The organism is Pseudomonas sp. SA233, assembly GCF_054792385.1.
In genome coordinates this window covers 4,172,292-4,229,168 of the sequence record NZ_CP096449.1, presented here as the reverse complement: position 1 = coordinate 4,229,168, position 56,877 = coordinate 4,172,292, and the positions used below count along the sequence as shown (strand labels likewise).

Sequence of the window (56,877 nt, the reverse complement as noted above, 5' to 3'; positions counted from 1 at the left end):
TTGCCGGGGTTGCTGGCGCGTTATCATCAGGCCTACCCGGCGGTTAACTTGCAGGTGCGTGCGGCGCCCAGTGGCGAGTTGCTGGAAGGCCTGCTCAACCACACCTTGGACGCGGCCCTGGTGGATGGGCCACCGAGCCTGGCCGGGCTGGATGGCGTGCCGCTTTGCGATGAGCAGTTGGTGCTGATCACCAGCCCCGAGCACCCTGCGGTACACACTGCCAAGGATGTGGCCGGCAAGGCGGTGTTCACCTTTCGCCAGGGCTGCTCGTACCGCATGCGCCTGGAGGCCTGGTATGCCCATGCCCATACGCCCATGGGCCGGGTGATGGAAATCGAGTCGTACCAGAGCATGCTGGCCTGCGTGATCGCTGGCGCGGGTGTGGCGATGATGGCCAGGTCGATGCTCGACAGCCTACCCGGGCGCGACCGGGTGCGGGTGCACCAGCTGCAGGCACCGTTCGATCAGGCGGTCACCTGGTTGATGTGGCGCCAGGGCATGCGCGGGGCAAATTTGCAGGCCTGGATCGACCTGCAACAAAGCGAAACGATTAACCAGTCGTCGGAATGCGCCGTTACGGCTTGATCCGTATCAAAATGGCCCGTATCTGTAGCTTTAGAGGCATGCGTAATACAGGACATAGGGCTATGATCTGTATGAAACATCGCAGGATTGAATTGCCGTGAGGCTGACCCGTCAAGGGGGCATTATGAATAAACCACTGTCCAACTGGCTCCATGACCTGGCTGTCGCCTTGGGGCTGATTCCACCACCCTTGCAGCCGGTGCCGATCCCGACTGATGAAGAGCAGCGCAAACGCCAACCGCGTCGTCGCTGATACAGACAAAGGCCGCTGCACCTGGGTGGGTGCAGCGGCCTTTTTGTGTCTGCCAGTTGTGTGTTGCCTGTACCGGCCTCTTCGCGGGCTTGCCCGCTCCAACAGGTACCCCACAGCACTCGAGGCCTGTGATATTCCTGTAGGAGCGGGTTTACCCGCGAAAGGGCCAGTACAGGCAACCGGGACCTATCAGGCCAGCTTAACCGCCGCTACCGATTTACGCGACATCAGGCTGACCACCACAAAGCTGACCAGACCAACTGCCAGGCTGTAGTAGATCGGCGTATTGGCCTCCAGCCCATCCTTGAACATGAACAGCAGCGCGGTGGCAAAGCCCAGCGACATGCTGGCGATAGCCCCGGCGGTGGTAGCGCGCTTCCAGAAGATCGCCCCGATCAGCGGGATCAGCATACCGCCGACCAGCAGGTTGTAGGCCAGGGTCAGGGCGTTGATCACATCGTTCACCACCAGCGCAATGCCCAGCACCACCAGGCCGGTGAGCAGGGTGAACAGGCGGCTGACGCCCAGGCTCGACGCCTTGCCGCCACGCAGCTTGGGCAGCAGGTCTTCGGTCAGGGTGGTGGACGCAGCCAGCAGGCCAGCGCTGGCGGTGGACATCATGGCGGCCAGCGCCGCTGCCATCAGCAGGCCACGGATGCCATCGGGCAGCGTGGTCTTGATCATCTCGGCAAAGGCATTGTTAGGGTTGGCGAGGTCGGGCATCAGCACATGCGCAGCCATGCCGATCGCGGCGCAGGCCAGGCCGTACAGTATGCAGTACACACCGGCGGTGGTGCCGGCACGCTGGCAGACCTTCTCATCACGGGCAGTGAACACCCGCTGCCAGATGTCCTGGCCGATGAGGATGCCGAAGAAGTAGATCAGGAAGTAGGTGATGATGGTGTCCCAGCCAATGGTGGTCAGCTGGAAGCTGGCCGCCGGCAGCTTGGCCACCAAGGTGTCCCAGCCACCGGCCTTGTACAGGCACACCGGCAGCAGGATGAACATCAGGCCGACGGTCTTGATCACGAACTGGACGATGTCGGTCAGCGTCAGCGACCACATGCCACCAATGGTCGAGTACAGCACCACCACACCACCGCCCAGCAGCAGCGAGGCCCAGAACGGCAGGTCGAGCAGCACCTGCAATACGGTGGCCATGGCCAGGGTCGAGGTGACGCCGATCATCAGTGCGTAGGCCAGCATGATCACGGCGCTGGCCTGGCGTGCGGCCGGGTTGTAGCGCTGTTCCAGCACCTGGGTCACGGTGAAGATGCGCAGGCGCAGCAAGGGTTTGGCCAGCACCAGGTTGAGGGCGATGATGCCCAGGCCCAGGGCTGCGCACAGCCAGAAGCCGGAGATGCCGTGGACGTAGCCCAGGCGTACGGTGCCGACGGTGGAAGCGCCACCGAGTACGGTGGTGGCCATGGTGCCCATGTACAGGACCGGGCCGAGGTTGCGCCCGGCCACCAGGTAGTCCTCATGGGTTTTCGCGCGCCGCATGCCGTACCAGCCAAGCCCGAGCATGCCGGCGGTATAGATCATTACAACAATGATGTCCAAGGCCATTGGGGGTCTCCCGATTATCTTTATTATGGCGAGATCGACCACGCGGGCGGGTTCACGGCGCCCGGCGGTCTTGTCGTATTGTTGGCGGGCCTCTGTGGCCCTCCCTCATGGCTCCTGCCGGGGTATAGCGGTATTAACGACGCACTACGCCCGGTAGCACGCAGAGCATCTCGAACAGCAGGTTGGCACCGAGCAGCGAGGTGTTGCCGGTGGTGTCGTAAGGCGGGGAGACTTCGACGAGGTCACAGCCGATCAGGTCCAGGCCGTGGCAGCCGCGAATGATCTCCATCGCCTGGATGGTGGTCAAGCCGCCGATTTCCGGGGTGCCGGTACCGGGAGCCCAGGCCGGGTCGATGCCATCGATGTCGAACGACAGGTACACCGGGCCACCGCCGACCTTTTCGCGCACTTCGGCCATCAGCGGTTCCAGCGACTTGTGCCAGCACTCTTCGGCCTGGACTACACGGAAGCCCTGGCGGCGGCTCCAGTTGAAGTCATCGGCGGTGTAGCCCTGGGCGCGCAGGCCGATCTGCACCACGCGCTCGCAATCGAGCAGGCCTTCTTCCACGGCACGGCGGAAGGTGGTGCCATGGGCGATCTTCTCGCCGAACATGTGGTCGTTGACGTCGGCGTGGGCATCGATGTGCACCAGGCCGATCTTGCCGTGCTTCTTGTGCAGCGCGCGCAGGATCGGCAGAGTGATGGTGTGGTCGCCACCCAGGGTCAGCGGGATGATGTTGTGCTCGAGGATCTCGTCATACGCTTCTTCGATGATGCGCACTGCGTCCAGCAGGTTGAAGGTGTTGATCGCCACGTCACCGATGTCGGCCACCGACAGCGAGTCGAACGGTGCAGCTCCCGTGGCCATGTTGTACGGGCGGATCATCACCGATTCGGCGCGGATCTGACGCGGGCCGAAACGGGTGCCGGAGCGCAGCGAAGTACCGATGTCCAGTGGCACGCCGATGAAGGCGGCGTCCAGGCCTTGGGCACTTTGCAGGTGGGGGAGACGGAGCATGGTGGCGATGCCGCCGAAACGCGGCATTTCGTTGCCGCCCAGTGGTTGGTGGAGGATCTTGTCCACGGTGGGCCTCATCAGTCGGTCGATTGTTCTGTTTGTTCGAACCTGTGCCGCCGCGCGCCTTCCAGGTGTGGTCTTGCCGGCGGGCAGGGACATTTCGGCCAAGTCTGCTGAAGGTAGTGCCGGGGAAAAATCGCTACCGGCAAATACTTAGTTCAGGAATTTCTGAACTAAAGGCGGCAGAGCGGTTAGACTGCGCGCTAATACCCCCTGCGGAACCGTTGCACCATGGCCTCGACCTTGCCCGACCTGAAACTGCTGCGCATCTTCGTCAGCGTGGTGCGCCACCAGGGCTTTGCCAATGCCCAGCGCGAGCTGAACCTGTCGACCTCGGCCATCAGCACCTACATGAGCCAGCTGGAAGGTGCCCTGGGGATCGTGCTGTGCCACCGTGGCCGTGGCGGCTTCAGCCTGACCAGCAAGGGTGAGCTGTTCCACCAGGAAACCCTGCGCCTGCTGGCCGAGCTGGACGGCTTCGAACAGTACGCCGCCGCCCTCAAGGGCGAGTTGCGTGGCACCCTCAACCTGGGGGTGATCGATTCCACGGTCGGTGACAGGGCCTTGCCGCTGGCCGAAGCCATCGGCGCCTACAGCCAGGAACACCCGGCGGTGCACCTGCATTTGTCGGTATCCAGCCCTTACGAGCTGCAACTGGGTGTGCAGGACAACCGTCTGGACCTGGCGATCGGGGCGTTCTCCTCGCGCATGAGCGGGCTGCTCTATCAGCCGCTGTACCGTGAGCAGCACTGGCTGTACTGCAGCAGCCGCCACCCGTTGTATGCCGAACGGCGCATCCCCGAGCAGGTGGTGACCCAGCAGCGCATGGTCGGGCGTGGCTACTGGAGCCAGGCCGAACTGGCCCGGCATGGCTTCAAGCACAGCGCGGCGACGGTGGAGAGCATGGAGGCGCAGTTGATCCTGATTCTGTCCGGGGCCTACATCGGCTACCTGCCCGAGCACTATGCCCAGGCCTGGGTCGACAAGGGCGACTTGCGCGTGCTGTCGCCGTCGACCTTCGGCTACCAGGCACCATTCTCGCTGATCATTCGCCGCGGGCGCAGCCGCGAGCCATTGATCCAGACCTTCCGCGACCTCCTCAAAAGCCAGCTCAACGTGGGCTGAAGCCCGGCATATGCTGTATTTCGTCGGCACCCGTTAAATTGTTGGTGCTGTCGACCGACAACGTAATGGCGTCCTGCTATATATCAAATTTGCGTGTGCTGCTGTCTACCTCCCTTTCATCCTGCAAGGATTGCCCAAGATGCGCATGAATTTGCCCGTCACTGAGCACGAAAGAACCTTTCCCAACGATCAACGCCTGATTTCCACCACTGACCTCAACAGCCGCATCACCTACTGCAACGACGCTTTCGTGGCGATCAGCGGGTTCACCTACGACGAGCTGGTCGGCCAACCCCACAACCTGGTGCGCCACCCGGACATGCCGCCGGCAGTGTTCGGCCACATGTGGGAAACCATCAAGCAAGGCAAACCGTGGATGGGGGTCGTCAAGAACCGGGCGAAGAACGGTGATTACTACTGGGTCAGCGCCTACGTCACGGCCATCTATGAGCAGGGCCGCATCAGTGGTTACGAGTCGGTGCGCTCGGTGCCCACTCGCGAGCAGATCCGTCGCGCCGAGGCGTTGTATGCGCGCCTGCGGGCCGGCCGCACACCGGTGCCGTGGGCGGCCCGCCTGCTGCATGGCCTGGGCCACGGTTGGCCATTGATAAGTGCGGGCCTGCTGTCGGCGGCGGGCTACCTGTGGCTACCGCCCTACGCGGCGCTCGGGGTGCTGATGGCCAGCCTGCTGGTGGCCTGGTATCTGGTCGAGCACCGGCAGAACCAGGCGGTCCGCCGCACGCTGGCCGAGCATCCCAAGGCCTTCACCAGCCCGCTGGTGGCACTGACCTACAGTGATAACCCAGGCCTGCAAGGCCAGCTGGATCTTGCCATCATCAGTGAAGAAGCACGCCTGCAAACGGCCTTGACCCGCCTGGTGGATGCCGGGGTCGGGGTGAAGTCGCGGGCAGCGCAGTCGTCCGACTTGTCCGATGCCCAGGCACAGATGCTCGACCGCCAGCGCAACGAGACCGACCAGTCCGCCGCCGCCATCGCGCAGATGGCGGCGACCATCCAGCAGGTTACCCACAACGTGCAGAGCACGGCGCACGCAGCGGGCGATGCCGACCAGCTGGCGCAACAGGGCAGCGAGCTGGCGATGCAGAGCCTGCAAGCCATGGGCAGCATGAGCAATGCGGTCAACGACATCGGCCAGGCGGTCAATGCCCTGGCCGAGCAGACCCAGTCGATCGGCAGCGTGGTCGATGTGATTACCTCGATCGCCGAGCAGACCAACCTGCTGGCGCTCAACGCAGCCATCGAGGCGGCGCGTGCCGGCGAACAGGGGCGCGGGTTTGCCGTGGTGGCCGACGAGGTGCGTTCGCTGGCCCAGCGCACCCGTGCCTCGACCGAGGAGATCCACCAGATCATCGCCTCGTTGCGCGCCGGTGCAGAGCGCGCGGTCAGCACCGCCAGCCGTGGCGAGCAGATCTCGCGGGACAGCGTGCACAGCGTCGAGGCGGTGCAGGCAGCGTTGAGCGGGATTGCCCAGGCGGTCAGCCGCATCACCGGCATGAGCCAGCAGATGGCGACGGCGTCGGAGCAGCAGAGCCATGTGGCCGAGGACATCAACCAGCAGATCGTGCGCATAGCCCACCTGTGCGACCAGAGTGCCGGGCAAGCCAGGCAGGGCGCTGAAATCAGCCAGGACCTTGAGCGCATGGCGGAATACCTGCATAGCCTGGCAGAGCGGTTCAACCGTTGAGATCGCCGGGGCCGCAAAGCGGGCCCCGGTTCTGTGGCAAACTGTTCCCGCCAAGGAGAACCCCATGCCCAGACCCCGCTGCGAGCGCTGCCAGCGCCCGCTCGACCATTGCCTCTGCTCACTGATCCCTGCGCTCGACAGCCGTACCCGCGTCATCCTGCTGCAGCACCCCAGTGAAACCGCCCATGCCTTGAATACCGCCCGCCTGGCCGCCCTTGGCCTGAACAACGCCGAGTTGCGGGTAGGCGAGGTATTCGATGACCTGAACGAATTGCTGGCGACCCCCGGTTACCGGCCGGCCCTGCTGTTCCCGGGCGACGACGCCCAGGAGTTGGTGGCCTATGGCGAGACGGACGACAAACCCTTGCTGTTGATCGTACCCGACGGCACCTGGCGCAAGGCGCGCAAGCTGCTGTACCTGAACCCGTTGCTGGAGGCGTTGCCGCGAGTGACGCTGGGGCCTGTCGCGCCTTCACGCTACCGCTTGCGCAAGGCGCCGGAGGCGGGGGCGTTGTCGACTATCGAGGCGGTGGTAGGAGCGCTGAACGCGTTGGAGCGGCCTGCCTGTTTCGATGCGCTGCTGGCACCGTTCGAGGCGTTGATCGAGGGGCAGATCAGGGCCATGGGTTTGGAGACGTTCCAGCGTAACCATGGTAGTGAGTGAGGGCAGGGGGCTGCTTTGCAGCCCATTCGCAGCACAAGGCTGCTCCTACAGGAAAGCGCGCAACATCTGTAGGAGCAGCCTTGTGCTGCGAATGGGCCGCAAAGCGGCCCCGGCTATCTCGAACCCGATCAACGCATATCAGGCAAACGCGCCTCGGTGCGTACTTCGGTGGTAGCCAGCGCTTCCGGCGGCAGCGAAATACGTTGCTTGGTCAACAGCTCGCCCATGGTCGCAAGCACGCGGTAGCGCGAGAACTCCTCGGTATAACGCACCTCGGTGTAGCGACGGTCGGCGTTGTACAGCTCGTTTTCACTGTCCAGCACGTCAAGCAGGGTGCGCTGACCCAGGCCGAACTGGTCCTGGTAGGCGGCACGCACGCGCTTGGTGGTCTCGGCGTATTCACGCGCAGTCGGCAGCTGCTTGCTGGCGTTGTTCATGGCGTTCCACGCCAGGCTCAGGTTTTCGGTCAGCTCACGCAGGGCGTTGTTGCGGATGTCGAGGGCCTGGTTGATCTTGTGCGCGTCGGACTGCAGGCGAGCCTTGTCGCTGCCGCCGCGGAACAGGTTGTAGTTCATCTCCACGCCGGCTTGCCAGTCGTTGTTGTTGTGGCCCTTCTCGCCACCGGTGTTGTTGTTGGCACCGGTAGCCAGAATGGCGTCGAAGCGTGGGTAGAAGGTCGACTTGGCCACTTCGTATTGCTGCTCGGCAGCATTGACGTCAGCCTGGGCAGACTTGATGTACGGGTTGTTCTGGCGCATGCCGTCGCGGGCTTCGTCCAGGGTGCCAGGCACTTCGCCCTTGATGGACTGCGGGCTTTCCAGCTCGTCCGGCATGCGGCCGACGACGCTGAAGAAGTTGGCCTCGGCATCGGCCAGGTCGACTTCGGCGGTGTCCAGGTTGTTTTCCGCCAGGGCGCGACGTGCGCGGGACTGGTCAAGGTCGGCGGTGCTGCCGACGCCGCGCTCGTTGCGCAGGCCGATCTGGTCGTTGACGCGCAGGTGGGCTTGCAGGTTGTTCCTGGCCAGGGTCACCAGTTCACGGCGTTTGAGCACTTCCAGGTACACCTCGACTGCACGCAGGGCGACATCCTGGGCAACGGCCTGGGTGTAGTAGGCGCGGGAGGTGGAGACCGCTTCGGTGCGGCCCACTTCATTCGAGGTGTTGAAGCCGTCGAAGATCATCTGCCGCAGGCGCAGCTCGGACTGGGTGTAGTTGAGGGTTTCCTTGTTGTGGTTGCCCTCGGCACGCGTCGTGGTGTTGTCAGAACGCTGGCGGCCATAGCCGGCAACCAGATCCACGGAAGGGTAGTAGCCACCACGCGCAAACTTCACATCTTCATCGGCAGACAGCTTGCTGTTGCGGTTGGAGCTGACCTGCGGGTGGTAGTCCACGGCGCTCTGGACAGCCTCGGTGATCGACATCGCCTGTACGTTGGCACTCGCCAGGGCCAACAGTAATGCACTGGTGATGGGGTTCAAAACGCGCATGGTACATCTCCCTGATCCTGGAATTGATCCTGCTGTTCGCCAAAAAAATGACGATAAAGTTATTTCATATAGTGTTGCAGGTTTTTAATAACACAGCTAAGTACATTCAACGCGATAGGCAAGAAGATTTATTCATATCAGATTGCCATAACCTAATTAAATTATCTAACAGGCTCGCAGGTGAACCTTGGAAATGGCGGCGTAAAACTCCATTAAGGCCAATGAATACAGGGCTTTAACCGAGTTCCAGAATCATTTCGGATAAGGGAAGCACGAATTAGGCGAAAGTGATATTTGGCGACAGAATATTGTCACTTTGGCTTGTGCAGGGTTTTCTGGCTGAGGATATACAGGCTTACCAGGACGGCACTGGACAACATGAAGATGCGTGCCCAGAACAGGGGCACCAGATAGCACGACAGGCCGATGCTGGCCCACATCAGGCCGATGGCGTAGACCTTGCCCTTGAGGGGGATACCTTCACCACTTAGGTAGTCACGGATCCATGGCCCGAGCTTGGGGTGATGAACCAGCCAGTGGTGAAAGCGCGGCGAACTGCGGGCAAAGCAGGCAGCCGCCAATAGCAGGAACGGGGTGGTGGGCAATACCGGCAGGAATATCCCCAACACCCCCAACGCGACGCTGAGCCAGCCGGTGGCCAGCAGCAGGTAGCGCACAGGCGACTTAGTGGTGACGTGGCTTGAGCAGTGCCGGCTTTTCGTCAGGGGCATGCAGCAGCAGGAACAGCGCCGTCAGTGCTTCGGGGATCTGTACGATCATGTCGTCCTGCAGGTTGGCGTTGCTGGCGATGTCGGCGAACTCCGGCTGCTCGTCGAACAGGCCCGAGCCGACCATGATTGGCAGCAGCATCTCGCTGACTTCTTCCTCGGCGTTTTCGAACCAGGCCTCTTCACGCAGGAATACGCCTTCCATGAAGCCGATGCACCAGCCGCGCAGGTCGGAATCGTCCGGCTCTTCGGTCAGGTCGAGGTCGCACGGCAGCTCGAATTCGTCGTCGCTGGCCAGCTGGCGGGCGATGTGTGCCTTGAGCGCCACCAGGGTGGCCTCGATCTCGGTGCGCTGAGCGTCGCTGGCGTAGTGCGGCTCTTCGGCGAACAGGGCGTCGATCCATTCGCGCTCGGGCACTTCCTCGGCATTGATCGACAGGGCGGTGAGGTAGCCGTGGGCGGCGACATAGTCCAGCGCTTCTTCGTGCAGCTCGTCGGCGTCGAGGAAGGCTTGCAGGCGGGTCAGTTGCTCGGCGAAGGACATTACAGGGCTACCTTGGGGAATAAACGATAACGAATTCTAGCACCTTGCGACGGCAGCGGGGCAAAGGGAACGTCTATCGCCGTGGTGCCCTGCGCGGGGCGGTGCTGCGGTATACTCCGCGATTTTTCATCCAGGGGCAGGATTTGCCGGCCGCCTGGCAAAAACCGCTTACGCATTTGGCGTGTGCGGGGCGGGTTTTTCGTCCAGCCTGTATCCGGGATGGTACGGCGATTTGTGGAGTTGCACATGCTCGAACAGGCTCAGCGCGTTCTCAAGGACGTCTTTGGCTACGACAGTTTCCGCGGGCGCCAGGCAGCGATCATCGACTGCGTGGCCAATGGCGGCGATGCCCTGGTGCTGATGCCCACCGGCGGCGGCAAGTCGTTGTGTTTCCAGGTGCCGGGGCTGTTGCGTCCGGGCCTGACAGTGGTGGTCTCGCCACTGATCGCGCTGATGGACGACCAGGTCGCCACGCTCGACGAACTGGGTGTGCCGGCCGCCGCGCTGAACTCCACGCTGACCCCCGAGCAGCAGCGTGACCTGGCCGGGCGCCTGCGCCGTGGCGAAGTGAAGATGCTGTACCTGGCGCCGGAACGCCTGGTGCAGCCGCGCATGCTCGACTTCCTGCGTGATCTGGATATCTCGCTGTTCGCCATCGACGAGGCCCACTGCGTGTCGCAATGGGGCCACGATTTCCGCCCCGAATACCTGCAACTGGGCCAGTTGGCCGAGCTGTTCCCGCATGTGCCGCGCATAGCGCTGACCGCCACCGCCGACATGCGCACCCGTGAAGAGATCGTCCAGCGCCTTCACCTGCAAGGCGCCGAACGCTTCCTGTCGAGTTTCGACCGGCCCAACATCTTCTACCGCATCGTGCCCAAGGAGGCGCCGCGCAAGCAGCTGATGGCGTTCCTCGGCGAGCGCCGCGGCAACGCCGGTATCGTCTATTGCCTGTCGCGCAAGAAAGTCGACGAAACCGCCGCCTTCCTCTGTGACCAGGGCTTCCCCGCGCTGCCGTATCATGCCGGCCTGGCGGCCGAGACGCGCGCGGCCAACCAGCACCGTTTCCTCAACGAGGAAGGGCTGATCATGGTCGCCACCATTGCCTTCGGCATGGGCATCGACAAGCCGAACGTGCGTTTTGTTGCCCACCTTGACCTGCCCAAGTCGCTCGAGGCGTACTACCAGGAGACCGGCCGTGCCGGCCGTGACGGGCTGCCGTCCGATGCCTGGATGGCCTACGGGCTGCAGGACATGGTCATGCTCAAGCAGATGCTGCAGAACTCCGAAGGGGACGAGCGCCACAAGCGCATCGAGCAGCACAAGCTCGATGCCATGCTGGCCCTGTGCGAAGAAACCCGCTGCCGCCGCCAGTCACTGCTGGCCTATTTCGACGAAACCCTGGAGCAACCGTGCGGGCACTGTGACAACTGTGTCGACCAGGTGCAGACCTGGGATGCCACCGAGCCTGCCCGCCAGGCGCTGTCGGCGGTGTTCCGCACCGGCCAGCGCTACGGCGTCGGGCACCTGGTCGACGTGCTGCTGGGCAAGGACACCGAAAAGGTGCGCAATTTCGGCCACGAAAAACTCTCGGTTTTTGGCGTCGGCAAGGGACTGGCCGAGGTCGAGTGGCGTTCGCTGTTCCGTCAGCTGGTGGCGCGCGGCCTGGTCGATATCGACCTGGAAGGCTACGGTGGCCTGCGCCTGTCCGACAGCTGCCGGCCGCTGCTGCGGGGCGAGGTGACCTTGCAGCTGCGCCGTGACCTCAAGCCGCAGACCACCGCCAGGACGTCGTCGTCCAGTGGCGGCAGCCCGGCCAGCCAGCTGGTGCGTGCCGAAGAGCGCGAGCTGTGGGAAGCACTGCGTACCCTGCGGCGCAAGCTGGCCGAGGAGCACAGCGTGCCGCCCTATGTCATCTTCCCCGACTCGACGCTGCTGGAGATGCTGCGCAGCCAGCCGGTCAGCCTCAGCGACATGGCCCAGGTCAGCGGCGTGGGTGCGCGCAAGCTGGAGCGTTATGGCCAGGCCTTCCTCGAGGTGCTGAACAATAGCGGTGGCACCGACGAAGCACCGAAAGTGGTGCTCGACCTGCGCCACGAACTGGTCAGCCTGGCCCGCGCCGGCATGACCCCGGCGCAGATCGCCGGCCAGCTCAACTGCAGCGAGAAGAACGTCTACAGCCTGCTGGCCGAGGCGCTGGGGCGCCAGGAACTGAGCCTGGAACAGGCCCTGGACCTGCCGGAAGACCTGTTGATGGAAGTGCAGGATGCCTTCCTCGATGGCGAGGGCGAGCTGCCACCGGTGTCTGCGATCGTGCCGCTGTTCGGGGGACGGGTGCCGGAGGGCGTGCTGTACTGCGTGCGGGCTGCGCTGGCGGCCGAGTTCGAGCTGTAAGTGGTGGCAGGATCGGAGGCAGAACTGCCATCTGCTGACCTTTGTCATGTTTTTTGACGATTATCGAACATTCCAGAGTGCCCGAGCCTTGCCTCGTGGGACGGGCCATGGTTAGCTGCCTAATAATTAGATCTATTCAATGAGTTGCTTATGCCCCTGACCGACAACCAACACCGCTTCGGCATGCAGCTGGCCCAGATGTCCCGGGGTTGGCGTGCCGAGCTGGACCGCCGCCTGGCCGGGCTCAACCTTTCACAGGCGCGCTGGCTGGTGTTGCTGCACCTGGCCCGTTTCGAAGAGGCCCCGACCCAGCGTGAGCTGGCCCAGAGCGTGGGCGTCGAAGGCCCAACCCTGGCACGCCTGCTCGATAGCCTGGAAGCGCAGGGGCTGGTACGCCGGCAGGCGGTGCTGGAGGACCGGCGGGCGAAGAAGATAGTGCTGTGCCCGCCGGCCAAGCCGCTGATCGACCAGATCGAGACCATTGCCAATCAACTGCGGGTAGAGCTGTTTACCGGGGTGGATGAGGCGGAGCTGCAGGTGTGCATGCGGGTGCATGCCAAGATTCTGGCCAACCTGGAGAAATCCTGATCAACCTGCACTCGCGATCGTTGTAGGAGCAGCCTTGTGCTGCGAAGAGGTCATTCCAGGCACAGAACATCTTCTGTCAATCCAGCCTCTTCGCAGCACAAGGCTGCTCCTACAGGGTCAGTGCAGGCCCTAGAAGGTATGCCCAAGGTTCAGGTACACCGCCTGCTCATGCGCACTGTTGGCACCATAAGTGAAGTTCAAGGGCCCCAGCGGCGTCTCCAGCCCCAGGAAGATGCTCGCCGCATTGATGTACCCACTGTCGAACTCGTTGTCGTTGTTCCACGCCCGCCCTCGCTCCAGCGACCCGCCGATGTACAGCGGGAAGTCCAGCGGTACGTAGGCCCGTGGCGTCAGGCGGCGGTAGTAGACCATGCGCATCAGGCTCACGTTCTGCCCTGACACCGAGTCCTGGCGGAAGCCTGACAGCTCCCGCGCGCCACCCAGCACGAAGCTCGACGTCACCACCTCGGTATCATCCAGCGTGCGCCCGTAGCGCCCGCCCAGCACGAAGGTGTTCGGCCCGCTGCTGATGGCCTTGTCCAGGTTGAACATCCACTGCCGGTAATCCTGGTCGGAATCCAGCGACTGGTCGTACTTGCGCAAGGTCAGGCCGATATCCTCGCCACTGTGCGGGAAGTACACGTTGTCCAGGGTGTCGAACGAGTACTTCAGCTCGTAGAAACCTTCGTTGAAACTGACCTTGGGCAGGTCCTGGTCGCCGATGCGCACCTCGGCCTCGCCCCAGGCCTTGCCCACGCCCAGGCGCACTTCACCGTTGGTACCGATCTGCCGCCCCACGTTAAGGCCAAAACCGTAACGCTCCAGGCGGTACTCGGCCACCGGGTCGTTGTCCAGGGTGGCTTCGATGTTCTGCGAGCTGAAGTCCAGGTACGGTGCGATGAAATAGCGCGAGCCCACGTCCAGCGGCTGGTAGAACTCGCTGTACAACTCCTGCTGGTCGCCGATCTGGCCACGGGTCAGCCATTCGGCGCCGAGGCTGTTGATGCCGTTTACCCGGTAGCTGGCGCCCAGATTGAAGGCGCTGTCGCCGCGCAGGTCGTCCGACAGGTTCAGGCCCAGGCGCAGGTAGTCGGTGCCACCGCGTCGGCCGCGGGCGTTGATCACCAGGGTGTTGTCGTCGCCCTTGTGCACCACGCGGTACTGCACCCGGTCGAAGTAGTCCAGGCCGTACAGCGTGCCCATGTCGGTCTGCAGGCGACCTAGCTCCAGCGGCGCACCGATCGGCTGGCGGATGTACGAGCGGATGACCTCGTCGCTGACCTTGGAGTCGTTTTCGATCCTGATCGCGGTGATCGTCGGCGTGCGTTGGCGTGGCGAGCGGGCCACGGCCAGGCTGCTGTCACCTTCGGGCTGGCGCAGGGCGACAAGGCGCGGGTCGAGCAGGCGGGTGGCGCGGTAGCCGGCCTCGATCATTTCCCGGGCGCGGCCAAAATCGGTGACGCCGAAGGCGGTCAGCGGTGGCTGGATGAGGATGTCGTCGCGGTGCAGGCTGGCCAGTTGTTCTTCCGAGTTGCGCCGGGTCATCAGGGTGATCGACTGGTTGAGCACGTCGACTACCGTGGCCAGCTGCTTGCGGTCACGCAGCGGCGTACCGATGTCGACCACGATGGCCAGGTCCACACCCATTTCGCGGGCGACGTCCACCGGGATGTTGTCGACCATGCCGCCGTCCACCAGCAGCCGGCCGTCCAGTTCGACCGGGGCGAACACCGCCGGGATCGACATGCTGGCGCGGATCACCTGGGGCAGGTGGCCACGGCGGAACACCACCTTTTCGCCACTGGCAATGTCGGTGGCCACGGCGCGGAAGGGGATTGGCAGCTTGTCGAAGTCACGGGTGTCGGCGGTGTGCGCCAGCTTGCTTTCCAGCAGCAGCGCCAGGTTCTGGCCCTGAATCACCCCCAGCGGCAGGCCCAGGCTGCCGTCGTCGCGAAAGCTGAGCTTCTGTTTGACCAGAAAGTCGCGGTCATCCTGCTTGCGCCGGAACGGCACGTCCTTGCGCGGCGGGGCATCGGACAGCGCCTGTTGCCAGTCGAGGGTGGTGGCAAGCTTTTCCAGCTCTTCGACGCTGTAGCCAGAGGCATACAGGCCGCCTATCACCGCCCCCATGCTGGTGCCTGCGATAGCGTCGATGCGTACCCCCTGTTCCTCCAGGGCTTTGAGCACACCGATATGGGCCAGGCCGCGGGCCGCGCCCCCCGACAGCACCAGGCCAACCTTGGGCCTGGCCGGTTCGGCGGCGAATGCTGTGAAGGAGGAGAGGGTGAGCAGGAAACAGAACAGCAAACGGCGCATCGTGAGTCTCAAACCGTGGGCTAAAGACCGCTAGTATAAGCGGCCCCTCATCTGGAGATGCCTCACCATGGCCGACAGCAAACCGGAAATTGTCATCACGTATTGCACCCAGTGCCAATGGCTGCTGAGGGCCGCCTGGCTGGCCCAGGAACTGCTCAGCACCTTTGCCGACGACCTCGGCCGAGTGGCCCTGGAGCCTGGCACCGGCGGTATCTTCCGCATTACCTGCAATGGCGTGCAGATCTGGGAGCGCAAAGCCGACGGTGGCTTCCCCGAAGCCAAGGTACTGAAGCAGCGGGTGCGCGACCAGATCGACCCGCAGCGTGACCTGGGCCATAACGACCGCTGAATCAGGCGCTTTCGGCCAGAGGCCGCTGCCTGGGCGGTTGTTCGGCGGCCAGGCGGCTCGAAAGCACGATGGCGAAGATGATCAGTGCACCGCCCAGCAACATGCGCAGGGTGGGGGTTTCGGCGAACACCACCCAGGCCACGGCGATGCCGTAGATCGGTTCCATGCCGAACACCACGGCGGCAGTGCGCGCCTTGATCACCGACAGGCTGGCGACGAACAGGCTGTGCGCCACGCCGGTGCAGAAGACGCCGAGCAGGGCGATCCACAGCCAGTCCATGGTGGCTACGCCGGCCAGGTCCGGCGCCGCGAACGGCAGCAGGCACAGGCCCACCACCAGGTTCTGCCACAGCGCCGCCTGCACTGCAGGCAGGCGGCCGGAGCCGGCGCGGTTGGTGAGTGACAGCAGGGAGAACAGCAGCCCCGACAGCAATGACCAGAGCAGGCCACCGGTGGCTTCACTCGCCAGGTCGAATGCCGGCGTGACCAGTACCAGGCCGATGCTGACCAGCAGTACCAGCAAAGCCTCATTGCGGCGGATGCGTTCGCGGAACAGCAGGCCCTCGAGGATCACGGTAAAGGCCGGGAAGCTGGCGAAGCCGAGGGTGGCGATGGCCACGCCGGCAACCTTTACCGCGATGAAGAAGCTGACCCAGTGGCCGGCCAGCAGCACGCCACCGAGCAGCAGGCGGCGGGCGTCCTGGCCGCTCAGGCGTTGCCAGCCCGGGCCGGCCAGGCTGGCGAACAGGGCCAGGGCGAGCACGGCGAAGGCGGCGCGGCCGAAGACGATGATCACCGGGCTGGCGCTGGCGGCCAGTTTGCCGAAGACGCCGGTGAGGCCGAAGAACAGCGCGCCGATGTGCAGGGCGCCGAGGGCGGTGCGGTGGTTCATGGGTGGTCCTTGCTCAAGATCTCTACTGGCTGTGCCGGCCTCTTCGCGGGTAAACCCGCTCCCACAGCTACTGCACCGCTTTCGAAGCCTGCGCAGTACCTGTGGGAGCGGGTTTACCCGCGAAAGGGCCGGCACAGGCCAAGTGTATAGGCTCAGGAGAATGCATTCTGTCGCAAGGCTAGTGTGGTTTGTCGCCAGACTCTCGCCGCAAAGCCAACGGCGTACACCCGAACGCCCGCAACATCGCCGCCGAAAACGCACTCTGCGAGCTGTACCCCACCTGCGCCGCAATCTCCCCCATCGGTAGCAAGGTCTGCATCACCAGCCGTCGCGCCTTGAGCAAGCGCCGCTGGCGAATGTAGTCCATCGGCGTCATCCCGCATTCCGCAGTAAAGCGCGCATGCAGGCGGGCACTGGACAACCCGGCAATGCGCGCCAGGTCAGCCACTTGCAGCGGGTAGGCGGCATGCCGCTCGATATGTGCATCGAAGGCGGCATAGGGCAGGCGCTGGCTGGCTGTGACGCTGGCGGCCGCCGTCGGGTTGAGGCTGGCCAGCAGCAGCGCTGCCCCTTGCCGGGCAATCAGCGGGTCGTGCATGGGGCTGGCCGCCAGCCAGTCCACCAACTGTTGCTGGCGCTCATCCAGGCCCAGGGCGGCGGGGCGGTCGAGCAGGCGGCGGCTGGCATCTGCATGTTCGCCCAGTTGCTCGCGCAACCAATGGTCCCCTGGTACATCCAGCACCAAGCAATCGCTGCCGCCATCGCTGGCGCAGGTGTGATGGGCGCCCGCTGGTACCACGATCAACCCCTGTCGATCGATCCCGGCGCCATGCCCCTGCACCTCGAAGTCCAGGCGACCACGCAGGCCGAACACCAGTTGCGGGTGTTCGTGGCTGTGGGCGATCAGGCTGTCGCGGTAATGGCGCAGCGAGAGGATCGGGCCGGCGGTCATGGGGAGAGTCGTCCTCGCAGGGCAGAGGCGCATTGTGCCTCATTCCCCGCGGTCCATCACTCGTAACGGTTTTGCCACCGATCTGTCATCCGCGCCTGCCAGTCTCCAGCAAACTGCGCCGGAGCCTGCCCATGACCCATGCCGAACTGTCACGTCCCTCGCGCAAGCAACGCGTGCGTACTCTGTGGATTTCCGATGTGCATCTGGGCACCCGCGACTGCCAGGCCGAACACCTGTCGCAGTTCCTCAAGGGCTACCAGGCCGACCGTATCTACCTGGTGGGCGATATCATCGATGGCTGGAAGCTGCGCGGTGGTATCTACTGGCCTCAAGCCCACACCAACGTGATTCGCCGCCTGTTGACCATGAGCAAGCGGGGCACCGAGGTGATCTACGTCACCGGCAACCATGACGAATTCCTGCGCCGTTACTCCAGGCTGATCCTCGGCAACATCCAGCTGGTGGACGAGGCCGAGCACCTGACCGCCGATGGCCGCCGCCTGCTGGTGATCCATGGCGACCAGTTCGACGTGATTACCCGTTACCACCGCTGGCTTGCGTTCCTCGGTGACCGTGCCTACGAGTTCACCCTGGTGCTCAACCGCTGGCTCAACCACTGGCGTGCCCGCTATGGATACGGCTATTGGTCACTGTCGGCGTACCTGAAGCACAAGGTCAAAGGTGCGGTGAACTTCATCAGCGACTTCGAGGATGCCATTGCCCACGAGTGCACCCGTCGCGGTTTTCATGGGGTGGTGTGCGGGCATATCCACCATGCCGAGATTCGCCAGGTAGGGGAGGTGGAGTACCTCAATTGCGGGGATTGGGTGGAGTCGTGCACGGCGTTGATCGAGCATTGGGATGGCACGATCGAGCTTTATCGGCTGGCGGAAATACAGGCGCGAGAGGTGAAGGCAGCAGCGGCGGTGCGCGAACCGGCTTAGGGCTTGATAGCCCAGGGGCTGCAAAGCAGCCCCAAAAGATCTACAGGCTGATCTTGCCCAGCAGGATATCCCTGAACATCACGAAATCCCCGATCAGGCTGTACAGCGGATGGGTAAAGGTCGCAGGTCGGTTCCTTTCGAAAAAGAAATGCCCGACCCAGGCAAAGCCGTAGCCGAACACCGGCAAGGCCAGCAGCAGCAACCATTTGCCACTGCCGATGGTGTAGGCCAGCAGGGCAATCACCAGGCTGGTGCCGACGAAGTGCAGGCGGCGGCAGGTGGGGTTGCTGTGTTCCCCCAGGTAGTAAGGATAGAACTCGGCAAAACTGCGAAACTGCGCTGTGCGGTTCATGGCTGTGCTCCGGGATTAACACTTCTGGACAAGATGCACGGCGTGGAGCCTGATTCGAGTCTAGAGTGACTGGCGAAGCCTATCAGTGACAATAGGCGCCAATTGAATATCCTTGGGGTTCACCGCAGGAGCGGTCAGCATAAGAAGCCTGTCATGAGCGAAAGAACCACGTCAGCCAGCTGGGCATCAGGGATCGTGAAGGCACTCGAACTGGAAGGGCTGGACTGCCGGGCCATGTTCAAGCAGCTGGGGCTGGATTTCGCTGCCCTCGACGACCCCGACGCGCGCTTCCCCCAGGACTCCATGACCCGGCTGTGGCAACTGGCGGTGGAGCTGTCGGGCAACGAGGCCATAGGCCTTAACATGGCGCGGGTGGTGCGCCCGGCATCGTTCCATGTGGTGGGTTATGCGTTGATGTCCAGCCGCACCCTGGCCGAAGGCTTCGAGCGCCTGGTGCGTTACCAGCGCATCATTGCCGAAAGCTCTGACCTCAGCTTCGTCCTCGGCCCCGAGGGCTATTCGCTGATCCTGACCGTACACGGCGACCACCTGCCACCGACCCGGCACAGCGCCGAAGCATCGCTGGCCTGTGCGCTGGCGCTGTGCAGCTGGCTCAGCGGTCGGCCGGTGCAACCGCGCCGGGTGCTGGTGCAGGGGCCGCAGCCAAAGAATATCGAACCCTACAAGGTGGCGTTCCATTCGCCGCTGGTGTTCGGTGCGCCGCACGATGCGCTGGTGTTCGAGCGCGCCGACATGGAGGCACCGCTGCCCACCGCCAATGAAGCCATGGCGATCCTGCATGACCGCTTTGCCGGCGAATACCTGGCGCGTTTCTCGGAAAGCAGGGTCACCCACCGGGTGCGCCAGGTATTGTGCCGCATCCTGCCGCAGGGCGAGCCCAAGCGCGAAACCCTGGCCCAGGCCCTGCACCTGTCGCAGCGCACCTTGCAGCGGCGGCTGCAGGAGGAGGGCACCAGCTTCCAGACCCTGCTTGACGACACCCGCCGCGAACTGGCCGAACAGTACCTGGCGCAGCCGGGCATGACCCTGCTGGAAACCGCCTACCTGCTGGGTTTTGCCGACCCCAGCAATTTCTACCGTGCGTTTCGCCGCTGGTTCCATGTCACGCCCAGCGAGTACCGCGCCCGCCTGGGCGCCGAGCCCGAGGTGGTCAGTGGCGCCAGAACGCCGGCATGCACAACACTAGCACGGTGATGATTTCCAATCGGCCGAGCAACATGCCGCTGGCGAGAATCCACTTGGCAGCATCCGGCAGCGTGGCGTAGTTGCCCGATGGGCCGATCACTTCACCCAGGCCCGGCCCCACACCCGAAACCGTACCCGCAGCGCCGGTCAGGGCGGTCATCCAGTCCACGCCAAGCAAAGACAGCAGCAGCGCCATGACGCAGATGGTGATGGCGAAGAAGAACGAGAAGGTCAGGATCGAACGCACGATTTCTTCGTCAAGGCGGTGGCCGTTGTACTTCTGCTTGATCACCGCGCGTGGGTGGATCAGCTGATTGAGGCTGGCCTTGAGCAGGATGTAGGCGACCTGGAAGCGGAAGATCTTGATGCCACCCGCCGTCGAGCCGGAGCAGCCGCCGACGAAGCCCAGGTAGAAGAACAGCATCAGCGAGAAGTTGCCCCACAGGCTGTAGTCACCCAGGGCGAAGCCGGTGGTGGTGACCACCGAGGTCACGTTCAGCGCCACGTGGCGCAGCGCGTCGAGCCAGTGCAGGTTGGTGGTGGCCCAGTACCAGGTGCCGAGCACCAGCCAGGTAACCACCAGCATGCCCAGCAAACCCTGCACCTGCTGGTCGCGGATCAGTGCCTTGCGGTTGCCGCGCAGGGTCGCCACGTAAAGGGTGAAGGGCAGGCTGCCGAGGATCATCACCACCACCGCGACCCAGTGCACGGCCGGGATATCCCACTTGGCCAGCGACTGGTCGGAGGTGGAAAACCCGCCAGTGGAAATCGCCGACATGGCGTGGTTGATCGCATCGAACGGGCTCATGCCGGCCCACCAGAAGCCCAGCGCGCCCAGGATCGAGAAGCCGACGTACACCCCCACGATCGACTTGGCGACCATGTGCGATCGCGGCATTACCTTCTCCGAACGGTCGGACGATTCGGTCTGGAACAGGCGCATGCCACCGATGCGCAGCAGCGGCAGGATCGCTACCGCCATGCCGATGAAGCCGATGCCGCCGAGCCAGTGCAGCATCGACCGCCACATCAGGATGCCCGGTGACATGTTGTCCAGCCCGCTGAGCACGGTGGCGCCGGTGGCGGTGATGCCCGACATGCTCTCGAAGAAGGCGTCGGTGTAGCTGATGTGCTGGGTCAGCAGGAAAGGCAGGGCGGCGAACACGCACACCACCAGCCAGCTGCTGACGGTCAGCAGGTACATGTCGCGCGGGCGCAGGTGCACATGCTCGGGGCGACCCTGAAGCACCAGGGCCAGGCCGGCAATGAAGGTGATCAGGCTCGACCAGAGGAACGACGGCATGTCACGGGTGCGTTCGAAGATCACCAGGGTCGCCATGGGCACGGCCATGCTGACGGCGAGGGTAATCAGGAAGATGCCGATGATGAAACCAATGATCCTTAAGGTCGGCAACGCCATGTGATCTGCTCTGACTCGAAACGGAAGGGCGCCATTCTACCTATGGGTCTGGTGATGTAAACGCTAGAATGGCCGCACATTTACCTGCCAGGAGGGTAGCCGATGGAGGCTCTCGACGCATTGCTCAACCGTGTTTCCGTGCCACGCCTGACCGACCCGGCGCCCAATGCCGCCCAGCGCGAGGCGCTGTTCCAGGCCGCCCTGCGCGCCCCGGACCACGGCCAGCTGCGGCCGTGGCGCTTTCTCACCATCGAAGGCCAGGGCCGCGAGAAGCTGGGTGAGCTGTTCGCCGAAGCGCTGCAGCACAAGGGGGATGCCACCCAGGCAGCTCTGGACAAGGCCCGCGCCATGCCCCTGCGGGCGCCGTTGCTGATCGTGGTGATTGCCAAGCTGCAGGACCACTTCAAGGTGCCCAAGTCCGAGCAGCGGCTGGCGGCGGGCTGTGCCGCGCACGGCATCCTGATTGCGGCGCATGCGCAAGGTATCGGTGCGGTATGGCGCACCGGGGACATGGCTTTCGATGCCCATGTGCACAAGGGCCTGGGGCTGGCCGCGAACGAGGAGCTGATCGGTTACCTGTATGTGGGTACGCCGCTGACCGAGCCGCGCACCGCGCCGATTCTGGAAACCGCTGATTTCGTCAGTGCCTGGGGCGAGTAACGCAGCCTTGGGCTGATTGCAGTATCAAGGCATCCGGCCCTTTCGCGGGTAAACCCGCTCCCACAGGGTGTGGCGCAAGTTTCAGGCCTTGCGCGGTTACCTGTGGGAGCGGGTTTACCCGCGAAGAGGCCGGATGCATTTACATCAAATCAACTGCCTGTCGCTTCAGTCACAGGCAACTCCAGCCGCGCCACGAAGCCCCCCTGTGGATGGTTCTCCAGTACCAGGCTGCCACCGTGTCGCTCCGCCGCCTTGCGTGCAATCGCCAGCCCCAGCCCATGTCCCGGCGCATCCTGCCCCGGTGCACGGAAGAACGGTTCCCCCAACTGCGCAAGGTGCTCCGCCGCCGCCCCCGGCCCATGGTCACGCACGCTGATCAGGATACGGTCCTGCTCGCGCGCGGCGCTGACTTCGATCGGCTGGCCCTGCGGGTTGAAGCGCAGGGCATTGCGCAGCAGGTTGTCCACGGCACGCTCGATCAGCGTTGGCCAACCTTGCAAGGTCAACCCCGGCTGAGCCTCCAGGCGCACATCCTGCTCCGGTGCGCTGAGCTGGGCATCCTTGCGCACGCTGCCGAGCAGGGCGTTGAGGTCCACCGGCTCGGCATGGGCCTGTTCGGCATCGACCCGTGCCAGGGCGAGAATTTCGCTTATCAGGTCTTCCAGGCGGTCGCATTCGCGGGTCAGGCGTGGCCACAGCGCCTCACGCTGCTCAGGCTCGGCGCGCTCGGCCAAGGCCAGGGCAATACGCAGCCTGGCCAGCGGTGAGCGCAGTTCATGGGACACATCGCGCAGCAACTGGCGCTGGCTGCCGATGGTGCTTTGCAGGCGCGCGCCCATCTTGTTGAAGTCCTTGGCCAGCACGCCGAATTCGTCACGCCGCGCCGCCAACTGCGCCAGGCTGTTCTGCTGGTAAGTGGTCTGGCCCAGGTCGTGCACGGCGCTGCGCAGACGGCTGAGCGGGCGGGTAATGGACAGGGTCACCAGCAGGCTGAACAGGGTCAGCACCACCAGGGCAATGCCCAGCGCACTGAGCGGCCACAGCAGGCTTTCGCGGTGCCAGGCATCCAGCGCCGGGTGGGGGATGCGGTAGATCAGCAGGTACGTCTGGCCGGTGTCGGGGCTGGTGTATTCCTCGGTCAACCGGCGCCACGGCAGGCGCCGCTGGTCATTGTGCTGGCGTGCCTCGAAGGCCGCCGCACGGCGCGGGAAGGTGCCGGGCACCACGGCTTCGCCACTGTCGTCGAGCACCTGCACGTCGATCTTGTAGCGGTCCTTGCGCCGTTCCAAAAAATGCTGTGCCGAAGCCAGGCCTTCCTGTTCGTAATGCTTGGCCCACTTGCTGGCCAGGGTATTCAGGCCCGGGTGGCGGCTGAGGATCCAGGCGTCCTGGTTGAGCATGTGGCCCAGCAGGATCGACAGGCCCGCAACCAGGGTGATGGCCAGCCAGAAGCTGGCCAGGATGCGCCAGAACAGTGAACGCAAGTGCACCTCCTGCTAACAAGAAAAGCCCGGCTCGCACTGAGGCGGGCCGGGCATCGGGCGGACAGCTTACTGGGCCTTGTTGCCTTTTTCAGCTTTCCAGGCCTGGAACTCCTGCCACTCGGCTTTCCGTGCGGCGCGTTCCTTCTGCAGTTCGTCGAACTTCTTCTGCTGATCAGGCTTGAGCAGGGCGCGGACCGCGCTGTCGGTCTTGTCGCGGTTGGCCTGCAGTTCGTCCTTCATCGCCTTCTGGTCGGCAGCCGGCAGTTTGGACAGGTAGCGCTCGGTGATGTCGCGGCGCTGTTTCATCTGCTCGCCCATCAGCTTGCCGATCTGCTGGCGCTGGTCACGGCTCAGGTCCAGCTGGTGGAAAGGCGCATCACCGCGATGATGTGGGCCATCGTGGCGCATGCCGCCTTCAGGCATGGCCATGGCCACGGTCGGCAGGGCGGCGGCGAACATCAGGGCGATAAGGGTCTTGCGCATGGTGTCTCTCCTTTCATGGGCCGGTGGTTACCGGATGAGCACAGTCTAGGGAGATCACCGTCAAGCGCGGTCAGCGGATGGTAAAGGCTCGGTAAAGATGTTCAGAGGCAGTAGTAATAGCCACGGCTGCGCAGGGCGACGATGCGTGGCCGGCCATCGGCGTGGGGGCCGATCTTCTTGCGCAGGTTGCTGACGTGCATGTCCAGGCTGCGGTCGTACAGGGTCAGCTTGCGGCCCAGGCTGATCTGCGCCAGTTCCTGCTTGTCCAGCGGCTCGCCGGGTTGGCGCAGCAGGGCTTCGAGAATGCGGCTTTCGGACAGGGTCAGGGTCATTTCGCGGCCATCGATGCTGGCCACGCCACGGGCAGGGCTGTAGACCAGGTCGCCCAGTTCCACCTGGCTGGTGGTGGCGGTGGGGTGGCTGCGGCGCAGCACGGCACGCAGGCGAGCGGTGAGTTCACGCGGGTCGCAAGGTTTGGCCAGGTAGTCGTCGGCGCCCAGTTCCAGGCCGAGGATGCGGTCCAGCGGCTCGCCGCGGGCCGAGAGCATCAGCACCGGCAGTTCGGCATGCTCGCTGCGCAACTGCTTGAGCAGTTCCAGGCCACTGCCGTCGGGCAGCATCACGTCCAGCACCACGGCCGCCGGGGCATGCGTGGCCAAGGCCTGGCGTGCGCTCTGGCCATCGTGACAGGCGCGCACGGTAAACCCTTCCTGGGACAGCCAGCTGCCGAGCAGCTCGCACAGCTCCTGGTCATCATCTATCAGTAACAGCTCGCTCATGACTCACTCAATTCAACCATTGACGGCGGCTATTCGGCCCGCCAGTGGCAAAGATACCGCAGACTGATGGCAACAGTATAACTGCCGGTACCGCGTGGGCTTCTTCGCGGGTAAACCCGCTCCTACAGGAGCAGTGCAAGCTCGAAGCCTGCGCCGTCTCTGTGGGAGCGGTTTTACCCGCGAAGAAGCCCACGCGGTCTCAGATCAAGGCAGCACTTGCTTGAACGGCTTGACCACCACCTTGTCGTACACGCCCGCGGCAATGTAAGGGTCGGCATCGGCCCAGGCCTGCGCCGCGGCAAGGGAGTCGAACTCGGCAACGATCAGGCTACCGCTGAAACCCGCTTCGCCCGGGTCGTTGCTGTCGATGGCCGGGTGTGGGCCGGCCAGTACCACGCGGCCCTCGGCCTTCAGCTGCTGCAGGCGTTCGATGTGCGCCGGGCGGGCAGCCAGGCGCTTTTCCAGGGAGTTTGCGACGTCGCTGGCGATGATGGCGTAGAGCATGTCAATCCTTGGGTTTGGAGGTAGAAGGGTCGTCGTGCAGGTGGCGCGACAGGTACACGCCCTGCGCTACCAGGAACATCACGGTCATGCCCAGGCTGCCGAACACCTTGAAGTCGACCCAGAAGTCCTGGAAGGTGAAGGCGACGAACAGGTTGGCCGCGCCACAGAACAGGAAGAAGCCGATCCAGGCCAGGTTCAGGCGGGTCCAGATGGCATCGGGCAGGTTCAGGGCGTGGCCCATGATGCGCTTGATCAGCACCCGGTCGCCGATGAAGTGGCTACCGGCGAAGCCCAGGGCGAACAGCCAGTTCACCACCGGTGCCTTCCACTTGAGGAAGGTTTCGCTGTGGAAGGTCAGGGTCAGGCCGCCGAACACCAGGCAGGCCACCAGGGTGAGCCACTGGCCCTTTTCCAGCTTGCGCTGGCGCAGGAACAGCGCGCCGTAGACCACCAGCGAGCTGATGATCAGCATGGCCGTGGCGCTGTAGATGCCGCCGAATTCGAAGCTGTGGCCGGCGACTTCCATGGGGCGCGGGTCGAGCTTGTAGACGATGAAGAACAGCAGCAGCGGGATGAAATCGATGAATTGTTTCACAATGGCAGCCAGAATCGGGATGTGACGGCATAATAACAAACATCGATTCCAGCGAAAGCGCTCCTCCATGAATGTTGATCTGCACTGTCACAGCACGGCCTCCGACGGCGCCCTGTCGCCCTCGATACTGGTCGCCCGGGCCCATGAGCATGGGGTGCAAACGCTGGCACTGACCGACCATGACACCATCGAAGGCCTGCCCGAGGCGCGCCAGGCGTGCCGCGACAAGGGCATGCACTGGGTCAGCGGGGTGGAGCTATCGTGCACCTGGGGTGGCGCGACCATCCATGTGCTGGGCTATGACTTCCCGCTCGACGCACCGCCCCTGCTGGCGGCGATCGAAGCGCTGCACCGTGGCCGCTGGCTACGCGCCGAAGAAATCGACAAACGGCTGGCGGCCAAGGGCATGCGCGGTACCCTCGACGGCGCTCGCGCCGTGCAGCACGAACTGGGCGATAGCGGCAACGCCCCGGCGCGCCCGCATTTTGCCGAGTACCTGGTGCGTGCCGGGCACGTCAAGGATCGCGGCGAGGCGTTTCGCAAATGGCTGGGCGCTGGCAAGCTGGGGGACGTCAAGCAGCACTGGCCGACCCTCGATGAAACCGTCGCCACTTTGCGCCAGTCCAATGCATGGGTGAGCCTGGCGCATCCCATGCACTACGATCTGACCCGCAGCAAGCGCAGAAGGCTGATTGCCGACTATATTCAGGCAGGCGGGCAGGCGCTTGAAGTGGTCAACGGGATGATGCCTGCCGAGCAGGTGGGCACCATGTCCATCCTCACCCGTGAGTTCGGCCTGCTGGCAAGCGCTGGCAGTGACTTCCACGGCCCCGGCACCTGGGGCGAGATCGGTGCCTACCGGCCTTTGCCCGAGGACCTGCCACCTCTGTGGCGCCGATTCAGCCATGAACAGCCTTTGGCGGTATGAACAGGACGACTACGTGAGCCAATTTTTCCAGATTCATCCGGAGAACCCGCAGCAGCGCCTGATCAAGCAGGCCGTCGAGATTATCCGCAAGGGCGGTGTGGTGGTGTACCCGACGGATTCGGCCTATGCACTGGGTTGCCAGATGGGTGACAAGGCGGCCATCGAACGGGTGCGGCGCCTGCGCGGGCTGGACAAGACCCACAACTTCACCCTGATGTGCTGCGACATGTCGCAGCTGGGGTTGTACGCCAAGGTCGACACCGGCACCTTCCGGCTGCTCAAGGCACATGTGCCGGGGCCTTACACGTTCATCCTCAATGGCACGCGCGAAGTGCCGCGCCTGCTGTTGCACGACAAACGGCGCACCATCGGGCTACGGGTGCCGGCCCATGCCATCACCCTGGCCTTGCTGGCTGAACTGGGCGAGCCGTTGATGAGTGTGAGCCTGATCTTGCCGGGCGACACCGAGCCAATGACCGACCCTTACGAGATCCGTGAGCGCCTGGAGCACCATGTCGACCTTGTGATCGACGGCGGTTTCGGTGACCTCAAGGCATCGACCATCATCGACCTGTCCGGCGATGAACCGGAACTGGTCCGTGAAGGCTGCGGCGACCCCACGCCGTTCCTGGTCAACGCGTGAGCCAGGTGGAAACGCCCGAGGCACCGGCCGAACAGGCCGAAACGCCTCGGCAGCTGCAGTTGGCACTGGTCTATGGCGAAGCCCTGACCGAGCTGCCACTGGACCTGTACATCCCGCCGGACGCTCTGGAAGTCATCCTCGAAGCCTTCGAAGGCCCGCTGGACCTGTTGCTGTACCTGATCCGCAAGCAGAACATCGACATCCTCGACATCCCGGTGGCGGAAATCACCCGCCAGTACATGGGCTACGTGGAGCTGATGAAGAGCGTGCGCCTGGAGCTGGCCGCCGAATACCTGGTGATGGCTGCCATGCTCGCCGAGATCAAGTCGCGCATGTTGCTGCCGCGCTCGGCCGAGGTCGAGGAGGAGGAGGGTGATCCGCGCGCCGAACTGATTCGCCGGCTGCAGGAGTACGAGCGTTTCAAGGCCGCCGCCGAAGGTATCGATGAATTGCCACGGGTTGGCCGCGAGTTGGTGGTGCCGCGGCTGGAGGCGCCGCAGGCCAAGGTGCGCAAGCTGTTGCCCCAGGTCAGCCTGGAAGAGCTGCTGGTGTCGATGGCCGAGGTGATGCGCCGCAACGACCTGTTCGAAAGCCATCAGATCACCCGCGAGACCTTGTCCACCCGCGAGCGCATGAGCCAGGTGCTGGAACGCCTGAAGGGCGGCGGTTTCGTGCCGTTCGTCGAGCTGTTCGCCGCCGAGGAGGGCAAGCTGGGCGTGGTGGTGACCTTCATGGCGATTCTCGAGCTGGTGAAGGAATCGCTGATCGAACTGGTGCAGAATGAACCCTTCGCCGCCATCCACGTGCGGCTTCGCCCGGCGCTTGTTGAAGACCCTGATGAACCTGAATGAACCCCGCGACCTGGCGTCGCTGATCGAAGCCTTTCTGCTGGCTTCGGGCAAGCCGCAATCCCTGGAGCGCCTGTACGAACTGTTCGAGGAAGCCGAGCGACCGGAGCCCAAGGTCTTCAGGCAGGCGCTGGAGCTGCTGGGCAAGTCGTGCAACGGCCGCGCCTTCGAGCTCAAGGAGGTGGCCAGCGGTTACCGCCTGCAGATTCGCGAGGACTTTGCGCCGTGGGTCGGGCGCCTGTGGGAAGAGCGCCCGCAGCGCTACTCGCGCGCGCTGCTGGAAACCCTGGCCCTGATCGCCTACCGCCAGCCCATCACCCGTGGCGAAATCGAAGATGTGCGCGGCGTGGCGGTGAACAGCAACATCATCAAGACCCTGATGGAGCGCGAGTGGATCCGCGTGGTCGGCTACCGCGAAGTGCCCGGGCGGCCGGCGATGTTTGCCACTACCAAGGCGTTTCTCGACCATTTCAACCTCAAGAGCCTGGACGAGCTGCCAGCCTTGGCCGAGCTGCGGGAGATGGAGCCCGAGCCGCTGCTCGACCCGGATGATGCGCCAGTGCCGGCGCACCTGCAGGCATTGGCGGATGCCAGCCTTGGGGAAGAGGAAGAGGTTGCCGAGCCGAAGGAGGAGACCAGCTTCCGTAGCCTGCTGGTGGAGCTGGATGCGATGGAAGAGGGGCTGAAGACCGATTTCGATGATTTGCGCGAGGAAGAGACTGAGGCTGCTGTTGAAGAAGAGGGCAAGGTGCAGCCTTGAATCTTCTGTTGTCTGTGCTGGCCCTTTCGCGGGTAAACCCGCTCCCACAGGGATATCACAGGCCCTGAGAGTGATGCGGTACCTGTGGGAGCGGGTTTACCCGCGAAGAGGCCGGTACTGCCAATACATAACCATTAGGCAGAAACCCCTCGCAAAGCCCACAAAACCCTCTACCCTCCAGTGCGTTCCCCCGCCGAACCGCGTATGATGCGCGGCCTTTTGGCGCGTTCGTCGCCAGAACCCTTATTTCATTCCTACACCGGGAGGTGCCCAGATGAGTGAGCAAGACCTGCAAGATACCGAGATCACCCCTCCATCCGGCGAAAAGCTGCAGAAAGTGCTGGCGCGCATTGGCGTTGGCTCGCGCCGTGACGTCGAGGCCTGGATCAGCCAGGGCCGCATCAAGGTCAACGGCGTCGAGGCCACCCTCGGCCAGCGCGTCGACCTGCACGACGCCATTGCCGTGGATGGCAAGCTGATCAAGCGCGAAGAGGCCGCCGAGGCCACCCGCCGGGTGATCATGTACAACAAGCCCGATGGCGAAATCTGCACCCGTGACGACCCGGAAGGCCGCCCGACCGTGTTCGACCGCCTGCCACGTCCGAAAGAAGGCCGCTGGATCAACATCGGCCGCCTCGATATCAACACCACCGGCCTGCTGCTGTTCACCACCGACGGTGAACTGGCCAACCGCCTGATGCACCCGTCCTACGAGATGGACCGTGAGTACGCGGTACGTGTGCGTGGTGAGGTCGACGACGAGATGATCGAGCGCCTGAAGGCCGGCGTGATGCTGGAAGATGGCCCTGCCAAGTTCACCGACATCCAGAAGGCACCCGGTGGCGAAGGCTTCAACCACTGGTACCACTGCGTGGTGATGGAAGGCCGTAACCGTGAAGTGCGTCGCCTGTGGGAGTCCCAGGGCATGGTGGTCAGCCGCCTGAAGCGCGTGCGTTTCGGCCCGGTGTTCCTCAACTCCGACCTGCCGATGGGCCGCTGGCGTGAAATGACCCAGGGCGAAATCGACATCCTCGCTGCTGAAGTGGGCCTGCAGCCGGTGGCGCTGCCAGCCATGAAGCTCAAGGCCAAGGACAAGATGGAGCGCCTGCAGCGCAAATCGACCCGCCCGCTGGGCCGTGGCGAGCGCGTGCGCAGCCTGCGCCCGGCCCACGAAGGTGCTGCTGCCGGCGAACGCCCGGCGCGCCAGGCGCGTGAAGAGGCCCCGCGCAAGACCGGCCGTGGCAGCACCGTGGCCGAACGCCCGAGCGAAATGCGCAAGCGTCCGGCCAAGCCTGAAGGTGACAAGCCGGCAGGCCGTGGCCGCGGCAAACCGCGTGGCTGATTGGCCTTTGCGTTGAAACAGAACCAGCCTTCGGGCTGGTTTTTTATGGCTGTGAGAATTTGGGGCTCCTGCGCAGCCCATCGCGACACAAGGCCGCTCCCACAGAAAACGCGTCACCTGTGGGAGCGGCCTTGTGTCGCGAAAGGGCCGCAAAGCGGACCCAAGATACTGAACAAAAAGAATTTTTCGGACGACTGGCAAGTTCCTGAACCACCTTGTAAAGAAAATTGTACGAATGTGGTCGGTTTCAGCCCGGATTTCAGATTAGGTCGAATCGTGTAAACAAACCTTGCCGCCGGCTCACCGTCAAAACAGCCAGCCAAGCCCCGCCCACCCTTGCCCAAAGCCCCGCCCCACGGTGTTATAGCCGCTATTGCCGTGTGCAAAAGCCTGTCCACAGAGCCAGGCTGACAAAACAACAAATGGAGGCGCCATGTACGCCGATCACTTCGCCTTTCAAGGCCCACACCACAGGATCGCTGCGTTTTTTCCCGAGGAAACGATGCAACGCGTTGACGCCTGCGCGTTTGCAGGGGTATACAGTGCGCCGCGTTTTACCTGTGACTCCTTTGCGTACCGCGCACTCTTGATCACGCCTGGTTGACCCGCCCCGGCGGCACCTGAGGTCAGGAAACCCAAGGTAACCACCTTGCCCATTCCGCTGCGCCACGAGCGCGGTGGGTCCGATTCCGTCACAGATAAAAACAATGCAGGTGACTTCGTTCATGAGTGGACAAAACATGCATTCAGGCGAGCTCAAGCGCGGCCTGAAGAACCGCCATATCCAGTTGATCGCCCTCGGCGGTGCGATTGGTACCGGCCTGTTCCTCGGCTCGGCAGGCGTGATGAAATCCGCTGGTCCGTCGATGATCCTTGGCTACGCCATCTGCGGCTTCGTCGCCTTCATGATCATGCGCCAGCTCGGCGAAATGATCGTCGAAGAGCCGGTGGCCGGCTCGTTCAGCCATTTCGCCCACACCTACTGGGGTGGTTTCGCCGGCTTCCTGTCGGGCTGGAACTGCTGGGTGCTGTACATCCTGGTGGGCATGTCGGAGCTTTCGGCGGTCGGCAAGTACGTCCACTACTGGTGGCCGGAGATCCCCACCTGGGTCACGGCGGCAGCGTTCTTCGTGCTGATCAACGCCATCAACCTGATGAACGTGAAGTTCTTCGGTGAGGCCGAATTCTGGTTTGCCATCATCAAGGTGGTGGCCATCGTCAGCATGATCGGCCTGGGTGCCTACCTGCTGACCAGCGGCAGCGGCGGCCCCGAGGCAACCGTGGCCAACCTGTGGTCGCACGGCGGCTTCTTCCCGAACGGTGTCAGCGGGCTGGTGATGGCCCTGGCCTTCATCATGTTCTCCTTCGGTGGCCTGGAAATGCTCGGCTTCACCGCAGCCGAGGCCGACAAGCCGAAGACCGTGATCCCCAAGGCAATCAACCAGGTCATCTACCGTATCCTGATCTTCTATGTCGGTGCCCTGGTGGTGCTGCTGTCGCTGACCCCATGGGACAACCTGGTAGCCAGTATCGATGCCTCCGGTGGCAGCTATGGCAGCAGCCCATTCGTGCAGGTGTTCTCGCTGCTGGGCAGTGACGTGGCCGCGCACCTGCTGAACTTCGTGGTCCTGACTGCAGCGCTGTCGGTGTACAACAGCGGCACCTACTGCAACGCCCGCATGCTGCTGGGCATGGCCGAACAAGGTGACGCTCCGGCGTCGCTGGCCAAGGTCGACAGCCGCGGTGTGCCGGTGCGCTCGATCCTGGCGTCGGCAGGCGTGACGCTGATCGCGGTGCTGCTCAACTACCTGATGCCGCAAAACGCCCTGGAACTGCTGATGTCGCTGGTGGTGGCTACCCTGGTGATCAACTGGGCGATGATCAGTTACTCGCACCTGAAGTTCCGCCAGCACCTGGACCGCACTGGCCAGAAGCCGCTGTTCAAGGCGCTGTGGTACCCCTATGGCAACTACATCTGCCTGGCGTTCGTGGTGCTGATCCTGGGCATCATGGCGATGATCCCGGGTATCCAGGTTTCCGTGTATGCGATCCCGGTGTGGCTGTTTGCCATGTTCGTGGTCTACATGGTCAAGCCGCGTCGCAAGGCGCAGGCGCTTGGGGCTGCTGGTAGCGTGGCCAAGTAAGGCGCTGCGGCGATAGAAAAACCCGAAGCCGGGTGACTGGCTTCGGGTTTTTTGTTGCCTGTGCCGGCCCCTTCGCGGGTAAACCCGCTCCCACAGGGACATCACCTGACCTGAAAGCAGCGCTATACCTGTGGGAGCGGGTTTACCCGCGAAGAGGCCGGCACAGGCAAAAATCAGATCTGCTCCAGCAACCAGCTGCGAAACGCCCGCAGCGACGGCAACGCCTCATTGCGCGGCGGGTAGATCAGGTAATAACTGCGCTGGCTGGCAAATGCCACCCCTGGGCTGTAGAGCTCACCCTTGGCCAGTTCTTCCTCCACCAGTATGCGCGGCACCAGGCCGATGCCGATCCCGGCCCGTACCGCCTGGATCAGGTGCGAGGTCAGCTCGAAGCTCGGCCCCAGGCGCATCGCCCGGTGCGCCAGGCCATGGTGCGAGAACCACTCGCCCCAGGCATGCGGGTTGTTGGCCACATTCAGCAGCACCTCTTCACTGATGCGTGCAGGGCTCCAGCCTTGGCTGTCCGCACCAGCCTCAGGCGGCAATATCACCACCAGTTCCTCGGCATGCAGGCGATGGCAGATCAACCCCGGCAGGTCGTGGCTGGCCACGCCGATGGCGGCATCGATCTCGCTGGTGTCGAAGTTGATGGCTTCGATGCGTGAATGTATGTGCACCAGCATGCCCGGGTGTGCGCTGTAGAAGGCATGCAACCGCGGCAGCAGCCATTTCGAACCGAAGGTGGGCAGGGTGGCCAGGCGCAAGGTGCCTACCCCCGACTGGTAGGCCAACGCCTGCAAGGTGGCGCTGCGGATGCGCCCCAGTGCCTCGCTGAGCTCGCGCTGGTACAGGCGGCCGACATCGGTCAGCTGCACCTGGCGCCCCTCGCGGCGGAACAGGGTCAGGCCCAGTTGCTGCTCCAGCGCCTGCACCTGGCGGCTGACCGCGCTCTGGGTCAGCGATAGCTCGGCGGCGGCTCGGGTGTAGCTTTCATGCCGGGCGGCAGCCTCGAAAGCCAGTAGCAGCGACATGGACGGGGTGAGATGGCGGTAATTCATTCATGAAAGTCATTAATAGCGGCAGGATTATCCGTTTGCCCCTGAAACGAAACTACAGGAACATTGGCCTGCACGTCACCTCCGCATGTCATCACCCATGCCGGAACGACAGGAATCCCGTGAATTAGCCAATATCAAGAGGCCATCCTTCGATGATCGCCCAGCTGCCGACCGTTGCCCCGAGCGCCAACTACCCCGAATTCCTCGAAGCCCTGCGCAACAGCGGCTTCCGTGGCCAGATCAGTGCCGACTACGGCACCCGCACGGTGCTGGCCACCGACAACTCGATCTACCAGCGCTTGCCACAGGCGGCGGTGTTCCCGCTGGACGCCGACGATGTGGCGCGGGTCGCCACGCTGATGGCCGAGGGGCGCTTCCAGCAGGTCAAGCTGACCCCGCGCGGTGGTGGTACCGGCACCAACGGGCAGTCGCTGACCGACGGTATCGTCGTCGACCTGTCGCGGCACATGAACAAGATCCTCGAAATCAACGTCGAGGAACGCTGGGTGCGGGTGCAGGCCGGTACTGTCAAGGACCAGCTCAACGCTGCGCTCAAGCCGCACGGGCTGTTCTTCGCCCCCGAGCTGTCCACCTCCAACCGTGCCACTGTCGGCGGCATGATCAACACCGACGCCAGCGGCCAGGGCAGCTGCACCTATGGCAAGACCCGCGACCACGTACTGGAGCTGCACAGCGTGCTGCTCGGCGGCGAGCGCCTGCACAGCCTGCCGATCGACGATGCCGCGCTGGAGCAGGCCTGTGCTGCGCCCGGCCGGGTCGGCGAGGTGTACCGCATGGCGAGGGAGATCCAGGAAACCCAGGCCGATCTCATCGAAGCCACCTTCCCCAAGCTCAACCGTTGCCTGACCGGTTATGATCTGGCCCACCTGCGCGACGAGCAGGGCCGCTTCAACCTCAACAGCGTGCTGTGCGGTGCCGAGGGCTCGCTGGGCTATGTGGTCGAAGCCAAGCTCAATGTGCTGCCGATCCCCAAGTACGCCGTGCTGGTCAACGTGCGCTACACCAGCTTCATGGATGCCCTGCGTGACGCCAACGCGTTGATGGCGCACAAGCCGCTGTCGATCGAGACCGTCGACTCCAAGGTGCTGATGCTGGCGATGAAGGACATCGTCTGGCACAGCGTCGCCGAATACTTCCCGGCCGACCCCGAGCGCCCGACCCTGGGCATCAACCTGGTGGAGTTCTGCGGCGACGAGCCGGCCGAGGTCAATGCCAAGGTGCAAGCGTTCATCCAGCACCTGCAGAGCGACACCAGCGTCGAGCGCCTGGGCCATACCCTGGCCGAGGGTGCCGAGGCGGTGACCCGCGTCTACACCATGCGTAAACGTTCGGTGGGCCTGCTGGGCAACGTCGAGGGCGAAGTGCGCCCGCAACCGTTCGTGGAAGACACCGCGGTACCGCCGGAGCAACTGGCCGACTACATCGCCGACTTCCGTGCACTGCTCGATGGCTACGGCCTGGCCTACGGCATGTTCGGCCACGTCGATGCCGGCGTGCTGCACGTGCGCCCGGCGCTGGACATGAAGGACCCGGCCCAGGCCGCGCTGGTCAAGCCGATTTCCGACGCCGTGGCGGCGCTGACCAAAAGCTATGGCGGCTTGCTGTGGGGCGAGCACGGCAAGGGCCTGCGTTCGGAATACGTGCCGGAGTACTTCGGCGAGCTGTACCCGGCGCTGCAGCGCCTGAAAGGCGCCTTCGACCCCCACAACCAGCTCAACCCGGGCAAGATCTGCACCCCGTTGGGCAGTGCCGAGGCCCTGACCCCGGTCGATGGCGTGACCCTGCGCGGTGACCTCGACCGCACCATCGACGAACGCGTGTGGCAGGACTTCCCTAGCGCCGTGCACTGCAACGGAAACGGCGCCTGCTACAACTACGACCCCAACGACGCCATGTGCCCGTCGTGGAAGGCCACCCGCGAGCGCCAGCACTCGCCCAAGGGCCGTGCCTCGCTGATGCGCGAATGGCTGCGCCTGCAGGGCGAGGCCAACATCGACGTGCTGGCGGCGGCACGCAACAAGGTGTCGTGGCTCAAGGGCCTGCCGGCACGCCTGCGCAACAACCGCGCGCGCAGCCAGGGCCAGGAAGACTTCTCTCATGAGGTGTACGACGCCATGGCCGGCTGCCTGGCGTGCAAGTCGTGCGCCGGTCAGTGCCCGATCAAGGTCAACGTGCCGGACTTCCGCTCGCGCTTCCTCGAGCTGTACCACGGCCGCTACCAGCGCCCGCTGCGTGACTACCTGATCGGTTCGCTGGAGTTCACCATCCCGTACCTGGCTCACGCGCCCGGGCTGTACAACGCGGTGATGGGCTCGAAGTGGGTGAGCAAGCTGCTGGCCGACAAGGTCGGCATGGTCGACAGCCCGCTGATCAGTCGCTTCAACTTCCAGGCCACCCTGACCCGCTGCCGCGTCGGCGTGGCCAGCGTGCCGGCCCTGCGTGAACTGACCCCGGCCCAGCGCGAGCGCAGCATCGTGCTGGTGCAGGATGCCTTTACCCGTTACTTCGAGACACCGCTGCTGTCGGCCTTCATCGACCTGGCGCACCGCCTGGGCCACCGGGTGTTCCTGGCGCCGTATAGTGCCAACGGCAAGCCACTGCACGTTCAGGGCTTCCTCGGTGCGTTCGCCAAGGCGGCGATCCGCAATGCCACCCAGCTCAAGGCCCTGGCCGAGTGCGGCGTGCCGCTGGTGGGCCTGGACCCGGCGATGACCCTGGTGTATCGCCAGGAGTACCAGAAAGTGCCGGGCCTGGATGGCTGCCCGCAGGTGCTGTTGCCGCAGGAGTGGTTGATGGACGTGCTGCCGGAGCAGGCACCGACTGCGCCGGGCACTTTCCGCCTGATGGCGCACTGCACCGAGAAGACCAACGTGCCGGCCAGCACCAGGCAGTGGGAGCAGGTGTTTGCCCGCCTTGGCCTGAAGCTGGTGACCGAGGCGACTGGCTGCTGCGGTATGTCCGGTACCTATGGGCACGAGGCGCGCAACCAGGACACCTCGCGGACCATCTTCGAGCAGTCGTGGGCGACCAAGCTGGACAAGGAAGGCGAGCCGCTGGCGACAGGCTACTCGTGCCGCAGCCAGGTCAAGCGCATGACCGAGCGGCAGATGCGCCACCCGCTGGAAGTGGTGCTGCAGTACGCTCAGCGCTGACCTTCACGGCCCCGGGGGCTGCCTTGCAGCCCATCGCGACACAAGGCCGCTCCTACAAGAAAAACGCGGTCTCTTGTAGGAGCGGCCTTGTGTCGCGAAAGGGGCGCAAAGCGCCCCCCTGTTTTTAAAGACCCCGCTGACGCCGCGCCTGCCGATACAGATACAGGCTCAACACCAGCCCGCAAGCCGCCGCCGCTGCCGCAAACAGAAACATCGAAGCAAACCCGAACCCCGCCGCCACCGCGCCCACCAGTGGCCCGGTCACCCCCAGCGACAAATCGATGAACAGCGAATAAGCCCCCACCGCCGCCCCGCGGTTGGCCGCCGACACCTGGTTCACCGCCTCCACCCCCAGTGCCGGGAACACCAGCGAGAAGCCGAACCCGCTCAGTGCGGCCCCCGCCAACGCCAGTTCGGCGCTAGGCGCCAGCCACAGCATCAGCAGCCCGAGTGTTTCCACCGACAGGCAGGCGATCGCCACCCGGAACCCGCCAAGCCGGTTGATCAGGTTGCCGAACAGTAGTCGCGCACTGATGAAACTGGCGCCGAACAGGCTCAGGGTCAGTGCCGCATTGGCCCAGCCACGGCTGGCGTAATACAAGGTGATGAAGGTGGCGATGGTGCCAAAGCCGATCGAGCCCAGGGCAAGCCCCGAGCCGTGCGGGAACACCTTGCCCAGCACCCGCAGGAACGGCAGGCGCACGCCACTGACGATCGGTGCGGCCTGTTTGGGCCAGGCCAGCAGCAACCCGAGCGCACACAGCAGGATGATGCTCACGCCCATGCTCCACAGGCCCAGGCTCTTGACCATCAGCACGCCCAACGGAGCGCCGATGGCCAGCGCGCCATAGCTGGCGATGCCGTTCCAGGAAATGACCTTGGCCGTGTTTTCAGCACCTACGCGGCCAATGCCCCAACCAATGGAACCGGAGCCCACCAGGCTTTCCGCACTGCCGAGTACCAGGCGGCCTACCAGCAGGCAGGCCAGGCTAAGCCAGGGGAGGTGGGTGAGGAAGGCGCAGGCCAGCATGAACACCCCGCTGAGCCCGCAGCCGGCCAGGCCATACATGACCGCCTTCTTGCTGCCGTGGTTGTCGATGATGCGGCTGGCGGTAGGCCGGCTGAGCAGGGTGGCCAGGTACTGCACGCTGATCACCAGGCCCGCGACCACGGCACTGAAGCCCAGGTCGTTGTGCACATAGCCGGGCAATACGGCCAGCGGGATGCCGATGTTCAGGTAGCCGATGAAGGTGAAAAGGACGATGGAGACGACTTGCAGGGTGACCGCAAGGGGGCGCGGTGAGTGGGGCATGAGGGCCTACGTGGGTTCTGGACGGTGTGAAAACGTGATGACGGGGGGTAGCCCGCAGGTCAGCCGTTTTCACACAGTCGGGGGATGCGCGGTTATTCCTGGTCAGCGCTGGATTGATCGTCACCATCCTGCTCGACGGCAGCTGCCGGTTCGGCGTGAACGGTAACGGTTGGCTCTTCTGGGTTCAGGCTTGGGAAGGGAAGATTCGGGATTTCATGCATCTCGTCGTTCCTCGCAAGTGTGAGTGAAAAGTCTGCGCCAGGCGCGTTTGAAGCTTTGCAAAGCTGGGGCAGGATACACAAGTCTGGATGACAGTTTGGGTTTTTTTGGCGGTCGCTTGTCGGTTTTGCGGGCGAACAGCGGACATTTTTTCCATAAAAAATGGGGCCACCGGGCTAATGCCAGTCAGTTAAGACTGACGCTTTGAGCTTTAGCCCGTAGGCCGCAAAATCCGATGCTTGGAAACGAGCATCGGATTTTTTATGCGCCTGTCACAAGCCCTCTCCCTCACTCACGAAATGGCATCGCGGCCACATGCCCTCGAGGGGCTGGGGGCGTTGCTCGATCCTGATCTTGTGCAACAAGCTTTTGAGACGGCAGGTGTCGCGACCATTCGCAAGCGACGCCTCCCGCTTGAGAGCCTGGTGTGGTGCATCATCGGCATGGCGCTGTTCCGCCGTATGTCGGCTTGGGATGTCGTAAACCACATGGACATCATGCTGCCGGGCAAGAGGCCTCTGGTGGCCCCCAGTGCTGTTGTACAAGGGCGGCAGCGACTGGGCAGTGAAGCTGTACGTGAAGTTTTCACGCTCACTCAGCAGCGGTGGCACGAAGAAACCAAGCACCCGCACTGGTTGGGCTTGACGCTGCTTGGTGTGGACGGTGTTGTCTGGAGTACGCCTGACACAGCTGAAAACCGTGCGTTTTACGGGGGCGCTACCAATCAGCATGGGGATGGCGGTTTTCCTCAGGTTAGGATGGTCTGCCAGATGGAGCTGACCAGCCACTTACTGATAAACAGCACTTTCGAGAGCTACCACAGTAGTGAAATGAAGCTGGCAGAGCAGCTGATCGCGACCACGCCGAACCACTCGCTGACCCTGTTCGATAAAGGTTTCTATTCGTTGGGCTTGCTGCACCACTGGCAGTCACAAGGTGAGCATCGACACTGGCTGATCCCTGTGAAAAAGGGCACTCAGTACGAGGTGGAACACACGCTAGGACGCAACGATGCCGTGGTCGTCCTGCGCACATCGCCCCAGGCCCGCAAGCAATGGCCAGGCTTGCCGCTGGAAATGCGGGCACGACTGCTGAGCAAAACAATCAAAGGAAAGGTTGTGAGTGTCTTGACCTCAATGACCGATGCGCAGCGCTTCCCTGGCGATGAGATCGTTGATCTTTACAGTCAGCGCTGGGAAATCGAGCTGGGTTATCGGGAGATCAAACAAGGACTTCTGGGGGGCGAATACACCCTGAGAAGCAAGACGCCGGAGATGATTGCGCAAGAGCTGTGGGGCGTGCTGTTGGGCTACAACCTATTGCGTTATCAGATGGTGCAGATGTCGAGACAGTGCCCAGGCGTGTACCCATGCGAGATGAGCTTTACCGCTTGTAGCTGGGCGATTCTGGGCTTGCTGCATGGCACGTCATTAAACCATCCCGGCAACTTGCCAGGTTTTTTGGCAGATCTGCAGGCGTCAGCGGCTCAGTATGTCCTACCCCATCGGCGACCCGATCGATGGTTCCCCAGAGTGGTGAAGCAGCGCCCTGCAAAATATCCGACCCGAAAATGAAAATGCCAGTCAGCTTAACTGACTGGCATTAGGCCACCGGGCCCCATTTTCTCAGTGCTTACTTGCGGCCTTCAGCCGTCTCCGCCACCTTGTCGGTGCGTGCGCACATGATGAAGTCATTGCGGTGCAGGCCTTTGATCGAGTGGCTCCACCAAGTCACGGTGACCTTGCCCCACTCGGTCAGCAGGCCCGGGTGGTGGCCTTCGGCCTCGGCGATCTCGCCCACGGCATTGGTGAACGCCAGGGCGTGCTTGAAGTTCTTGAACAGGAACACGCGTTCCAGCTCCATGTGGCCGTCACGTACTTCGATGTTCCAGTCCGGGATTTCGCGAATCAGCTCGGCCAGCTCTTCGTCGGTGACCTTTGGTGCGTCGGCGCGGCAGGCTTCGCAATGGGCTTGGTTCAAGGCATTCATGTGGTGTTTTCCGGTTCGAGTTGTTATCGGCAAGGTCGCTCAGGCAGCGACCTTGGGTGGAAACTTCGGTGCGTGCAGGCCCAGCTGCATGGCTTTGTGAACCATGCCCATGATGTCTTCGTGGGCCAGGTCGAACAGACGCTTCATATTCGGTAGCACGAAATACAACGGCTGCAGGATGTCGATGCGATACGGTGTGCGCATGGCCTCGATCGGGTCGAAGGCCTGGTGCTCGGGCTCGCCAGACAGACTGTAGACGGTCTCCTTTGGCGACGAGAGGATGCCGCCGCCATAGATCTTGCGGCCCTGCGCGGTTTCCATCAGGCCGAACTCGATGGTCATCCAGTACAGGCGCGCCAGGTAAACGCGTTGTTCCTTGGTCGCGGCCAGGCCGAGCTTGCCGTAGGTATGGGTGAATTCGGCGAACCAGGGGTTGGTCAGCAGCGGGCAGTGGCCGAAGATCTCGTGGAAGATATCGGGCTCTTGCAGGTAGTCCAGCTCTTCCGGGGTGCGGATGAAGGTGGCCACCGGGAAGCGCTTGCTGGCCAGCAGTTCGAAGAAAGTCTGGAAGGGGATCAGCGCCGGGACCCGGGCAACCTGCCAACCGGTGGTGGCGCCCAGCACCTTGTTGATCTCGCCCAGTTGCGGAATACGGTCATGGGGCAGCTTGAGCTGGTCGATGCCGTCCAGGTATTCCTGGCACGCGCGGCCTTCGATCACTTTCAGCTGACGGGTGATCAGGGTGTTCCATACCGCATGCTCTTGCTGCGGGTAATCGATAAAACCATGCGCATCGGGCTCGCGTGCCACGTATTGCGTCTGTTTCATGTGGCTCTCCTGGTGAGGGCTTTTCTTGTTATGTGCAGGACATGCCTAAGGAATATCCCTTCGCTGGCCACTTTGCACGGGGTGGGCCATTGGGCGGGACCGGCATTCGGCGATGTTTTCGTAACGATAATTTTACAAAAAGGCGCAGGTGTCGGAAAATCCGAGGCATCTGGCTGAAGCTTCGGCTGTTTTTGTCAGCTTATCTTTACGACTTTTCCGCGCGGTGTTGAAAAACATTGGCGCTTCGAGAGCCCTCATGCGTATCAAAGTGCATTGCCAGAACCGTATTGGCATCCTGCGCGACATCCTCAACCTGCTGGTGGAGTACGGCATCAACGTGCTGCGCGGCGAGGTGGGTGGTGACCATGGCAACGCCATCTACCTGCATTGCCCGAACCTGATCAATCTGCAGTTCCAGGCGCTGCGGCCGAAGTTCGAGGCGATTGCCGGGGTATTCGGTGTCAAGCGCGTGGGGCTGATGCCCAGCGAGCGCCGGCACATGGAGCTGAATGCGCTGCTGGGGGCGCTGGACTTCCCGGTGCTGTCGATCGACATGGGCGGCAGCATCGTCGCCGCCAACCGTGCCGCTGCGCAGCTGCTGGGGGTGCGGGTGGACGAGGTGCCGGGCATGCCGCTGGCGCGCTATGTGGAGGACTTCGACCTGCCAGAGCTGGTGCGCGCCAACAAGTCGCGCATCAACGGCCTGCGCATCAAGGTCAAGGGCGATGTGTTCCTGGCCGATATCGCGCCGCTGCAGTCCGAGCACGACGACAGCGAGGCGCTGGCCGGCGCGGTGCTGACCCTGCACCGCGCCGACCGTATCGGTGAGCGCATCTATAACGTGCGCAAGCAGGAGCTGCGCGGTTTCGACAGTATCTTTCAGAGCTCGCGGGTGATGGCTGCGGTGGTGCGCGAGGCGCGGCGCATGGCGCCGCTGGACGCACCATTGCTGATCGAGGGCGAGACCGGCACCGGCAAGGAGTTGCTGGCGCGTGCCTGCCACTTGGCCAGCCCGCGCGGCCAGTCGCCGTTGATGGCGCTCAACTGCGCCGGGTTGCCCGAGTCGATGGCCGAGACCGAGCTGTTCGGCTACGGCCCCGGGGCATTCGAAGGGGCGCGGGCCGAGGGCAAGCTGGGGCTGCTGGAACTGACCGCCGGTGGCACGCTGTTTCTCGACGGGGTAGGGGAGATGAGCCCGCGCTTGCAGGTGAAGCTGCTGCGTTTTCTGCAAGATGGCTGCTTCCGCCGCGTAGGCAGCGATGAAGAGGTGTACCTGGATGTGCGAGTGATCTGCGCGACCCAGGTGGATTTGTCCGAATTGTGTGCCCGGGGCGAGTTTCGTCAGGACCTGTATCACCGGCTCAATGTGTTGTCGCTGCACATTCCACCATTGCGCGAATGCATGGATGGCCTGGAAGGGCTGGTACAGCACTTTCTCGACCAGGCCAGCCGACAGATCGGCTGCGCCATGCCGCGCCTGGCGCCGGCGGCGATGGACAAACTTGGCCAATATCATTGGCCGGGTAATGTAAGGCAGTTGGAAAACGTGTTGTTCCAGGCGGTTTCGTTATGCGAAGGCGGCGTGGTCAAAAGTGAACATATACGTTTGCCGGATTACGGCGTGCGCCAACCGCTGGGTGAGTTTTCGCTGGACGGGGATCTTTCGCAGATTGTCGGGCGCTTTGAAAAAGCGGTGCTGGAAAGTTTGATGGGGGAATTCCCGAGTAGTCGGGCTTTAGGTAAAAGACTGGGTGTTTCGCATACTACTATTGCCAACAAGTTGAGGGATTATTCACTTGGCAAGTCTGCAGATTAATCCGCCTTTATAAAAGGCGGGACTGCTGCGCAGTCCTTTCGCGACACAAGGCCGCTCCTACAAAGGCCTGCGTACGCCTATCAATGTAGGAGCGGCCTTGTGTCGCGAAAGGGGCCCGCAGGGCCCCAAATTCACAAGGTATCAGCCGTTCGAGCAGCCGTTCCCCATCACGCGATATTCGAGAATGTGCTTCTGGCCCTTGGAGTCTTCGTAGGTCATGCGGGCTGGCACGACTTCGCACACATTGGGCACTTCGCTCATGGAAATGACGCGGGCAATGTCCAGGTGCTGCGAGTAACTGTACTGTTCAACCGGAATCTGCTCGGCATCTTTGGCTTCGCCGGCCATCGCCGCGCCGCAAAGACTGCCAAGTACCAATACCAGTAAAGCTTTCATTTTCAATTTACCTGTCTAAGGTCGTGAGGGGGCACGCGGCGCTTATGGCGCCGCGAGTATTGCTAGTTTTAACTATCAGGTTTGGAGGGGGATTAACGCTTGCCTTCGTGGGGGCTGTTACCAGTTGTTAATCGCCTTGCCGTTGCTGGCGAGGTGAATTTTATGGCTGAGGCCAAGGCCGAAACAGTGGGTCTTTTGATAAAGTGTTTTGACAGAATCTGTAACAATCCTCTGGTAAACCGCGCCCGTAATTTCTCGCCTGGGCTCTAAGGTGCGTGCCAGAGCGCTTTGTCGGGACGGGCGTACCAAATTACTACCAACGTCGAATGGCTTTTGTCGCTCTGGTACAGTTACAAACGGTTCCATACAAAAACAACTATTACACCGAGGTAACACAGATGAGTGCGGCTCCACTGTATCCCGTTCGTCCCGAGGTTGCGGCCACCACCCTGACCGACGAGGCCACCTACAAGGCCATGTACCAGCAATCGGTGATCAACCCGGACGGCTTCTGGCGCGAGCAGGCCCAGCGCATCGACTGGATCAAGCCATTCACCAAGGTCAAGCAGACCTCCTTCGACGACCATCACGTCGATATCAAATGGTTCGCCGACGGCACTCTGAACGTTTCCTCCAACTGCCTGGACCGCCACCTCGAAGAGCGCGGTGACCAGCTGGCCATCATCTGGGAAGGCGACGACCCTTCCGAACACCGCAACATCACCTATCGTGAACTGCACGAGCAGGTCTGCAAGTTCGCCAACGCCCTGCGTGGCCAGGATGTGCACCGGGGTGACGTGGTCACCATCTACATGCCGATGATCCCCGAAGCCGTGGTCGCCATGCTGGCCTGTGCCCGTATCGGTGCCATTCACTCGGTGGTGTTCGGCGGCTTCTCACCCGAAGCGCTGGCCGGCCGTATCATCGACTGCAAGTCCAAGGTCGTGATCACCGCAGACGAAGGCGTGCGCGGTGGTCGCCGTACCCCGCTCAAGGCCAACGTCGACCTGGCGCTGACCAACCCTGAAACCAACAGCGTGCAGAAGATCATCGTGTGCAAGCGCACCGGGGGCGACATTGCCTGGCACCAGCACCGCGACATCTGGTACGAAGACCTGATGAAAGTCGCCTCCAGCCATTGCGCGCCGAAAGAGATGGGTGCCGAGGAGGCGCTGTTCATCCTTTATACCTCCGGCTCCACCGGCAAGCCGAAGGGCGTGCTGCACACCACCGGCGGCTACCTGGTATACGCCGCGCTGACCCATGAGCGCGTGTTCGACTATCGCCCGGGCGAGGTGTACTGGTGCACCGCCGACGTGGGTTGGGTCACTGGCCACAGCTACATCGTCTATGGCCCGCTGGCCAACGGCGCCACCACCCTGCTGTTCGAGGGCGTGCCGAACTACCCGGACATCACTCGTGTGTCGAAGATCATCGACAAGCACAAGGTCAACATCCTGTACACCGCGCCAACCGCTATCCGCGCGATGATGGCCGAAGGGCAGGCTGCAGTCGAAGGTGCCGATGGCTCCAGCCTGCGCCTGCTGGGCTCGGTGGGTGAGCCGATCAACCCCGAAGCCTGGAACTGGTACTACAAGGCCGTGGGCAAGGAGCGTTGCCCGATCGTCGACACCTGGTGGCAGACCGAGACCGGCGGCATCCTGATCAGCCCGCTGCCTGGCGCCACCGGCCTCAAGCCGGGCTCGGCAACGCGTCCGTTCTTCGGCGTGGTGCCGGCGCTGGTGGATAACCTGGGCAACCTGATCGAGGGCGCTGCCGAGGGCAACCTGGTGATCCTCGATTCCTGGCCGGGCCAGTCGCGTTCGCTGTACGGCGACCACGACCGTTTCGTCGATACCTACTTCAAGACCTTCCGTGGCATGTACTTCACCGGCGACGGTGCGCGCCGCGACGAGGATGGCTACTACTGGATCACCGGTCGCGTGGATGACGTGCTGAACGTGTCCGGTCACCGCATGGGTACTGCCGAAATCGAAAGCGCCATGGTGGCGCATGCGAAAGTGGCCGAGGCCGCGGTGGTGGGTGTGCCGCACGACATCAAGGGGCAGGGCATCTATGTGTATGTCACCCTGAATGCCGGTATCGAGGCCAGCGAGCAGCTGCGCCTGGAGCTGAAGAACTGGGTGCGCAAGGAAATCGGCCCGATCGCCTCGCCGGATGTGATCCAGTGGGCGCCGGGGCTGCCGAAGACCCGGTCGGGCAAGATCATGCGCCGCATCCTGCGCAAGATTGCCACCGGTGAGTACGATGCCCTGGGTGATATCTCGACCCTGGCCGACCCGGGTGTGGTGCAGCACCTGATCGATACCCACAAGGCCATGAGCCTGGCTTCGGCCTGATAGCGAAGCTCGCAAACGCTGGAGGCGTTGCGCTATCTCTGTGGGAGCGGCTTTAGCCGCGAAGAACCCAGCGCGGTGGATGGCACCGGCGTTGCCGGTGTTCGCGGCTGAAGCCGCTCCCACAGGGTGAGGTATATGCCTGAGGGCTGTGTTGTATCAGTGAGGCCAGCCAACAAGAACCCCGCCCGGGCAACCGGCGGGGTTTTTGCTTTACTGTTACCCGACATTCATCGGTAACTGTTCTGTCACCGGCGTCGCACAACATCGGGGCGCCAGGAAACAAATCCGGCCTGTTTCGGTGCGTTTTCGCAGTGTTTTTTGCGACCCGGCACGCTGCACTTGCCGTAATACAAGGCTTTGCCAATAATAGGCCCGGGAATTGCTAGTACTATAGGTTCTATTTCTTGCGCTCTTGCATATTTTGCAATGGCTGTCAACATCGCCCGTTGCCGTTTCAAGCGCTTCTGTAAGTAGTTGTCGCTTTGAAGAAATATCGACTACCGGGCTGTCGTTAAAATGCCACTCACTCGCTCGTGGTCTGCGGCCTTGGTCGAACCCTGCGCGGCTCGCGTTGTACCCATTCGCATATCGGGCAGCCGTTACCTGCCTTGTATTGCCCCGTACCGATGGAGTTACCTGATGAAGAAGCTCGCACTGCTTGGCGCCCTGGCGCTGTCCGTGTTTTCCCTGGTGTCGCAGGCCGATGAAAAACCGTTGAAAATCGGCATCGAAGCCGCCTACCCACCCTTCGCCTTCAAGCAGCCAGACGGCAGCATTGCCGGTTTTGACTACGACATCGGCAACGCCCTGTGCGAAGAGATGAAGACCAAGTGCACCTGGGTCGAGCAGGAGTTCGACGGCCTGATCCCGGCGCTGAAAGTGCGCAAGATCGACGCCATCCTGTCGTCCATGTCGATTACCGAAGACCGCAAGAAATCGGTCGACTTCACGAAGCGCTACTACCTGACCCCTGCGCGCCTGGTGATGAAGGAAGGTACCGCCGTCAGCGACAGCCTGGATGAGCTCAAGGGCAAGAAGATTGGTGTGCAGCGCGGCTCGATCCACGACCGCTTCGCGAAGGAAGTACTGGGCGCCAAAGGTGCCACCGTGGTTCCTTACGGCACCCAGAACGAAATCTACCTGGACGTGGCAGCTGGCCGCCTCGATGGCACCGTGGCCGACGCTACCCTGCTGGAAGACGGCTTCCTCAAGACCGACGCCGGCAAGGGCTTCGCCTTCGTAGGCCCGGCCTTCACCGACGCCAAGTACTTCGGCGACGGCATCGGTATTGCCGTGCGCAAGGGTGACAAGGCCAACGTCGACCGCATCAACGCTGCCATCGACGCCATCCGTGCTAACGGCAAGTACAAAGAAATCGAGAAGAAGTACTTCAACTTCGATATCTACGGTCCAGACTCGAACTAAGACGTCGGGTTTCACCTGTGCAATGGTGCAAACAGCAGAGGCTCTGAGGTTTGCACCATTTTTCATTCTCTAGGTCGAGGACCTCATCATGTTGAAAGGCTACGGGGCAGTCATCCTCGACGGGGCGTGGCTGACGCTTCAGCTCGCCCTGTCGTCGATGGCCCTGGCCATCGTGCTCGGCCTGATCGGTGTGGCGCTGCGCTTGTCGCCGGTGCGCTGGCTGGCCTGGCTGGGCGATCTGTATTCCACGGTGATTCGTGGTATTCCGGACCTGGTCCTGATCCTGCTGATCTTCTATGGCGGGCAGGACATCATCAACCGGGTTGCGCCGCTGCTCGGTTATGAAGACTACATCGACCTGAATCCGCTGATCGCGGGTATCGGTACCCTGGGCTTCATCTTCGGTGCCTACCTGTCGGAAACCTTCCGCGGTGCGTTCCTCGGTATTCCCAAAGGCCAGGCCGAAGCGGGCGTGGCGTATGGCATGAGCAACCGCCAGGTGTTCTTCCGCATCCAGGTGCCGCAAATGATTCGCCTGGCGATCCCGGGCTTCACCAACAACTGGCTGGTGCTGACCAAGGCCACCGCGCTGATTTCGGTAGTGGGCCTGCAGGACATGATGTTCAAGGCCAAGCAGGCGGCCGATGCCACCCGTGAGCCTTTCACCTTCTTCCTGGCGGTGGCGGCCCTGTACCTGGTGCTGACCAGCATCTCGCTGCTGGCCCTGAAGTATCTCGAGCGCCGCTACTCGGTTGGCGTCAAGGTGGCTGAACTATGATCTTCGACTACAACGTCGTCTGGGAGGCACTGCCGATGTACTTCGGCGGCCTGCTGACCACCCTCAAGCTGCTGGCGATTTCGCTGTTCTTCGGGCTGCTGGCGGCCATTCCGCTGGGCCTGATGCGGGTGTCCAAGCAGCCAGCGGTCAATCTCGTGGCGTGGCTTTACACCTACGTGATCCGCGGCACGCCGATGCTGGTGCAGCTGTTCCTGATCTACTACGGCCTGGCGCAGTTCGAGGCGGTGCGCGAAAGCTTCCTGTGGCCGCTGCTGTCCAGCGCTACCTTCTGCGCTTGCCTGGCGTTCGGCATCAACACCAGTGCCTACACCGCCGAAATCATCGCTGGCAGCCTCAAGGCCACGCCGCATGGCGAGATCGAGGCGGCCAAGGCCATGGGCATGTCGCGCATGAAGATGTACCGGCGCATCCTGCTACCGTCGGCCCTGCGCCGGGCGCTGCCGCAGTACAGCAACGAAGTGATCATGATGCTGCAGACCACCAGCCTGGCGTCGATCGTTACCCTGATCGACATCACTGGCGCTGCGCGCACGGTCAATGCCCAGTACTACCTGCCTTTCGAGGCCTATATCACGGCGGGCGTGTTCTACCTGTGCCTGACCTTCATCCTGGTGCGCCTGTTCAAGATGGCCGAACGCCGCTGGCTCGGCTACCTGGCGCCGCGCAAGCACTGACCGCTTTGTGAGAATCGACAGCATGTACAAACTCGAAGTCCAAGACCTGCACAAGCGCTACGGCAGCCATGAAGTGCTCAAGGGCGTGTCCCTGTCGGCCAAGGCAGGCGATGTCATCAGCATCATCGGCTCCAGCGGTTCGGGCAAGTCGACCTTCCTGCGCTGCATCAACCTGCTGGAGCAACCGCACGCCGGCAAGATCCTGCTCAACAACGAAGAGTTGAAGCTGGTGCCGGGCAAGGACGGCGCGCTCAAGGCAGCCGACCCGCGTCAGCTGCAGCGCATGCGCTCGCGCCTGTCGATGGTTTTCCAGCACTTCAACCTGTGGTCGCACATGACCGCGCTGGAAAACATCATCGAAGCGCCGGTGCATGTGCTGGGTGTGAATCGCAAGGAGGCCCTGGAAAAGGCCGAGCACTACCTGGCCAAGGTGGGTGTCGCTCATCGCAAGGATGCCTTCCCGGGGCACATGTCCGGTGGCGAGCAGCAACGCGTGGCAATTGCCCGGGCGCTGGCCATGGAGCCGGAGGTCATGCTGTTCGACGAGCCGACCTCGGCGCTGGACCCGGAACTGGTGGGCGATGTGCTCAAGGTGATGCAGGCGCTGGCCCAGGAAGGCCGCACCATGGTGGTGGTGACCCACGAAATGGGCTTTGCCCGTGAGGTTTCCAACCAGTTGGTGTTCCTGCACAAGGGCCTGGTGGAAGAAACCGGCTGCCCGCGCGAAGTGCTGGCCAACCCGCAGTCGGAGCGCCTGAAGCAGTTCCTCTCCGGCAGCCTGAAGTAAAAGCTGCATTTTTGCACCAGAATAGGGCATGCTGCGCGGCGAGCGCAGCCTGACCCGGCGCACAGACTCGAACGACCTCAGGTTTCGGACCGCACCTATGACCACCCAGCGAATCGGTTTTCTCATCTGGCCAAGCACCAAGCCCTTGACTCTGGCGCTGGCCGAGGAAGTGTTGCAGGTGGCGCAGCGGGTGCACCCGGAGGTGGTCTACGATCTGGTCTTCCTGCAGGCGGAGCCGGCGCAAGAGGGTAGCTGGCGTTTGCCGGGCGAGCCGTGGAACGGTCGCCTGGAGGGATGTCACAAGCTGTTCCTGTTGTCTGACGAGCAGCCATTGGCGGTGGGGGCTGCGTTGTCGGCGGCGCTCAAGCAGTTGGCGCGCAGTGGCTGCATGATTGGCGGCCTGTCGGCCGGGGTCTACCCTCTGGCGATGCTGGGCCTGCTCGACGGTTACCGGGCTGCGGTGCACTGGCGCTGGCAGGATGATTTTGCCGAGCGCTTCCCCAAGGTCATCGCCACCAGTCACCTGTTCGACTGGGACCGCGATCGCCTGACCGCTTGTGGCGGCATGGCCGTGACCGACCTGCTGCTGGCAGTGTTGGCCCGTGATCACGGGGCGGAGCTGGCCGGGGCAGTGTCGGAGGAGCTGGTGGTCGAGCGCATTCGCGAGGGTGGCGAGCGCCAGCGTATTCCGCTGCAGAACCGCCTGGGCTCCAGCCATCCCAAGCTGACCCAGGCGGTGCTGCTGATGGAAGCCAACATCGAAGAGCCGCTGACCACCGACGAAATTGCCCAGCACGTGTGCGTGTCGCGCCGGCAGCTGGAGCGCATCTTCAAGCAGTACCTGAACCGCGTGCCGAGCCAGTATTACCTGGAGCTGCGGCTGAACAAGGCGCGGCAGATGCTGATGCAGACCAGCAAGTCGATCATCCAGATCGGGCTGTCCTGCGGCTTCTCCTCGGGGCCGCATTTCTCCAGTGCCTACCGCAACTTCTTTGGCGCAACGCCGCGGGAGGACCGCAACCAGCGGCGTAGCAGCAGCCCGTTCGAGCTGAGCTCGGCGCCTGCCGAAAAAGGCTGATATTTTGAGGGGGTTCGGGGCGTATGCCTTGGGTTTGATGGTGCGGCGGAAATCGAGCGCCGCCCACGCGGCGCTTCGCAGCACAAGGCTGCTCCTACATCTGTTTCGGGCCAGTTATTCCTGAGGCGGGGGCGCGCGACCACTTGGTGTTCACCTCGATATTGCGTCGGACCAACAAGGCGGTCGCGTGCGATGGTGCAGGCGTGACTGGCCGGAAACAGATGTAGGAGCAGCCTTGTGCTGCGAAGCGCCGCGCGGGCGGCGCTCGATCTTGCAGGCGCCACACGCCTCTCGCCGGAGATCCCGCACGATTCACCAGATAACCAGCCCCTCACAAACCTTCGTGTACACCCGTTCACCCAGCCCCCTCTCTCCCGTACACTGCGCGATTGCGACAGTGTTTGTCGCATTGCCGAAAGCCTTGTCAAAACTGGGTTTTGCGCTGTAACAAGTTGTCGCTTGGCCGCAAGGACAGGCGCGGATCAGTCCTTACAATCCCCCCATCGCTCGCCACTTCCAGGCCAGCGTTCCTCTTCAGGAGACTCAGATGTCCGTTGAGCAAGCCCCGGTGCAACGTGCCGATTTCGACCAGGTCATGGTCCCCAACTATTCTCCGGCGGCCTTCATTCCTGTGCGAGGCGAGGGTTCCCGCGTCTGGGACCAGTCGGGTCGCGAATTGATCGATTTTGCCGGTGGCATCGCGGTCAACGCTCTGGGCCACTGCCACCCGGCACTGGTCAAGGCCCTGACCGAGCAGGCCAATACCCTCTGGCACGTATCCAACGTGTTCACCAACGAGCCGGCCCTGCGCCTGGCCCACAAGCTGGTGGACGCCACCTTTGCCGACCGTGCGTTCTTCTGCAACTCCGGCGCTGAGTCCAACGAGGCCGCCTTCAAGCTGGCCCGTCGTGTTGCCCACGACCGCTTCGGCCCGGAAAAGCACGAAATCATCGCCACCGTGAACAGCTTCCACGGCCGTACCCTGTTCACCGTAAGCGTCGGTGGCCAGCCGAAGTACTCCGATGGTTTCGGCCCGAAGATCACCGGCATCAGCCATGTGCCGTACAACGACCTGGAAGCGCTGAAGGCACAGATTTCCGACAAGACCTGCGCCGTGGTGATCGAGCCGATCCAGGGCGAGAGCGGCGTGGTGCCGGCCGACAAGGCCTACCTGGAAGGCGCGCGCAAACTGTGTGACGAGCACAACGCCCTGCTGATCTTCGACGAAGTGCAGACCGGCGTTGGCCGTACCGGTTCGCTGTATGCCTACCAGCACTACGGCGTTACCCCGGACATCCTGACCAGCGCCAAGAGCCTGGGCGGCGGTTTCCCGATCGGTGCCATGCTGACCACCACCGAACTGGCCAAGCACTTGGCTGTCGGCACCCACGGCACCACCTACGGCGGCAACCCGCTGGGCTGCGCCGTCGCCTGCGCGGTGCTGGACGTGGTCAACACCCCGGAAACCCTGGCCGGTATCAAGGCCAAGCATGAGCGCTTCAAGGTCCGCCTGGAGCAGATCGGCCAGGAGTACAACCTGTTCAGCCAGGTGCGTGGCGTTGGCCTGCTGCTGGGCTGCGTGCTGACCGAGGCCTGGAAAGGCAAGGCCAAGGACGTGCTCAACGCCGCCGAGAAAGAAGGCGTGATGGTGCTGCAGGCCGGCCCGGACGTGGTCCGCTTCGCGCCAAGCCTGGTAGTTGAAGACGCCGACATCGACGAAGGCCTGGACCGCTTCGAGCGCGCCGTGGCCACCCTGACCAAGGGCTGATCCGCCCGCGGTCTCTTTGCCGGCCACGGTGCAGGCTCAGCCCGAGTCTGTACCGGGCCGGTGATACCCGATTCCAGTGCAGGTGCCAGTGCATCTGCCGTTTTTCCGTGCCGCCGTGAGCGGCCCGATTCCAAAGGAGTGACACCATGCTGGTGATGCGCCCCGCGCAAATGGCTGATCTGAACGAAGTGCAGCGCATGGCTGCAGACAGCCCCATTGGTGTCACCTCGCTGCCGGACGACACCGCTCGCCTGGGCGACAAGATCGCCGCATCCGAGACTTCCTTCGCCGCCGAGGTCAGCTTCAACGGTGAAGAAAGCTACTTCTTCGTGCTCGAGGACAGCGAAACCGGCAAGTTGGCCGGGTGCTCGGCCATCGTCGCTTCGGCCGGCTACTCCGAGCCGTTCTACAGCTTTCGTAACGAGACCTTCGTGCACGCCTCGCGCGAGCTGAAGATCCACAACAAGATCCATGTGCTGTCGCTGTGCCATGACCTGACCGGCAACAGCTTGCTGACCAGCTTCTATGTGCTGCCGGAACTGGTGAACAGTGGCTGGGCCGAGCTCAATTCGCGTGGCCGCCTGCTGTTCATGGCCGCTCACCCGGAGCGTTTCGCCGACTCGGTGGTGACCGAGATCGTCGGCTACAGCGACGAGCAGGGCGAATCGCCGTTCTGGGATGCCATCGGCCGCAACTTCTTCGACCTCAACTACGCCGACGCCGAGCGCCTGTGCGGCCTGAAGAGCCGCACCTTCCTCGCCGAACTGATGCCGCACTACCCGATCTACGTGCCGCTGCTGCCTGACCTGGCTCAGGAAGCCATGGGCCAGGTGCACCCGCGGGCGCAGATTACCTTCGACATCCTCATGCGCGAAGGCTTCGAGACCGAGCACTACATCGACATCTTCGACGGTGGCCCGACCCTGCATGCGCGTACCTCGGGTATCCGCTCGATCGCCCAGAGCCGGGTTGTGCCGGTGAGGCTCGAGGAAGCCCCGGTCAAGGGCGGGCGCCCTTACCTGGTGTGCAACGGCCAGTTGCAGGACTACCGCGCGGTGCTGCTGGACCTGGACTGGGTGCCCGGCAAACCGGTCAGCCTGAGCCCGGCAGCCGCCGAGGCGCTGGGGGTGGGCGAGGGTGCCAGCGTGCGCCTGGTTGCGGTCTGAGGTCTGGCAACAGACGTTTCGGGATTGATGCGTTAGAAGAGTTTCGCGCCGGCCGCCGCCGCCGCAAAAGGAGATAGCATGATCGTTCGTCCTGTACGCAGCAGCGATTTGCCTGCGTTGATCGAATTGGCACGCAGCACCGGTACCACCGGGCTGACCACGCTGCCGGCCAACGAAGAGCGCCTGGGGCATCGCGTTGGCTGGGCGGAGAAGAGCTTCCGCGGCGAAGCCGAGCGTGGCGACACCGACTACCTGTTCGTGCTGGAAAACGACGAAGGCATGGTGGTGGGCATCAGTGCCATTGCCGGTGCCGTCGGCCTGCGCGAGCCCTGGTACAACTATCGGGTCGGCCTGACCGTCAGCGCCTCGCAGGAGCTGAAGATCTACCGCGAAATCCCCACCCTGTTCCTGGCCAACGACCTGACCGGCAACTCCGAGCTGTGCTCGCTGTTCCTGCGCAGCGACTACCGCTCCGGCCTCAACGGCCGCCTGCTGTCGCGGGCGCGCATGCTGTTCATTGCCGAGTTCCCCGAGCTGTTCGGCAAGAAGATCATCGCCGAAATGCGCGGCATGTCCGACGAGCAGGGCCGCTCGCCGTTCTGGGAAAGCCTGGGCCGGCACTTCTTCAAGATGGAGTTCAGCCAGGCCGACTACCTCACCGGCGTGGGCAACAAATCGTTCATTGCCGAACTGATGCCGAAGTTCCCGCTGTACACCTGCTTCCTGTCCGAGGCGGCGCGCAACGTGATCGGCCGCGTGCACAAGGACACCGAGCCGGCGCTGGCCATGCTCAAGCAGGAAGGCTTCAACTACCAGGGCTACGTCGACATCTTCGACGCCGGCCCCGCCATCGAGTGCGACACCTCCAGGATCCGCGCCGTACGCGAGAGCCAGACCCTGGTGCTGGCGGTGGGCACGCCGGGCGATGACGCGACGCCTTACATCATCCACAACCGCAAGCGCGACGACTGCCGCATCACGGCCGCACCTGCGCGGCTGGCTGCCGGTACCCTGGTGGTCGACCCCTTGACCGCCAAGCGCCTGCGCATGGGCGCCGGCGACAACGTGCGCGCCGTGCCGCTGTCGGCAAGCCGGGAGGCCCAGTAAATGACCACGCATTACATCGCAGGCAATTGGCAGGTTGGCCAGGGCGAAACCCTGCAGTCGCTCAACCCGTTCACGCAAGCCGTCGTCTGGCAGGGGCAAGGCGCTGACGCCAGCCAGGTGGATGCCGCCGTGCAGGCTGCGCGTCAGGCCTTCCCGGCCTGGGCGCAATTGAGCCTGGAGGCGCGTATCGATGTGCTGGAGAAGTTCGCCGCGCAACTGAAAGCGCATGCCGAAGCCATGGCCCAGTGCATCGGCGAGGAAACCGGCAAGCCCCTGTGGGAGTCGGCGACCGAAGTCACCAGCATGATCAACAAGGTCGCGATCTCGGTGCAGAGCTACCGCGAGCGCACCGGCGAAAAGAGCGGCCCGCTGGCCGATGCCACGGCCGTGCTGCGGCACAAGCCCCATGGCGTGGTGGCGGTGTTCGGCCCGTACAACTTCCCTGGTCACCTGCCCAACGGCCATATCGTGCCAGCGCTGCTGGCTGGCAACTGCGTGGTGTTCAAGCCCAGTGAGCTGACGCCCAAGGTGGCCGAACTGACCGTCAATTGCTGGATTGCCGCCGGGTTGCCGGAGGGTGTGCTCAACCTGGTGCAGGGCGCGCGCGAAACGGGTGTGGCACTGGCCGCCAACCCAGGTATCGATGGCTTGTTCTTCACTGGCTCCAGCCGCACCGGCAACCTGCTGCACCAGCAGTTCGCCGGCCGCCCGGACAAGATCCTGGCCCTGGAAATGGGCGGTAACAACCCGCTGGTGGTGGACGAGGTCAAGGACCTCGATGCGGCGGTGTACACCATTATCCAGTCGGCGTTCATTTCCGCCGGCCAGCGCTGCACCTGCGCCCGTCGTCTGCTGGTGCCGCAAGGCGCCTGGGGTGATGCGCTGATCGCGCGCCTGGTCGAGGTGAGCAGATCCATCACGGTCGGGGCGTTCGACCAGCAGCCGGCGCCGTTCATGGGTTCGGTGATCTCGCTGCAGGCGGCGCGGGCGCTGATTGCGGCCCAGGCCGAACTGGTCGCCAAGGGGGCCGTGAAGCTGCTGGAAATGACCCAGCCGCAGGCCGATGCCGCACTGCTGACCCCAGGCATTGTCGATGTCACCGCTGTGGCCGAGCGCCCGGACGAAGAGTTCTTCGGCCCGCTGCTACAGGTGATCCGCTATGCCGACTTCGATGCCGCCATCGATGAGGCCAACAACACCCAGTACGGCCTGGCCGCCGGCTTGCTGTCCGACTCCCACGCCCGTTACCAGTACTTCTGGCTGCGCAGCCGCGCCGGCATCGTCAACTGGAACAAGCAACTGACCGGTGCCGCCAGCAGTGCGCCGTTCGGCGGAGTGGGTGCCAGTGGCAACCACCGCGCCAGCGCCTATTACGCAGCGGACTACTGCGCTTACCCCGTGGCTTCGCTGGAGACCGCCAGCCTTGCCTTGCCGGCAACCTTGACGCCGGGCGTCACCCTATAACAACAGGTCACGGAGCCTAGCCGATGAAATCCTACGAAGTGAATTTTGATGGCCTGGTGGGGCCTACCCACAACTATGGCGGCCTGTCCTACGGCAACGTGGCTTCGCAGAGCAACAGCCAGCAGGGTTCCAACCCGCGCGAAGCCGCGCGCCAGGGCCTGGCAAAGATGAAAGCGCTGGCCGACATGGGCTTCAAGCAGGGCGTGCTGGCGCCGCAGGAGCGCCCGGACGTGGCTGCACTGCGCCGCCTGGGCTTCAGCGGCAGCGATGCCGAAGTGATCCAGCGTGCCGCCAAGGAGGCCATGCCATTGCTGGTGGCCAGTTGCTCGGCTTCGAGCATGTGGGTGGCCAACGCCGCCACGGTCAGCCCCAGTGCCGACACTGCCGATGGCCGCGTGCATTTCACTGCTGCCAACCTCAACTGCAAGTACCACCGCAGCATCGAGCACCCGACCACCAGCCGTGTGCTGGGGGCCATGTTCAGCAACGACAAGCACTTTGCCCACCACGCGGCACTGCCTGCCGTGGCACAGTTTGGTGACGAGGGGGCGGCCAACCACACGCGCTTCTGCCGTACGTATGGCGAGGCCGGCGTGGAGTTCTTCGTCTACGGCCGCAGCGCCTTCGACAGCCGCTACCCGGCGCCGCAGAAGTACCCGGCCCGGCAGACCCTGGAAGCCTCCCAGGCCGTGGCCCGGCTGCATGGTCTGAGCGATGACGGCGTGGTCTACGCTCAACAGAACCCGGCGGTAATCGACCAGGGCGTGTTCCACAACGATGTGATTGCTGTGGGCAACGGCGAGGTGCTGTTCTACCACGAGGACGCTTTCCTCGAGACGGACGCGGTACTTGGCCAGCTGCGAGCTAAACTGGCCAGCAAGGGTGGCAACTTCCAGGCCATCTGCGTGCCGCGGGCGGCGGTGACGGTAGAGGACGCGGTGCGTTCATACCTGTTCAACAGCCAGCTGCTCAGCCGCGGCGACGGCTCCATGCTGCTGGTGGTGCCGGAAGAGTGCCGCAACAACGAGCGGGTCTGGGCCTATCTGGGCCAGTTGACCAGCCAGGGCGGCCCGGTGCGGGAGGTGAAAGTGTTCGACCTCAAGCAGAGCATGCAGAATGGCGGTGGGCCGGCTTGCC

At 63.4% G+C, this 56,877-nt stretch carries 52 protein-coding genes (2 of these 52 running past the window's edge); 31 read left to right on the top strand and 21 right to left on the bottom strand.

Features of this window, described 5'->3' with window-relative positions; genetic code table 11:
- Both ptrR and M1D87_RS19510 read left to right on the top strand, forming a co-directional pair.
- Positions 1-585, top strand: the 3' portion of a protein-coding gene (gene ptrR, locus M1D87_RS19515; protein WP_015271294.1) for a putrescine utilization regulator PtrR. It extends 309 nt beyond the left edge of the window; only the last 585 of its 894 coding nucleotides appear in the window; the start codon falls outside the window, past its left edge; the stop codon is at positions 583-585.
- A gap of 124 nt (positions 586-709) precedes the next feature.
- On the top strand, positions 710-838 hold the full coding sequence (locus M1D87_RS19510) for a PA1414 family protein (protein WP_009683677.1): 129 nt from the start codon (positions 710-712) through the stop codon (positions 836-838).
- 189 nt (positions 839-1,027) lie between these two features.
- Here M1D87_RS19510 and M1D87_RS19505 read toward each other — a convergent pair whose 3' ends face one another.
- Both M1D87_RS19505 and speB read right to left on the bottom strand, forming a co-directional pair.
- Positions 1,028-2,407, bottom strand: coding sequence for a sodium:solute symporter family protein (locus M1D87_RS19505; RefSeq protein ID WP_123083766.1), 1,380 nt, complete (start codon positions 2,405-2,407; stop codon positions 1,028-1,030).
- 133 nt (positions 2,408-2,540) lie between these two features.
- Positions 2,541-3,491 (bottom strand): agmatinase, encoded by a 951-nt coding sequence (gene speB, locus M1D87_RS19500; RefSeq protein WP_013973693.1) that lies wholly within the window; start codon positions 3,489-3,491, stop codon positions 2,541-2,543.
- A 225-nt stretch (positions 3,492-3,716) separates the two neighbouring features.
- Between speB and M1D87_RS19495 the strand changes: the two genes are divergently transcribed.
- The 3 genes from M1D87_RS19495 (at position 3,717) to M1D87_RS19485 (ending at position 6,979) form a co-directional block, all read left to right on the top strand.
- A complete protein-coding gene (locus M1D87_RS19495) occupies positions 3,717-4,610 on the top strand; it encodes a LysR family transcriptional regulator (RefSeq protein ID WP_013973692.1) in 894 nt (297 codons plus the stop codon).
- A gap of 139 nt (positions 4,611-4,749) precedes the next feature.
- Entirely contained in the window at positions 4,750-6,315 is a 1,566-nt protein-coding gene (locus M1D87_RS19490) for a methyl-accepting chemotaxis protein (protein WP_061551286.1), read from the top strand.
- 64 nt (positions 6,316-6,379) lie between these two features.
- The gene (locus M1D87_RS19485) at positions 6,380-6,979 is read left to right on the top strand and encodes a tRNA-uridine aminocarboxypropyltransferase (protein WP_061551285.1); all 600 of its coding nucleotides are present in this window, start codon (positions 6,380-6,382) and stop codon (positions 6,977-6,979) included.
- 128 nt (positions 6,980-7,107) lie between these two features.
- Here M1D87_RS19485 and M1D87_RS19480 read toward each other — a convergent pair whose 3' ends face one another.
- The 3 genes from M1D87_RS19480 to M1D87_RS19470 all read right to left on the bottom strand — a co-directional run bounded on the left by M1D87_RS19480 (position 7,108) and on the right by M1D87_RS19470 (position 9,738).
- Positions 7,108-8,466 carry a TolC family outer membrane protein gene (locus M1D87_RS19480; RefSeq protein WP_003259075.1) on the bottom strand — a complete coding sequence of 453 codons (1,359 nt, stop codon included), beginning with the start codon at positions 8,464-8,466 and terminating at the stop codon, positions 7,108-7,110.
- Between the two features lie 311 nt (positions 8,467-8,777).
- On the bottom strand, positions 8,778-9,197 hold the full coding sequence (locus M1D87_RS19475) for a YbaN family protein (RefSeq protein WP_161551430.1): 420 nt from the start codon (positions 9,195-9,197) through the stop codon (positions 8,778-8,780).
- On the bottom strand, positions 9,151-9,738 hold the full coding sequence (locus M1D87_RS19470; RefSeq protein WP_013973687.1) for a YecA/YgfB family protein: 588 nt from the start codon (positions 9,736-9,738) through the stop codon (positions 9,151-9,153). Before M1D87_RS19470 ends, M1D87_RS19475 begins: the two co-directional genes overlap by 47 nt.
- A 246-nt stretch (positions 9,739-9,984) precedes the next feature.
- Between M1D87_RS19470 and recQ the strand changes: the two genes are divergently transcribed.
- Together recQ and M1D87_RS19460 are read left to right on the top strand one after the other, a co-directional pair.
- Positions 9,985-12,132, top strand: a complete 2,148-nt coding sequence (gene recQ, locus M1D87_RS19465; RefSeq protein WP_039612594.1) for a DNA helicase RecQ — start codon at positions 9,985-9,987, stop codon at positions 12,130-12,132.
- A 150-nt stretch (positions 12,133-12,282) separates the two neighbouring features.
- A complete protein-coding gene (locus M1D87_RS19460; RefSeq protein ID WP_013973685.1) occupies positions 12,283-12,720 on the top strand; it encodes a MarR family transcriptional regulator in 438 nt (145 codons plus the stop codon).
- A gap of 129 nt (positions 12,721-12,849) precedes the next feature.
- Here M1D87_RS19460 and M1D87_RS19455 read toward each other — a convergent pair whose 3' ends face one another.
- Positions 12,850-15,036: a patatin-like phospholipase family protein gene (locus M1D87_RS19455; RefSeq protein ID WP_013973684.1), complete on the bottom strand. Its 2,187-nt coding sequence runs from the start codon at positions 15,034-15,036 to the stop codon at positions 12,850-12,852.
- Between the two features lie 67 nt (positions 15,037-15,103).
- Between M1D87_RS19455 and M1D87_RS19450 the strand changes: the two genes are divergently transcribed.
- The gene (locus tag M1D87_RS19450) at positions 15,104-15,385 is read left to right on the top strand and encodes an Rdx family protein (RefSeq protein ID WP_003259082.1); all 282 of its coding nucleotides are present in this window, start codon (positions 15,104-15,106) and stop codon (positions 15,383-15,385) included.
- Position 15,386: 1 nt separating this feature from the next.
- On the opposite strand, the gene M1D87_RS19445 is transcribed toward M1D87_RS19450, so the two are convergent.
- Both M1D87_RS19445 and M1D87_RS19440 read right to left on the bottom strand, forming a co-directional pair.
- On the bottom strand, positions 15,387-16,277 hold the full coding sequence (locus M1D87_RS19445; protein ID WP_123083764.1) for a DMT family transporter: 891 nt from the start codon (positions 16,275-16,277) through the stop codon (positions 15,387-15,389).
- A 178-nt stretch (positions 16,278-16,455) separates the two neighbouring features.
- Positions 16,456-17,229: a helix-turn-helix transcriptional regulator gene (locus tag M1D87_RS19440; RefSeq protein ID WP_039612597.1), complete on the bottom strand. Its 774-nt coding sequence runs from the start codon at positions 17,227-17,229 to the stop codon at positions 16,456-16,458.
- Positions 17,230-17,360: 131 nt separating this feature from the next.
- Here M1D87_RS19440 and M1D87_RS19435 point away from each other — a divergent pair, with 131 nt between their 5' ends.
- On the top strand, positions 17,361-18,173 hold the full coding sequence (locus M1D87_RS19435) for a UDP-2,3-diacylglucosamine diphosphatase (RefSeq protein ID WP_123083763.1): 813 nt from the start codon (positions 17,361-17,363) through the stop codon (positions 18,171-18,173).
- A gap of 40 nt (positions 18,174-18,213) precedes the next feature.
- Here M1D87_RS19435 and M1D87_RS19430 read toward each other — a convergent pair whose 3' ends face one another.
- On the bottom strand, positions 18,214-18,525 hold the full coding sequence (locus M1D87_RS19430) for an Mpo1-like protein (RefSeq protein ID WP_013973679.1): 312 nt from the start codon (positions 18,523-18,525) through the stop codon (positions 18,214-18,216).
- Between the two features lie 153 nt (positions 18,526-18,678).
- Here M1D87_RS19430 and M1D87_RS19425 point away from each other — a divergent pair, with 153 nt between their 5' ends.
- Entirely contained in the window at positions 18,679-19,740 is a 1,062-nt protein-coding gene (locus M1D87_RS19425; RefSeq protein WP_023662138.1) for an AraC family transcriptional regulator, read from the top strand.
- On the opposite strand, the gene M1D87_RS19420 is transcribed toward M1D87_RS19425, so the two are convergent.
- Complete coding sequence (locus M1D87_RS19420) at positions 19,697-21,151, bottom strand: TrkH family potassium uptake protein (protein ID WP_013973677.1); 1,455 nt, start codon at positions 21,149-21,151, stop codon at positions 19,697-19,699. The two genes, M1D87_RS19425 and M1D87_RS19420, sit on opposite strands and share 44 nt — an antisense overlap.
- A gap of 102 nt (positions 21,152-21,253) precedes the next feature.
- Here M1D87_RS19420 and M1D87_RS19415 point away from each other — a divergent pair, with 102 nt between their 5' ends.
- Positions 21,254-21,811 (top strand): nitroreductase family protein, encoded by a 558-nt coding sequence (locus M1D87_RS19415; protein WP_013973676.1) that lies wholly within the window; start codon positions 21,254-21,256, stop codon positions 21,809-21,811.
- Positions 21,812-21,960: 149 nt separating this feature from the next.
- Here M1D87_RS19415 and M1D87_RS19410 read toward each other — a convergent pair whose 3' ends face one another.
- From M1D87_RS19410 to M1D87_RS19390, 5 genes are all read right to left on the bottom strand, one after another.
- Positions 21,961-23,301, bottom strand: a complete 1,341-nt coding sequence (locus M1D87_RS19410; protein WP_054573796.1) for a sensor histidine kinase — start codon at positions 23,299-23,301, stop codon at positions 21,961-21,963.
- Positions 23,302-23,361: 60 nt separating this feature from the next.
- Complete coding sequence (locus tag M1D87_RS19405) at positions 23,362-23,778, bottom strand: Spy/CpxP family protein refolding chaperone (RefSeq protein WP_123083762.1); 417 nt, start codon at positions 23,776-23,778, stop codon at positions 23,362-23,364.
- Between the two features lie 101 nt (positions 23,779-23,879).
- Positions 23,880-24,557, bottom strand: coding sequence for a response regulator transcription factor (locus tag M1D87_RS19400; protein ID WP_039612602.1), 678 nt, complete (start codon positions 24,555-24,557; stop codon positions 23,880-23,882).
- A gap of 204 nt (positions 24,558-24,761) precedes the next feature.
- A complete protein-coding gene (locus M1D87_RS19395; RefSeq protein ID WP_015271283.1) occupies positions 24,762-25,061 on the bottom strand; it encodes a YciI family protein in 300 nt (99 codons plus the stop codon).
- A 1-nt stretch (position 25,062) separates the two neighbouring features.
- A complete protein-coding gene (locus M1D87_RS19390; RefSeq protein ID WP_039612603.1) occupies positions 25,063-25,656 on the bottom strand; it encodes a septation protein A in 594 nt (197 codons plus the stop codon).
- Positions 25,657-25,723: 67 nt separating this feature from the next.
- Here M1D87_RS19390 and M1D87_RS19385 point away from each other — a divergent pair, with 67 nt between their 5' ends.
- From M1D87_RS19385 to M1D87_RS19360, 6 genes are all read left to right on the top strand, one after another.
- On the top strand, positions 25,724-26,584 hold the full coding sequence (locus tag M1D87_RS19385) for a PHP domain-containing protein (RefSeq protein WP_061551280.1): 861 nt from the start codon (positions 25,724-25,726) through the stop codon (positions 26,582-26,584).
- Positions 26,585-26,597: 13 nt separating this feature from the next.
- The gene (locus tag M1D87_RS19380) at positions 26,598-27,227 is read left to right on the top strand and encodes an L-threonylcarbamoyladenylate synthase (protein WP_038408376.1); all 630 of its coding nucleotides are present in this window, start codon (positions 26,598-26,600) and stop codon (positions 27,225-27,227) included.
- 125 nt (positions 27,228-27,352) lie between these two features.
- On the top strand, positions 27,353-28,078 hold the full coding sequence (locus M1D87_RS19375; RefSeq protein ID WP_183596509.1) for a segregation and condensation protein A: 726 nt from the start codon (positions 27,353-27,355) through the stop codon (positions 28,076-28,078).
- Entirely contained in the window at positions 28,065-28,835 is a 771-nt protein-coding gene (gene scpB, locus M1D87_RS19370) for an SMC-Scp complex subunit ScpB (RefSeq protein WP_123083760.1), read from the top strand. Before M1D87_RS19375 ends, scpB begins: the two co-directional genes overlap by 14 nt.
- A 274-nt stretch (positions 28,836-29,109) precedes the next feature.
- Positions 29,110-30,177, top strand: coding sequence for a 23S rRNA pseudouridine(2605) synthase RluB (gene rluB / locus M1D87_RS19365; RefSeq protein ID WP_013973666.1), 1,068 nt, complete (start codon positions 29,110-29,112; stop codon positions 30,175-30,177).
- A gap of 725 nt (positions 30,178-30,902) precedes the next feature.
- Entirely contained in the window at positions 30,903-32,321 is a 1,419-nt protein-coding gene (locus tag M1D87_RS19360) for an amino acid permease (protein ID WP_421091807.1), read from the top strand.
- A 173-nt stretch (positions 32,322-32,494) separates the two neighbouring features.
- Here M1D87_RS19360 and M1D87_RS19355 read toward each other — a convergent pair whose 3' ends face one another.
- Entirely contained in the window at positions 32,495-33,379 is an 885-nt protein-coding gene (locus M1D87_RS19355; RefSeq protein ID WP_013973663.1) for a LysR substrate-binding domain-containing protein, read from the bottom strand.
- A gap of 152 nt (positions 33,380-33,531) precedes the next feature.
- On the opposite strand from M1D87_RS19355, the gene ydiJ reads away from it, so the two are divergent.
- Entirely contained in the window at positions 33,532-36,552 is a 3,021-nt protein-coding gene (gene ydiJ, locus M1D87_RS19350) for a D-2-hydroxyglutarate dehydrogenase YdiJ (protein ID WP_123083758.1), read from the top strand.
- 124 nt (positions 36,553-36,676) lie between these two features.
- Here the strand turns inward: ydiJ and M1D87_RS19345 are convergent, their stop codons facing one another.
- On the bottom strand, positions 36,677-37,864 hold the full coding sequence (locus M1D87_RS19345; RefSeq protein WP_039612608.1) for an MFS transporter: 1,188 nt from the start codon (positions 37,862-37,864) through the stop codon (positions 36,677-36,679).
- A gap of 92 nt (positions 37,865-37,956) precedes the next feature.
- The gene (locus M1D87_RS19340) at positions 37,957-38,085 is read right to left on the bottom strand and encodes a hypothetical protein (RefSeq protein WP_015271274.1); all 129 of its coding nucleotides are present in this window, start codon (positions 38,083-38,085) and stop codon (positions 37,957-37,959) included.
- Positions 38,086-38,346: 261 nt separating this feature from the next.
- On the opposite strand from M1D87_RS19340, the gene M1D87_RS19335 reads away from it, so the two are divergent.
- The gene (locus M1D87_RS19335; RefSeq protein ID WP_024086280.1) at positions 38,347-39,657 is read left to right on the top strand and encodes an IS4 family transposase; all 1,311 of its coding nucleotides are present in this window, start codon (positions 38,347-38,349) and stop codon (positions 39,655-39,657) included.
- Between the two features lie 58 nt (positions 39,658-39,715).
- Here M1D87_RS19335 and M1D87_RS19330 read toward each other — a convergent pair whose 3' ends face one another.
- Together M1D87_RS19330 and phhA are read right to left on the bottom strand one after the other, a co-directional pair.
- The gene (locus tag M1D87_RS19330) at positions 39,716-40,072 is read right to left on the bottom strand and encodes a 4a-hydroxytetrahydrobiopterin dehydratase (RefSeq protein WP_003254532.1); all 357 of its coding nucleotides are present in this window, start codon (positions 40,070-40,072) and stop codon (positions 39,716-39,718) included.
- A 39-nt stretch (positions 40,073-40,111) separates the two neighbouring features.
- Positions 40,112-40,900, bottom strand: a complete 789-nt coding sequence (gene phhA / locus M1D87_RS19325) for a phenylalanine 4-monooxygenase (protein WP_003260109.1) — start codon at positions 40,898-40,900, stop codon at positions 40,112-40,114.
- A 256-nt stretch (positions 40,901-41,156) separates the two neighbouring features.
- On the opposite strand from phhA, the gene M1D87_RS19320 reads away from it, so the two are divergent.
- On the top strand, positions 41,157-42,716 hold the full coding sequence (locus tag M1D87_RS19320) for a sigma-54-dependent phenylalanine hydroxylase transcriptional regulator PhhR (protein WP_025340129.1): 1,560 nt from the start codon (positions 41,157-41,159) through the stop codon (positions 42,714-42,716).
- A 141-nt stretch (positions 42,717-42,857) separates the two neighbouring features.
- On the opposite strand, the gene M1D87_RS19315 is transcribed toward M1D87_RS19320, so the two are convergent.
- A complete protein-coding gene (locus M1D87_RS19315; RefSeq protein WP_003260110.1) occupies positions 42,858-43,112 on the bottom strand; it encodes a DUF2790 domain-containing protein in 255 nt (84 codons plus the stop codon).
- Between the two features lie 398 nt (positions 43,113-43,510).
- Here M1D87_RS19315 and acs point away from each other — a divergent pair, with 398 nt between their 5' ends.
- The 11 genes from acs to astB form a co-directional block, all read left to right on the top strand.
- On the top strand, positions 43,511-45,472 hold the full coding sequence (gene acs, locus M1D87_RS19310; RefSeq protein WP_023661365.1) for an acetate--CoA ligase: 1,962 nt from the start codon (positions 43,511-43,513) through the stop codon (positions 45,470-45,472).
- 639 nt (positions 45,473-46,111) lie between these two features.
- Positions 46,112-46,897, top strand: coding sequence for an ABC transporter substrate-binding protein (locus M1D87_RS19305; RefSeq protein WP_023661364.1), 786 nt, complete (start codon positions 46,112-46,114; stop codon positions 46,895-46,897).
- 88 nt (positions 46,898-46,985) lie between these two features.
- Entirely contained in the window at positions 46,986-47,675 is a 690-nt protein-coding gene (locus M1D87_RS19300; RefSeq protein ID WP_003260113.1) for an ABC transporter permease, read from the top strand.
- Positions 47,672-48,370, top strand: coding sequence for an ABC transporter permease (locus M1D87_RS19295; protein ID WP_003260115.1), 699 nt, complete (start codon positions 47,672-47,674; stop codon positions 48,368-48,370). The genes M1D87_RS19300 and M1D87_RS19295 overlap by 4 nt, the downstream gene beginning before the upstream one ends.
- Positions 48,371-48,392: 22 nt before the next feature.
- The gene (locus tag M1D87_RS19290) at positions 48,393-49,157 is read left to right on the top strand and encodes an ABC transporter ATP-binding protein (RefSeq protein ID WP_025340127.1); all 765 of its coding nucleotides are present in this window, start codon (positions 48,393-48,395) and stop codon (positions 49,155-49,157) included.
- A 97-nt stretch (positions 49,158-49,254) separates the two neighbouring features.
- Positions 49,255-50,235: a transcriptional regulator ArgR gene (gene argR / locus M1D87_RS19285; protein WP_123083855.1), complete on the top strand. Its 981-nt coding sequence runs from the start codon at positions 49,255-49,257 to the stop codon at positions 50,233-50,235.
- A 547-nt stretch (positions 50,236-50,782) separates the two neighbouring features.
- Positions 50,783-52,003 (top strand): aspartate aminotransferase family protein, encoded by a 1,221-nt coding sequence (locus M1D87_RS19280; RefSeq protein ID WP_024087502.1) that lies wholly within the window; start codon positions 50,783-50,785, stop codon positions 52,001-52,003.
- A gap of 146 nt (positions 52,004-52,149) precedes the next feature.
- The gene (gene aruF / locus M1D87_RS19275; protein WP_013973652.1) at positions 52,150-53,169 is read left to right on the top strand and encodes an arginine/ornithine succinyltransferase subunit alpha; all 1,020 of its coding nucleotides are present in this window, start codon (positions 52,150-52,152) and stop codon (positions 53,167-53,169) included.
- A gap of 78 nt (positions 53,170-53,247) precedes the next feature.
- Positions 53,248-54,276, top strand: a complete 1,029-nt coding sequence (gene astA / locus M1D87_RS19270) for an arginine N-succinyltransferase (RefSeq protein WP_013973651.1) — start codon at positions 53,248-53,250, stop codon at positions 54,274-54,276.
- A complete protein-coding gene (astD, locus tag M1D87_RS19265) occupies positions 54,277-55,740 on the top strand; it encodes a succinylglutamate-semialdehyde dehydrogenase (protein ID WP_123083756.1) in 1,464 nt (487 codons plus the stop codon).
- 23 nt (positions 55,741-55,763) lie between these two features.
- Positions 55,764-56,877, top strand: the 5' portion of a protein-coding gene (gene astB, locus M1D87_RS19260; protein ID WP_123083755.1) for an N-succinylarginine dihydrolase. The gene runs 236 nt beyond the window's last position; 1,114 of the gene's 1,350 nt are visible here — the first part of the coding sequence; its start codon is at positions 55,764-55,766; its stop codon lies off the right edge, out of view.

Coding starts and splice junctions, on each gene's coding strand:
- M1D87_RS19510 (WP_009683677.1), top strand. CDS start 710: ATGAATAAACCACTGTCCAACTGGCTCCATGACCTGGCTGTCGCCTTG.
- M1D87_RS19505 (WP_123083766.1), bottom strand. CDS start 2,407: ATGGCCTTGGACATCATTGTTGTAATGATCTATACCGCCGGCATGCTC.
- M1D87_RS19495 (WP_013973692.1), top strand. CDS start 3,717: ATGGCCTCGACCTTGCCCGACCTGAAACTGCTGCGCATCTTCGTCAGC.
- M1D87_RS19490 (WP_061551286.1), top strand. CDS start 4,750: ATGCGCATGAATTTGCCCGTCACTGAGCACGAAAGAACCTTTCCCAAC.
- M1D87_RS19485 (WP_061551285.1), top strand. CDS start 6,380: ATGCCCAGACCCCGCTGCGAGCGCTGCCAGCGCCCGCTCGACCATTGC.
- M1D87_RS19480 (WP_003259075.1), bottom strand. CDS start 8,466: ATGCGCGTTTTGAACCCCATCACCAGTGCATTACTGTTGGCCCTGGCG.
- M1D87_RS19475 (WP_161551430.1), bottom strand. CDS start 9,197: ATGCCCCTGACGAAAAGCCGGCACTGCTCAAGCCACGTCACCACTAAG.
- M1D87_RS19470 (WP_013973687.1), bottom strand. CDS start 9,738: ATGTCCTTCGCCGAGCAACTGACCCGCCTGCAAGCCTTCCTCGACGCC.
- recQ (WP_039612594.1), top strand. CDS start 9,985: ATGCTCGAACAGGCTCAGCGCGTTCTCAAGGACGTCTTTGGCTACGAC.
- M1D87_RS19460 (WP_013973685.1), top strand. CDS start 12,283: ATGCCCCTGACCGACAACCAACACCGCTTCGGCATGCAGCTGGCCCAG.
- M1D87_RS19455 (WP_013973684.1), bottom strand. CDS start 15,036: ATGCGCCGTTTGCTGTTCTGTTTCCTGCTCACCCTCTCCTCCTTCACA.
- M1D87_RS19450 (WP_003259082.1), top strand. CDS start 15,104: ATGGCCGACAGCAAACCGGAAATTGTCATCACGTATTGCACCCAGTGC.
- M1D87_RS19445 (WP_123083764.1), bottom strand. CDS start 16,277: ATGAACCACCGCACCGCCCTCGGCGCCCTGCACATCGGCGCGCTGTTC.
- M1D87_RS19440 (WP_039612597.1), bottom strand. CDS start 17,229: ATGACCGCCGGCCCGATCCTCTCGCTGCGCCATTACCGCGACAGCCTG.
- M1D87_RS19435 (WP_123083763.1), top strand. CDS start 17,361: ATGACCCATGCCGAACTGTCACGTCCCTCGCGCAAGCAACGCGTGCGT.
- M1D87_RS19430 (WP_013973679.1), bottom strand. CDS start 18,525: ATGAACCGCACAGCGCAGTTTCGCAGTTTTGCCGAGTTCTATCCTTAC.
- M1D87_RS19425 (WP_023662138.1), top strand. CDS start 18,679: ATGAGCGAAAGAACCACGTCAGCCAGCTGGGCATCAGGGATCGTGAAG.
- M1D87_RS19420 (WP_013973677.1), bottom strand. CDS start 21,151: ATGGCGTTGCCGACCTTAAGGATCATTGGTTTCATCATCGGCATCTTC.
- M1D87_RS19415 (WP_013973676.1), top strand. CDS start 21,254: ATGGAGGCTCTCGACGCATTGCTCAACCGTGTTTCCGTGCCACGCCTG.
- M1D87_RS19405 (WP_123083762.1), bottom strand. CDS start 23,778: ATGCGCAAGACCCTTATCGCCCTGATGTTCGCCGCCGCCCTGCCGACC.
- M1D87_RS19400 (WP_039612602.1), bottom strand. CDS start 24,557: ATGAGCGAGCTGTTACTGATAGATGATGACCAGGAGCTGTGCGAGCTG.
- M1D87_RS19395 (WP_015271283.1), bottom strand. CDS start 25,061: ATGCTCTACGCCATCATCGCCAGCGACGTCGCAAACTCCCTGGAAAAG.
- M1D87_RS19385 (WP_061551280.1), top strand. CDS start 25,724: ATGAATGTTGATCTGCACTGTCACAGCACGGCCTCCGACGGCGCCCTG.
- scpB (WP_123083760.1), top strand. CDS start 28,065: ATGAACCTGAATGAACCCCGCGACCTGGCGTCGCTGATCGAAGCCTTT.
- rluB (WP_013973666.1), top strand. CDS start 29,110: ATGAGTGAGCAAGACCTGCAAGATACCGAGATCACCCCTCCATCCGGC.
- M1D87_RS19360 (WP_421091807.1), top strand. CDS start 30,903: ATGAGTGGACAAAACATGCATTCAGGCGAGCTCAAGCGCGGCCTGAAG.
- M1D87_RS19355 (WP_013973663.1), bottom strand. CDS start 33,379: ATGAATTACCGCCATCTCACCCCGTCCATGTCGCTGCTACTGGCTTTC.
- ydiJ (WP_123083758.1), top strand. CDS start 33,532: ATGATCGCCCAGCTGCCGACCGTTGCCCCGAGCGCCAACTACCCCGAA.
- M1D87_RS19345 (WP_039612608.1), bottom strand. CDS start 37,864: ATGCCCCACTCACCGCGCCCCCTTGCGGTCACCCTGCAAGTCGTCTCC.
- M1D87_RS19340 (WP_015271274.1), bottom strand. CDS start 38,085: ATGCATGAAATCCCGAATCTTCCCTTCCCAAGCCTGAACCCAGAAGAG.
- M1D87_RS19335 (WP_024086280.1), top strand. CDS start 38,347: ATGCGCCTGTCACAAGCCCTCTCCCTCACTCACGAAATGGCATCGCGG.
- M1D87_RS19330 (WP_003254532.1), bottom strand. CDS start 40,072: ATGAATGCCTTGAACCAAGCCCATTGCGAAGCCTGCCGCGCCGACGCA.
- phhA (WP_003260109.1), bottom strand. CDS start 40,900: ATGAAACAGACGCAATACGTGGCACGCGAGCCCGATGCGCATGGTTTT.
- M1D87_RS19320 (WP_025340129.1), top strand. CDS start 41,157: ATGCGTATCAAAGTGCATTGCCAGAACCGTATTGGCATCCTGCGCGAC.
- M1D87_RS19315 (WP_003260110.1), bottom strand. CDS start 43,112: ATGAAAGCTTTACTGGTATTGGTACTTGGCAGTCTTTGCGGCGCGGCG.
- acs (WP_023661365.1), top strand. CDS start 43,511: ATGAGTGCGGCTCCACTGTATCCCGTTCGTCCCGAGGTTGCGGCCACC.
- M1D87_RS19305 (WP_023661364.1), top strand. CDS start 46,112: ATGAAGAAGCTCGCACTGCTTGGCGCCCTGGCGCTGTCCGTGTTTTCC.
- M1D87_RS19300 (WP_003260113.1), top strand. CDS start 46,986: ATGTTGAAAGGCTACGGGGCAGTCATCCTCGACGGGGCGTGGCTGACG.
- M1D87_RS19295 (WP_003260115.1), top strand. CDS start 47,672: ATGATCTTCGACTACAACGTCGTCTGGGAGGCACTGCCGATGTACTTC.
- M1D87_RS19290 (WP_025340127.1), top strand. CDS start 48,393: ATGTACAAACTCGAAGTCCAAGACCTGCACAAGCGCTACGGCAGCCAT.
- argR (WP_123083855.1), top strand. CDS start 49,255: ATGACCACCCAGCGAATCGGTTTTCTCATCTGGCCAAGCACCAAGCCC.
- M1D87_RS19280 (WP_024087502.1), top strand. CDS start 50,783: ATGTCCGTTGAGCAAGCCCCGGTGCAACGTGCCGATTTCGACCAGGTC.
- aruF (WP_013973652.1), top strand. CDS start 52,150: ATGCTGGTGATGCGCCCCGCGCAAATGGCTGATCTGAACGAAGTGCAG.
- astA (WP_013973651.1), top strand. CDS start 53,248: ATGATCGTTCGTCCTGTACGCAGCAGCGATTTGCCTGCGTTGATCGAA.
- astD (WP_123083756.1), top strand. CDS start 54,277: ATGACCACGCATTACATCGCAGGCAATTGGCAGGTTGGCCAGGGCGAA.